At 43.5% G+C, this 57,671-nt stretch carries 54 protein-coding genes (1 of these 54 running past the window's edge); 53 read left to right on the forward strand and 1 reads right to left on the reverse strand.

Annotated elements, in window-relative coordinates; translation table 11 throughout:
- Positions 1-19: 19 nt before the first annotated feature.
- The 49 genes from QNI08_RS06485 (at position 20) to QNI08_RS06725 (ending at position 52,574) form a co-directional block, all read left to right on the forward strand.
- The gene (locus QNI08_RS06485) at positions 20-382 is read left to right on the forward strand and encodes a chemotaxis protein CheY (RefSeq protein WP_064461868.1); all 363 of its coding nucleotides are present in this window, start codon (positions 20-22) and stop codon (positions 380-382) included.
- Positions 383-397: 15 nt separating this feature from the next.
- Entirely contained in the window at positions 398-1,054 is a 657-nt protein-coding gene (locus QNI08_RS06490; protein WP_285766605.1) for a flagellar biosynthetic protein FliO, read from the forward strand.
- Positions 1,051-1,716, forward strand: a complete 666-nt coding sequence (gene fliP, locus QNI08_RS06495; protein WP_285766606.1) for a flagellar type III secretion system pore protein FliP — start codon at positions 1,051-1,053, stop codon at positions 1,714-1,716. Before QNI08_RS06490 ends, fliP begins: the two co-directional genes overlap by 4 nt.
- A gap of 12 nt (positions 1,717-1,728) precedes the next feature.
- Positions 1,729-1,998, forward strand: a complete 270-nt coding sequence (gene fliQ / locus QNI08_RS06500; protein WP_064461871.1) for a flagellar biosynthesis protein FliQ — start codon at positions 1,729-1,731, stop codon at positions 1,996-1,998.
- A gap of 3 nt (positions 1,999-2,001) precedes the next feature.
- Positions 2,002-2,778, forward strand: a complete 777-nt coding sequence (gene fliR, locus QNI08_RS06505) for a flagellar biosynthetic protein FliR (protein WP_285766607.1) — start codon at positions 2,002-2,004, stop codon at positions 2,776-2,778.
- A 1-nt stretch (position 2,779) separates the two neighbouring features.
- The gene (gene flhB / locus QNI08_RS06510; protein WP_285766608.1) at positions 2,780-3,862 is read left to right on the forward strand and encodes a flagellar biosynthesis protein FlhB; all 1,083 of its coding nucleotides are present in this window, start codon (positions 2,780-2,782) and stop codon (positions 3,860-3,862) included.
- Between the two features lie 38 nt (positions 3,863-3,900).
- Positions 3,901-5,937 carry a flagellar biosynthesis protein FlhA gene (gene flhA / locus QNI08_RS06515; protein WP_285766609.1) on the forward strand — a complete coding sequence of 679 codons (2,037 nt, stop codon included), beginning with the start codon at positions 3,901-3,903 and terminating at the stop codon, positions 5,935-5,937.
- Entirely contained in the window at positions 5,934-7,088 is a 1,155-nt protein-coding gene (gene flhF, locus QNI08_RS06520; RefSeq protein WP_285766610.1) for a flagellar biosynthesis GTPase FlhF, read from the forward strand. Before flhA ends, flhF begins: the two co-directional genes overlap by 4 nt.
- Complete coding sequence (locus tag QNI08_RS06525; RefSeq protein ID WP_285766611.1) at positions 7,072-7,938, forward strand: MinD/ParA family protein; 867 nt, start codon at positions 7,072-7,074, stop codon at positions 7,936-7,938. Before flhF ends, QNI08_RS06525 begins: the two co-directional genes overlap by 17 nt.
- 10 nt (positions 7,939-7,948) lie before the next feature.
- Entirely contained in the window at positions 7,949-9,046 is a 1,098-nt protein-coding gene (locus QNI08_RS06530) for a protein-glutamate methylesterase/protein-glutamine glutaminase (protein WP_285766612.1), read from the forward strand.
- A 20-nt stretch (positions 9,047-9,066) separates the two neighbouring features.
- Entirely contained in the window at positions 9,067-11,109 is a 2,043-nt protein-coding gene (locus QNI08_RS06535) for a chemotaxis protein CheA (RefSeq protein WP_285766613.1), read from the forward strand.
- A 102-nt stretch (positions 11,110-11,211) separates the two neighbouring features.
- Positions 11,212-11,667 (forward strand): chemotaxis protein CheW, encoded by a 456-nt coding sequence (locus QNI08_RS06540; protein ID WP_285766614.1) that lies wholly within the window; start codon positions 11,212-11,214, stop codon positions 11,665-11,667.
- Between the two features lie 4 nt (positions 11,668-11,671).
- Complete coding sequence (locus tag QNI08_RS06545) at positions 11,672-12,310, forward strand: chemotaxis protein CheC (RefSeq protein WP_285766615.1); 639 nt, start codon at positions 11,672-11,674, stop codon at positions 12,308-12,310.
- Positions 12,303-12,806, forward strand: a complete 504-nt coding sequence (locus tag QNI08_RS06550) for a chemotaxis protein CheD (RefSeq protein WP_285766616.1) — start codon at positions 12,303-12,305, stop codon at positions 12,804-12,806. The genes QNI08_RS06545 and QNI08_RS06550 overlap by 8 nt, the downstream gene beginning before the upstream one ends.
- A 72-nt stretch (positions 12,807-12,878) precedes the next feature.
- The gene (locus QNI08_RS06555) at positions 12,879-13,634 is read left to right on the forward strand and encodes a FliA/WhiG family RNA polymerase sigma factor (RefSeq protein WP_285766617.1); all 756 of its coding nucleotides are present in this window, start codon (positions 12,879-12,881) and stop codon (positions 13,632-13,634) included.
- Between the two features lie 141 nt (positions 13,635-13,775).
- Positions 13,776-14,411 (forward strand): hypothetical protein, encoded by a 636-nt coding sequence (locus tag QNI08_RS06560; protein ID WP_285766618.1) that lies wholly within the window; start codon positions 13,776-13,778, stop codon positions 14,409-14,411.
- A 152-nt stretch (positions 14,412-14,563) separates the two neighbouring features.
- A complete protein-coding gene (gene rpsB, locus QNI08_RS06565) occupies positions 14,564-15,277 on the forward strand; it encodes a 30S ribosomal protein S2 (protein WP_034313644.1) in 714 nt (237 codons plus the stop codon).
- A 301-nt stretch (positions 15,278-15,578) separates the two neighbouring features.
- Positions 15,579-16,463, forward strand: coding sequence for a translation elongation factor Ts (tsf, locus tag QNI08_RS06570; protein WP_285766619.1), 885 nt, complete (start codon positions 15,579-15,581; stop codon positions 16,461-16,463).
- Positions 16,464-16,579: 116 nt separating this feature from the next.
- Positions 16,580-17,302: a UMP kinase gene (gene pyrH / locus QNI08_RS06575; RefSeq protein ID WP_061144645.1), complete on the forward strand. Its 723-nt coding sequence runs from the start codon at positions 16,580-16,582 to the stop codon at positions 17,300-17,302.
- Between the two features lie 2 nt (positions 17,303-17,304).
- Entirely contained in the window at positions 17,305-17,862 is a 558-nt protein-coding gene (frr, locus tag QNI08_RS06580) for a ribosome recycling factor (protein ID WP_285766620.1), read from the forward strand.
- 390 nt (positions 17,863-18,252) lie between these two features.
- Entirely contained in the window at positions 18,253-19,026 is a 774-nt protein-coding gene (locus QNI08_RS06585) for an undecaprenyl pyrophosphate synthase (protein ID WP_285766621.1), read from the forward strand.
- A 25-nt stretch (positions 19,027-19,051) separates the two neighbouring features.
- Entirely contained in the window at positions 19,052-19,849 is a 798-nt protein-coding gene (locus QNI08_RS06590) for a phosphatidate cytidylyltransferase (RefSeq protein ID WP_285766622.1), read from the forward strand.
- A gap of 41 nt (positions 19,850-19,890) precedes the next feature.
- Positions 19,891-21,051, forward strand: coding sequence for a 1-deoxy-D-xylulose-5-phosphate reductoisomerase (dxr, locus tag QNI08_RS06595; RefSeq protein ID WP_285766623.1), 1,161 nt, complete (start codon positions 19,891-19,893; stop codon positions 21,049-21,051).
- A gap of 7 nt (positions 21,052-21,058) precedes the next feature.
- Positions 21,059-22,327 (forward strand): RIP metalloprotease RseP, encoded by a 1,269-nt coding sequence (rseP, locus tag QNI08_RS06600; RefSeq protein ID WP_285766624.1) that lies wholly within the window; start codon positions 21,059-21,061, stop codon positions 22,325-22,327.
- Between the two features lie 245 nt (positions 22,328-22,572).
- Entirely contained in the window at positions 22,573-24,273 is a 1,701-nt protein-coding gene (locus QNI08_RS06605; RefSeq protein WP_285766625.1) for a proline--tRNA ligase, read from the forward strand.
- 158 nt (positions 24,274-24,431) lie between these two features.
- A complete protein-coding gene (locus tag QNI08_RS06610; protein WP_285766626.1) occupies positions 24,432-28,754 on the forward strand; it encodes a PolC-type DNA polymerase III in 4,323 nt (1,440 codons plus the stop codon).
- Between the two features lie 193 nt (positions 28,755-28,947).
- The gene (gene rimP / locus QNI08_RS06615; RefSeq protein ID WP_285766627.1) at positions 28,948-29,421 is read left to right on the forward strand and encodes a ribosome maturation factor RimP; all 474 of its coding nucleotides are present in this window, start codon (positions 28,948-28,950) and stop codon (positions 29,419-29,421) included.
- Between the two features lie 42 nt (positions 29,422-29,463).
- Positions 29,464-30,594, forward strand: a complete 1,131-nt coding sequence (gene nusA, locus QNI08_RS06620) for a transcription termination factor NusA (protein ID WP_285766628.1) — start codon at positions 29,464-29,466, stop codon at positions 30,592-30,594.
- Positions 30,595-30,611: 17 nt separating this feature from the next.
- On the forward strand, positions 30,612-30,887 hold the full coding sequence (gene rnpM / locus QNI08_RS06625) for an RNase P modulator RnpM (RefSeq protein WP_285766629.1): 276 nt from the start codon (positions 30,612-30,614) through the stop codon (positions 30,885-30,887).
- Positions 30,888-30,892: 5 nt separating this feature from the next.
- Positions 30,893-31,198, forward strand: a complete 306-nt coding sequence (locus QNI08_RS06630) for a YlxQ family RNA-binding protein (RefSeq protein ID WP_061144653.1) — start codon at positions 30,893-30,895, stop codon at positions 31,196-31,198.
- Between the two features lie 19 nt (positions 31,199-31,217).
- On the forward strand, positions 31,218-33,374 hold the full coding sequence (infB, locus tag QNI08_RS06635) for a translation initiation factor IF-2 (RefSeq protein WP_285766630.1): 2,157 nt from the start codon (positions 31,218-31,220) through the stop codon (positions 33,372-33,374).
- Positions 33,371-33,652 (forward strand): DUF503 domain-containing protein, encoded by a 282-nt coding sequence (locus QNI08_RS06640; protein ID WP_285766631.1) that lies wholly within the window; start codon positions 33,371-33,373, stop codon positions 33,650-33,652. The genes infB and QNI08_RS06640 overlap by 4 nt, the downstream gene beginning before the upstream one ends.
- Before the next feature lie 17 nt (positions 33,653-33,669).
- Complete coding sequence (gene rbfA / locus QNI08_RS06645; RefSeq protein WP_285766632.1) at positions 33,670-34,038, forward strand: 30S ribosome-binding factor RbfA; 369 nt, start codon at positions 33,670-33,672, stop codon at positions 34,036-34,038.
- A gap of 93 nt (positions 34,039-34,131) precedes the next feature.
- Positions 34,132-35,052, forward strand: coding sequence for a tRNA pseudouridine(55) synthase TruB (gene truB / locus QNI08_RS06650; protein WP_285766633.1), 921 nt, complete (start codon positions 34,132-34,134; stop codon positions 35,050-35,052).
- Positions 35,053-35,085: 33 nt separating this feature from the next.
- Positions 35,086-36,033, forward strand: coding sequence for a bifunctional riboflavin kinase/FAD synthetase (ribF, locus tag QNI08_RS06655; RefSeq protein WP_285766634.1), 948 nt, complete (start codon positions 35,086-35,088; stop codon positions 36,031-36,033).
- Between the two features lie 150 nt (positions 36,034-36,183).
- Positions 36,184-36,453 carry a 30S ribosomal protein S15 gene (rpsO, locus tag QNI08_RS06660; RefSeq protein WP_053345367.1) on the forward strand — a complete coding sequence of 90 codons (270 nt, stop codon included), beginning with the start codon at positions 36,184-36,186 and terminating at the stop codon, positions 36,451-36,453.
- A gap of 320 nt (positions 36,454-36,773) precedes the next feature.
- Complete coding sequence (gene pnp, locus QNI08_RS06665) at positions 36,774-38,891, forward strand: polyribonucleotide nucleotidyltransferase (RefSeq protein ID WP_285766635.1); 2,118 nt, start codon at positions 36,774-36,776, stop codon at positions 38,889-38,891.
- Between the two features lie 161 nt (positions 38,892-39,052).
- Entirely contained in the window at positions 39,053-40,012 is a 960-nt protein-coding gene (locus tag QNI08_RS06670) for a polysaccharide deacetylase family protein (RefSeq protein WP_285766636.1), read from the forward strand.
- 43 nt (positions 40,013-40,055) lie between these two features.
- The gene (locus QNI08_RS06675) at positions 40,056-41,282 is read left to right on the forward strand and encodes a M16 family metallopeptidase (RefSeq protein WP_285766637.1); all 1,227 of its coding nucleotides are present in this window, start codon (positions 40,056-40,058) and stop codon (positions 41,280-41,282) included.
- Between the two features lie 169 nt (positions 41,283-41,451).
- Complete coding sequence (locus QNI08_RS06680) at positions 41,452-41,718, forward strand: YlmC/YmxH family sporulation protein (protein WP_285766638.1); 267 nt, start codon at positions 41,452-41,454, stop codon at positions 41,716-41,718.
- 234 nt (positions 41,719-41,952) lie between these two features.
- Positions 41,953-42,855 carry a dipicolinic acid synthetase subunit A gene (gene dpaA / locus QNI08_RS06685; RefSeq protein WP_285766639.1) on the forward strand — a complete coding sequence of 301 codons (903 nt, stop codon included), beginning with the start codon at positions 41,953-41,955 and terminating at the stop codon, positions 42,853-42,855.
- On the forward strand, positions 42,852-43,454 hold the full coding sequence (locus tag QNI08_RS06690; RefSeq protein ID WP_285766640.1) for a dipicolinate synthase subunit B: 603 nt from the start codon (positions 42,852-42,854) through the stop codon (positions 43,452-43,454). The genes dpaA and QNI08_RS06690 overlap by 4 nt, the downstream gene beginning before the upstream one ends.
- 213 nt (positions 43,455-43,667) lie before the next feature.
- Positions 43,668-44,723, forward strand: coding sequence for an aspartate-semialdehyde dehydrogenase (asd, locus tag QNI08_RS06695; RefSeq protein WP_285766641.1), 1,056 nt, complete (start codon positions 43,668-43,670; stop codon positions 44,721-44,723).
- Positions 44,724-44,823: 100 nt separating this feature from the next.
- Positions 44,824-46,050 (forward strand): aspartate kinase, encoded by a 1,227-nt coding sequence (gene dapG, locus QNI08_RS06700; protein WP_285766642.1) that lies wholly within the window; start codon positions 44,824-44,826, stop codon positions 46,048-46,050.
- Positions 46,051-46,088: 38 nt separating this feature from the next.
- A complete protein-coding gene (gene dapA, locus QNI08_RS06705; RefSeq protein WP_285766643.1) occupies positions 46,089-46,958 on the forward strand; it encodes a 4-hydroxy-tetrahydrodipicolinate synthase in 870 nt (289 codons plus the stop codon).
- A 239-nt stretch (positions 46,959-47,197) separates the two neighbouring features.
- Positions 47,198-48,916: a ribonuclease J gene (locus QNI08_RS06710; RefSeq protein ID WP_483313748.1), complete on the forward strand. Its 1,719-nt coding sequence runs from the start codon at positions 47,198-47,200 to the stop codon at positions 48,914-48,916.
- A 142-nt stretch (positions 48,917-49,058) separates the two neighbouring features.
- Positions 49,059-49,790 carry a ClpP family protease gene (locus tag QNI08_RS06715; protein ID WP_285766747.1) on the forward strand — a complete coding sequence of 244 codons (732 nt, stop codon included), beginning with the start codon at positions 49,059-49,061 and terminating at the stop codon, positions 49,788-49,790.
- Entirely contained in the window at positions 49,787-50,029 is a 243-nt protein-coding gene (locus QNI08_RS06720) for a YlzJ-like family protein (RefSeq protein WP_285766645.1), read from the forward strand. Before QNI08_RS06715 ends, QNI08_RS06720 begins: the two co-directional genes overlap by 4 nt.
- A gap of 214 nt (positions 50,030-50,243) precedes the next feature.
- Positions 50,244-52,574, forward strand: coding sequence for a DNA translocase FtsK (locus QNI08_RS06725; RefSeq protein ID WP_285766748.1), 2,331 nt, complete (start codon positions 50,244-50,246; stop codon positions 52,572-52,574).
- A 26-nt stretch (positions 52,575-52,600) separates the two neighbouring features.
- On the opposite strand, the gene QNI08_RS06730 is transcribed toward QNI08_RS06725, so the two are convergent.
- Complete coding sequence (locus tag QNI08_RS06730) at positions 52,601-52,900, reverse strand: DUF6509 family protein (RefSeq protein ID WP_285766646.1); 300 nt, start codon at positions 52,898-52,900, stop codon at positions 52,601-52,603.
- Between the two features lie 311 nt (positions 52,901-53,211).
- Between QNI08_RS06730 and QNI08_RS06735 the strand changes: the two genes are divergently transcribed.
- The 4 genes from QNI08_RS06735 to QNI08_RS06750 all read left to right on the forward strand — a co-directional run.
- Entirely contained in the window at positions 53,212-53,937 is a 726-nt protein-coding gene (locus tag QNI08_RS06735) for a GntR family transcriptional regulator (RefSeq protein ID WP_285766647.1), read from the forward strand.
- 148 nt (positions 53,938-54,085) lie between these two features.
- Positions 54,086-55,186: a BMP family lipoprotein gene (locus QNI08_RS06740; RefSeq protein ID WP_285766648.1), complete on the forward strand. Its 1,101-nt coding sequence runs from the start codon at positions 54,086-54,088 to the stop codon at positions 55,184-55,186.
- Positions 55,187-55,395: 209 nt separating this feature from the next.
- Positions 55,396-56,931, forward strand: a complete 1,536-nt coding sequence (locus QNI08_RS06745) for an ABC transporter ATP-binding protein (RefSeq protein WP_285766649.1) — start codon at positions 55,396-55,398, stop codon at positions 56,929-56,931.
- A protein-coding gene (locus QNI08_RS06750) for an ABC transporter permease (protein ID WP_285766650.1) crosses the window boundary here: on the forward strand, positions 56,924-57,671 show its 5' portion. The gene runs 296 nt beyond the window's last position; only the first 748 of its 1,044 coding nucleotides appear in the window; the start codon lies at positions 56,924-56,926; the stop codon falls past the right edge of the window. Before QNI08_RS06745 ends, QNI08_RS06750 begins: the two co-directional genes overlap by 8 nt.

The raw sequence follows: 57,671 nt of genomic DNA on the forward strand, positions 1-57,671 counted from the left end.
ATTTGGGGGAAGAAAAATTATGGCGAATAGAATTTTGATTGTGGACGATGCAGCATTTATGAGAATGATGATCAAGGATATCTTGTCTAAAAATGGTTTTGAAATCGTCGGCGAAGCGGCTGACGGTGCACAAGCAGTGGACAAATATAAAGAAACACATCCCGATCTTGTAACGATGGATATCACGATGCCTGAGATGGATGGAATTACAGCACTAAAGGAAATTAAAAAGGTCAATCCTCAAGCCAAGGTTATTATGTGTTCGGCAATGGGCCAGCAGGCGATGGTCATCGATGCGATCCAGGCTGGGGCGAAGGACTTCATCGTGAAGCCATTTCAGGCTGACCGAGTGTTGGAAGCCATTAATAAAGCATTAAGTTAAGAGGGTGTCTTCATATTGTCTTTTATTAAAAAATGGCTACAGGTCTCATTGATGATAGCGATAATCCTCACTGGGACCATGCAGGCCCATGCGGAAGATCTTGAAAAAACGGTGAAGGATGCCTATCGACAGCCGGATGCTAAAGAAGGTAAAGCTGAATCCAAAAACTTGCAATCTACCGATCAAACTTCTGATCCGGCTAAGGTCGGGATAACCGTTTGGGAATTTCTCAGGATGATATTTGCAACCATTTTTGTGGTGGCCCTTCTTTATATCCTATTAAAATTCATCAATAAAAAAAATAAATCATACCAAAAGGCAAATTCAGTAGAGAATATAGGCGGTACGAGCCTTGGTGCAAATCGTTCCGTGCAGCTCGTTAAAGTGGGCGGACGAATATTGGTGATCGGGGTGGGCGAAAATATCCAACTCCTGAAAGAAATCGATGATCCTTCCGAATACGAACAGCTTTTGCAAGACCATAACGATAAAATCGATCAAATGCTTCAGCCAGGTGCCTTTGCCAGGACCCTAAAAGATAAGTGGCTGAAGAAAGACGTATCAAAACCGGCCAAATTCTCGACCGAGTTAAAAAAACAGTTCGATCAAATGTCTGCCAGCAGGAAGAAGCTGTTAAATGAGCTTGATAGGAAAGGGAGAGACGATGAATGAATGAGTTCATGGAGTTTTTTAATAACAGCGACCCCACCAATGTCTCCACTTCCGTCAAGCTCGTCCTGCTCATGACCGTTTTAACGCTGGCTCCCAGCATTTTGATCCTGATGACGTGTTTCACACGAATCATCATCGTACTGAGCTTTGTGAGAACATCGTTAGCTACACAGCAGATGCCCCCGAATCAGGTGCTGGTCGGACTGGCTCTTTTCATGACGTTTTTCATCATGGCTCCGACATTTCAGGAAGTGAATGAGAAAGCACTGACTCCTTTATTTAATGAAGAAATAGATTTGGAAGAAGCATATGTGGAGGCCTCGATACCTTTTAAGGAATTCATGAGTGCCCATACAAGACAGAAGGACCTGGCGCTGTTCTTGGACTATGCAAAGGTGGAAAAGCCTGAAACGATACAGGATATTCCTTTGACTGCCTTTGTACCAGCGTTTGCAATCAGTGAAATTAAAACGGCTTTTCAAATCGGCTTCATGATCTTCATACCATTTTTGGTTATCGATATGGTCGTAGCAAGCGTCCTGATGTCAATGGGGATGATGATGCTGCCGCCGGTCATGATTTCCCTGCCCTTTAAAATCCTCCTTTTCATTCTAGTCGATGGATGGTATTTGGTTGTGAAGTCATTATTACAGAGTTTTTAAGCAGGTGAAAAAATGAATGCAGAGTTTGTTATTGATGTAGCGGAAAAAGGGATTTATATGGTATTGATCATCGCTGGCCCATTGATGGTGATCGCTCTGGTTGTTGGACTTTTAGTGAGCATTTTTCAGGCGACTACACAGATTCAGGAACAGACCTTGGCATTCGTTCCTAAAATCGTGGCTGTTTTGTTAGGACTCATCCTACTGGCTCCGTGGATGTTGAGTCACCTGTTATCATACGCAAATGAAATTTTCGGTAACCTGAATCGATTTGTAGGCTAGGGCATGGAAGAACTATTTCCGCACTTTCCCGCTTTTTTATTAATCGTTGTCAGGGTCACCACATTTTTTGTGGCAATGCCGATTTTCTCGTACCGCTCAATACCGGTACAGCATCGTCTGGGGCTTGGAGTCTTCCTTGCTTGGATCATGTACTATACAATAGATGCCCCCATCCTGGCCTTGGATGTCACATTTTACTTGTTGATCATCAAGGAAGCGCTCGTGGGGCTTTTTATCGGATTTGCAGCCTATATGATCTTATCGGCGGTTCAGGTTGCAGGGGGATTGATTGATTTTCAATTGGGTTTCTCGATAGCCAATGTCATCGATCCCCAAACTGGGGCACAAAGCCCATTGATGGGACAATATCTTTATACCATCGCGTTAGTATTCCTATTAAGCACGAACGGTCATCATTTGCTTTTGGATGGGATCTTTTATAGCTATCAATTCATACCGATAGATCAATTGTTTGTGCCATTTGGAGATCATCGATTGATAGAATACTTGGCCAAGGCATTCGGCAAAGCATTCATGATAGCCTTTCAGATGTCGATCCCAGTGGTGGGAAGCATCTTTCTGGTGGATGTCACACTAGGCATCCTTGCAAGGACAGTTCCCCAATTGAATGTATTCGTTGTCGGGATTCCAGTCAAAATCATAGCGGGCTTAGCCGTTATCTTTTTGGTAATGGGAATGATGATGACGGTTGTTACCCAACTTTTCAATTTCTTGCTTTTGGCGATGCGTCATCTCATGCAGCTGATCGGAGGCATATGATATGGCCAAATTCCCGCTTGATTTACAGTTCTTCGCAGGTGAGAAGACGGAAAAGGCGACACCGAAAAAACGTCAGGATTCAAAGAAAAAAGGGCAGGTGGCCAAGAGTCAGGATGTAAACACGTCCATTAATTTAATCGCTGTATTTTCGGTGCTATTGATTATGGGGCCTTATATGTACAATCATCTCGTCGCCCTCATGAAAGAATATCTGCAGCATTTTAACGTGACTGGATTTTCCGAGGGTACTGTCCAAATCATCATGATCGAAGTATTGAAGGAAGTGGGGCTCGTCCTCGGCCCCGTTTTTGCAGCAGCGGTACTCGCTGGCATTTTAGCAAATGTCATGCAGATAGGGTTTATGTTTTCAACAGAATCCATTCAGTTCAAGCTTGAAAAATTAGATCCCATTAAAGGGTTCAAACGTATTTTTTCCATGAGGGCGATTGTTGAATTATTGAAATCGATCCTTAAAATATCCTTTGTTGGTTTTGTTGCTTTTTATGTACTATGGCAGCGTATGGACGAAATCATGATTTTATCACAGATTTCTGTGGAAGAAGCGATGGCAACGCTGGCTGATATAACGATCAAGGTAGGTTTTTATGCAGCCGTGGCATTATTGTTCATCGCTCTATTGGATTATTTGTATCAAAAATATGACTTTGAAAAAAACATCCGGATGTCCAAGCAGGATATTAAGGATGAATATAAAAATTCCGAAGGCGATCCGCTCATCAAATCAAAGATCAAGCAAAAGCAAAGGCAGATGGCTGCTCAAAGGATGATGCAGGAGATTCCAAATGCCGACGTAGTCATCACCAACCCGACACATTTTGCCATTGCTTTAAAATATGATGAAGATAAAGCGGAGGCTCCGTACGTAGTGGCAAAAGGCGTTGATTTCGTCGCTCAGAAAATAAAATTCATTGCCAAAGAAAACGATGTAATCATGGTGGAAAATCGCCCTTTGGCAAGGTCGCTATATGATCAGGCAGAATTGGGCCAGGCGATACCCGAGGAGTTCTTTAAGGCGGTTGCTGAAATACTCGCCTTTGTATATAAAACAAAAGGTAAGCTATAAAGAAATAAAAGGCAACCCGTTAGTTAGGAGAGAAAAACATGCGAGCAAGAGATTTAGTTGTTATATCGAGCGTCATCATGATCGTTGCCATGTTGGTCATTCCATTGCCGACATGGTTGTTAAGTATTTTACTTCTTTTGAATATCTCTCTTGCGCTGCTGGTTCTATTGACAACGATGAATATGAAAGAGCCTCTGGAATTCTCAATCTTCCCTTCGTTGCTCCTTTTACTGACATTGTTCAGGCTGGGGTTGAACGTTTCGACGACACGTGCCATCTTGACATACGGAGATGCTGGCGGAGTCGTAGAAACCTTCGGGTCATTTGTAGTCGGAGGTAATGTACTTGTAGGATTGGTTGTATTCATCATTTTGGTCATCATCAATTTCATTGTCATCACGAAAGGGTCGGAACGTGTCTCGGAGGTTGCAGCCAGGTTTACGCTGGACGCGATGCCAGGAAAGCAGATGGCCATTGATGCGGATTTGAATGCTGGGATGATTTCTGAAACGGAAGCACGTTCCAGAAGGGAAAAGATCAGTAATGAAGCAGACTTTTATGGCTCCATGGATGGGGCGAGCAAGTTTGTAAAAGGGGACGCAATTGCTGGTATCATCATCGTCATCATCAACTTGATTTTTGGCATGATCATTGGTGTCATGCAATTGGATATGAGTTTTGCTGAATCGGCGACCCATTTTTCGATGTTATCCGTTGGTGATGGCATCGTCAGTCAGGTGCCTGCTTTATTGATTTCAACAGCTACGGGAATAGTCGTGACAAGGGCAGCTTCGAATGGAAATCTCGGAGCAGATATAGTGGAACAGCTGTTTCAATTTCCTAAAATGCTCTATCTGACAGCAGCGACGATATTCTTGTTAGGGTTATTCACCCCGATTTCCGACTTGTTCACATTGCCAATTGCAGCTTTGTTGGTCGTGGGCGGGTATACCATTTCTCGCATACCAAAGCAGGACGAAAGTGAAATTCAGGAGCTTGAAGAGGTGCTGGAAACGGATGAAATGAAAAGTCCGGAAAGTGTCGTGAACCTGTTAAGTGTTGACCCGATCGAATTTGAGTTTGGATATGGACTGATCCCTCTTGCAGATGCCAATCAAGGAGGAGACCTGCTGGATCGAGTCGTCATGATCCGCAGACAGCTTGCCATCGAATTGGGGCTCGTCATTCCAGTTGTCAGGATACGTGATAACATTCAATTGAATCCAAACGAATACCGTTTGAAAATCAAGGGGAGTGTTATGGCCAAGGGAGAATTGCTCCTTAATCATTTCTTGGCCATGAGTCCGGGAATGGAGGATGATTCAATCGAAGGGATCGAGACGATTGAGCCCTCCTTTGGCTTACCGGCCAAATGGATCACGGATGATATGAAAGAACATGCCGAGATGATGGGATATACAGTCGTGGACCCGCCAAGTGTTGTTTCCACGCACTTGACGGAAGTCATAAAAGCCAATGCTCAGGAATTATTGGGCAGGCAGGAAACGAAGCAGCTGATCGATCATCTTCGTGAATCCTCACCGATCCTTGTTGAGGAAGTCACACCTAACCCATTGTCGATAGGTGATGTGCAAAAAGTGTTGGCTAAGTTATTGAAGGAAAAGGTGTCCATCAGGAATTTACCGATCATATTCGAAACACTTGCTGATTATGGAAAGCTATCTACTGATACTGACTTGCTTACTGAATATGTGAGGCAGAATTTAGCAAGGCAAATAACCAATTCCTTTATCACCGATGAAAACAAAATTAAAGTGATAACCTTATCGGGGAAAGTGGAGAAAACGATCGCTGATGGTGTACAGCAAACCGAACATGGTAACTATTTATCGCTTGATCCAACCATATCGCAATCCATATTGGAGGCGATAGCAGCAAAGCTGGAGGAACTGACATTAATGGATCACCAACCGATCTTGCTCTGTTCCCCGGCAGTACGGATGTATGTTCGTCAATTGACGGAACGTTATTTTCCCAATGTGCCGGTTCTTTCATATAACGAACTCGAATCCAATGTAGAAGTACAAAGTGTAGGGGTGGTGAATATCGATTGAAGGTAAAGAAATATTTGGCCCCATCAATGTCCGAGGCGATGAAGCGAATAAGGGGGGAGCTAGGCAGCGAGGCGGTCATTTTAAGCTCAAAAGCTGTATATAAAGGCGGTTTTCTAGGCTTATTCAAGAAGAGGAATATCGAAGTCATTGCTGCGGTTGAGCCAGTTTCAGCCCCTCTCCAAACGGTAACCAAGCAAAAAACGAAGAAGCTGCCTTCCGATCCGCAGCTGGAAGGTCAAACGCCTAATGTCGACGAATCCCAGGGGAATGCCAAGTTATTGAAAGAAATCGAAGGCTTGAAGGACATGATCAATCGGATTCAAATCGATTCATCCAATCGTCATTATCCTGAAAGACTGCAAAAAGCCTATGCTTATTTAACAGAGCAGGAGGTTGACCCAGCAATTCGGTCAAAAATCATGGATGGATTACATGAGAAATGGTTCGCTTACAAGCAGCAATCGTCAGATGAAGAGATACAGTCTTGGTTGGAAGAAGCGATGCTGGCGATTTTAGATCAGGTTAACAATGGAAAACCAGGACTGCAGAAAAAGTATATCAATATTGTCGGACCGACAGGGGTGGGCAAGACAACCACTCTTGCCAAGGTAGCAGCAGAAACCATCTTAAAGCATGATAAAAGGGTGGCTTTCATTACGACGGACACTTATAGGATTGCAGCCATAGATCAGCTTAAGACGTATGCGAAAATTTTAAACGTTCCAATTGAAGTGGCTTATAACTTGGAGGACTTCAAACGGGCGACTGAACGTTTCTCTCATTATGATTATGTTTTTATAGATACAGCTGGGAGGAATTTCAGGAATCCGCAATATGTCAAAGATCTCAATGAAATCATTCATTTTACAGATGAGATGGAAACCTATTTGGTGCTGTCATTAACTTCCAAGCAAAAAGATATGGAAGATATTTACCGACAGTTTGCTACCATTCCAATAAAACAGGTCATTTTTACAAAAGCTGATGAAACCTCGATTTTTGGAACTGTATTCCATTTTGTGAACACCCATAAAATGGGGGTTGCTTATATAACGAATGGCCAGAATGTTCCGGATGATATTGAAATTGCTACATCATCACAGCTATTGAAAATGGCACTTGAGGCGAAAAAATATGAAAGATCAAGCTGAGAGCCTGCGAAGGAGATTGGAAGCCCGTCAAAATCAAACAATGGCAAGGACCATTGCCATTTTAAGTGGCAAGGGCGGTGTGGGTAAATCTAACTTTTCGTTAAATTTCTCAATTGCCTTATCCAAAAGGGAAAAAAGGGTATTGCTGTTCGACATGGACATCGGCATGGGAAATATAGATATTTTAATCGGGGAGCATTCTCCCTTCAGTATTATTGATTTCTTTGAAAATGGTCGCAGTCTGGAGGAAATCATAACCATCGGTCCAGGGAATATTTCCATCATCACTGGCGGAACGGGCCTCATGAAGCTCTTTTCATTTGATGAAGTGAAGTATACGCGTTTCAATGAAGCCTTCTGTTCATTGCTGGCGAACTACGATTATATATTATTTGATATGGGTGCCGGCATTACACATGATTCGATGAAGTTCCTATTATGTGTCGATGAATTATTCCTTATAACGACTCCGGAGCCTACTTCCATCACGGATGCTTACTCTGCAATGAAATATATTCATTCCATAAAAAAAGAGATTCCATGTTTCCTTGTTTGCAATAGGGTTTTTTCAAGCAAGGAGGGCAAGGAAACCATTAGTCGCCTGCAAAATGCCTTCATGAAATTTTTGGATCTGGATTCGGTGGCCCTAGGTTATGTTCCAGACGACAGAACCGTTTCAAGGGCCGTTTCTAAACAAGTGCCCTTTCTCCTTTTCGATTCAAAAGCTGAGGTATCCCAAGCCATCATGTACATTGCGACGAGATATGCAAATCATTCATTTGGGGAGGATTTGGCTTTGCCAAAAAGCAATTTCCTCCAAAATATGAAGAGATATTTTCTTGGAAAGTAGGTCTCCTTACATGGATAAAGTAAAAGTATTGATAGTGGATGATTCTGCTTTCATGAGAAAGCTGATTTCAGAGTTTTTATCGGAAGAAAACAAGATTGAGGTCATCGGTACTGCGAGAAATGGAAAAGATGCATTGGAAAAAGTCAAGGCACTGCAACCGGATGTCGTGACTTTGGATGTGGAAATGCCAATTATGGACGGCCTGCAAGCTTTGAACTTGATCATGAATGAATGCCCAACCCCTGTGGTCATGTTATCTAGCACAACGAAGGTAGGCACGGATAATACATTTGCGGCCATGAGCAGTGGAGCGTTTGACTTCGTGGCAAAGCCTTCGGGTGCAATTTCACTGGATTTGCATAAAATCAAGCAGGAGCTTCATGAAAAAGTTATGGCAGCAAGCCGGGCGAATGTACAAAAATTGCAAAAAAATGCTTTGAATACTGAAAGAAGCCCGTCAGTCTGGGGAAAATATAGTAAAATAGAATTAGAAGAACTTCTCGAAAATAAAAAAAATGAAAAAAACTGGTCCAATGGAAATGATAAAATCGTTGTCATTGGTACATCCACTGGAGGCCCCAGGGCCTTGCAGACCGTTTTGACAGCTATTCCTGGTGATGTCGATGCGCCGATTCTGGTAGTCCAGCATATGCCTCCCGGCTTTACGAATTCCTTGGCAGTCCGCCTTAACTCTTTATGCAAGATACAAGTGAAGGAAGCCGAAGAGGGGGAACTGATCCAAAAGGGCATAGCTTACATCGCTCCTGGTGGTTTTCACTTGAAAGTGAGAAAAGTAGGGTTGAAGTGGGTGATTCATTTAGATCAATCGGATTTGCGCAATGGACACCGGCCATCTGTGGATGTGCTCTTTGAAGCAGTAAGTGAAATGACTGATTTTGCGAAGATAGCGGTTATCATGACCGGAATGGGAATGGACGGGTCGAGCGGACTTGTGGACCTGAAACAAAAAGGCCTTACAAAAGCGATAGCGGAATCCCAAGAGACATCGATCGTTTTTGGTATGCCGAAAGCGGCAATCAGTACCAATTTAATAGATAGCATAGAGGATGTAGAAAAAATAGCTAAATCGATAATGGGCTATTGTTAACTCGTGGAGGTGGAGATCATATGGATATGAATCAGTATCTAGAGGTATTTATTGAAGAAAGTAAGGAACATCTTCAAACAGCAAGCGAACAGTTGCTGGTATTGGAGAAGAACCCGGAAGACCTCTCAATTGTCAACGAAATCTTTCGTTCCGCCCATACTTTAAAAGGGATGTCCGCAACGATGGGCTATGAGGATTTAGCCAATTTGACGCATAAGATGGAGAATGTGTTGGATGCGATCCGTAATAGTCAAGTCAATCTTACACCAGAAGTGTTTGATGTGATATTTTTAGCCGTCGATGATTTGGAAGCGATGGTCATGTCCATAGCAGAAGGCGGAGATGGAAAAAGAGACGTTTCCAAGGTTGTCCATCAACTGGACTTGATTGAGAAAGGAGAGTCAGTCACAGCCCCGGTAAAAGAGGAGGCAGCAGCTTCAGTCGATCTTGATAAGGAAGAAGTGACTGAGGGTGAGTACGATGAATTCGAATGGACAGTGCTTCAGCAGTCCAAGGAGCAAGGTTTCGATAGCTATGAAATCACAATCGGATTGCGTGCAGACTGCCTGTTAAAGGCAGCCCGGGTTTTCATGGTTTTTGAAGTGATCGAAAAAGCTGGTGAGGTCATCAAATCCAATCCGCCTGTCGAACTGTTGGAGGAAGAGCAATTCGATCAGCAATTCACCGTCACGATGATCACCAAGGAATCGAGTGAAGAGTTACAGAAGAAAATCATGAAGGTTTCTGAAGTGGATAACGTCATCATCCATAGCCTTGATCTCGAAGGGATGCGACATGCAGAGGTTAAAGAGGATCGTGTTATTGAAGTGGATAACCAGGAACTGGTGGGAGAAAATCCCATGATTCAGAACGATCGTAAAGAAAAGAAAAAACAGCCCTCTGTTAAACCTGCATCAAGTAAGACCATTCGCGTAAATATCGAGCGGCTTGATATATTAATGAACCTATTCGAGGAGCTTGTAATCGATCGAGGCAGACTGGACCAAATTTCCAATGACCTGGATAATCAGGAGCTTCATGAAACCGTTGAAAGAATGTCCCGTATTACAAGCGATTTACAAACAATCGTATTGAATATGCGGATGGTGCCTGTGGAAACGGTATTCAATCGCTTCCCTAAAATGGTCCGCCAATTAGCTAGAGATTTAAACAAGCAAGTTGAATTGGTAATAACAGGAGCGGAAACCGAGCTTGATCGTACCGTCATCGATGAAATAGGCGATCCGCTCGTCCATTTATTGAGAAACGCCATGGATCATGGAATAGAGACACCTGAAGAACGGCTTGCGAAGGGGAAGAATGAAGAAGGGAAAATCCAGCTAAAAGCGTATCACAGCGGGAACCATGTATTCATTGAAATCGATGATGACGGGGCAGGTATCAATAAAGAGCGGGTCTTGAAAAAGGCGCTTTCCAATGGAATTATAACAAGGGAAGCGGCTGCCACCCTAACAGACAAACAAATCTATGAATTGATATTCGCTTCTGGCTTCTCGACAGCCGAAACTATTTCGGATGTTTCTGGACGAGGGGTAGGCCTGGATGTAGTGAAAAATACAATCGAGTCTCTGGGCGGCTCGGTCACGATCGATTCAAAAGAGGGAGAAGGATCGATATTCCTTATTCAGCTTCCGCTAACATTATCGATTATTTCCGTGATGCTGGTAGCCATACAGGATGAAAAATATGCCATACCGCTTTCCTCCATCATAGAGACGGCAATCATAAAAAAAGAAGATATCATGAATGCCCATAATCAGCAGGTTATAGACTTCAGGGGCAAAGTGCTTCCGCTTCTTTTCCTTAAAGATATTTTTGAAGTGCCGATCAGCCAGCCGGATGAAGAGTTCCTTTCTGTGGTCATCGTAAGGAAGGGCGACAAATTAGCTGGATTGGTCGTGGATTCGTTCATTGGGCAGCTTGAGGTGGTCCTGAAATCACTAGGCAATTATTTGACAAGCGCCTTTGCCATATCGGGAGCAACGATTCTTGGTGATGGTCAAGTGGCATTAATCATAGATTGCAACACATTGATTCATTGATTGTGAAATTAGACAAGCATGTGCTGCTGGCTGGGGCGTGCCGCGTACAGGATATCGGCAAGCTTCCATCTGCACACTTGAGTTTTAAGAGGAGGGGAATAAATGTCGCAGGAAATGAAAGTGATCGTTTTCAAAATCCAAGATAAAGAGTATGCAATTCCAGTTGATAAGGTCAGTGGAATCGAAAAGCTTATGCATATTACGAGAGTTCCGAAGGCAGTCCAATTCGTTAAGGGAGTAATCAATTTAAGGGGTGTCATCACGCCAATTATCGATTTACGGGTGCGCTTTGGATTCGAAGAGGTGAAGTACGATGATTCAACAAGGATCATCATCGTCATCCTCGGTGATATGGAAGTTGGCTTGATCGTGGACTCTGCCAATGATGTCTTGGATATTCCAGTGAATAGCATCGAGCCGCAGCCCGAAGTAGTCGGTCATTTGGCTTCTGAATACATAAGCGGGGTGGCAAAAATCGAAAAGCGCCTGCTCGTATTAATTAACATGGAAAAGGCTTTAAGTTTAGAAGTGACTGAAAATATGCTAATAGAAGGATGATGATATGTCATTCATTGAGAAAATCAGCCCTCTTCAACTCGATATTTTGAAGGAAATTGGCAATATAGGAGCAGGGAATGCAGCAACTTCACTTTCGGCCATCCTTAATCGCAAAATCGATATGAATGTTCCGAATGTCCGGATCGTATCCTTCGATGAAATGATCGAGATGGCAGGCGGAGCCGATCATGTAGTTGCATCGGTTTTTCTTAGAATAGAAGGTGATGCTTCCGGGAGTATGTTTTTTGTCCTTTCACTTCCATTGGCTCAATACTTGATTCGGAAGATGGCCGGTGATGAAACCTTTTCAATTGATAGTACACCTCATGCCGAACTCGCGCTTTCCTGCCTGCAGGAATTGGGGAATATATTATCCGGATCTTATCTTTCGTCCTTAGCTGATTTTACACAGTTGAATATTTTTCCGTCCGTACCGTCATTGAGCATAGATATGGTGGGCGCGACAATCAGTTATGGATTATTGGAACTATCACAGGAAAGTGACGCAGCGATAGTCATTGATACAGTCCTTGTAAAAGATCAATTATTAGCCGATTCCATTGACGGTCATTTCTTTTTATTGCCGGACCCGGATTTCTTTGAAATCATTTTTGGCGCTTTAGAGTTGACGGCTTATGACTGAATTATTAAAGGTAGAGGTCGTAAAAGTCGGAATAGCCGATATGAAAATTGTCAAACCCCCTTGCTCGATCCGTACGTCAGGCTTGGGATCCTGCGTCGGCGTGGTTGTTTACGACGAGAAAAAGGCGGTTGCCGGTTTGGTCCACGTTATGCTGCCGGACTCTTCACTCTCCAAGACGGGGCAAATTAACGCAGCCAAATTTGCTGATACAGGCGTAAGGGAATTAGTGAAGCGCCTAGTCAAAGAGGGGGCAAGAATGCCTTTCTTGAAAGCGAAGCTGGCTGGAGGGGCGCAAATGTTTCAGTTTGCCTCCGGAGGGGATTTAATGAGAATAGGGCCGAGGAATGTGGAGGCTGTCCGAAAACAGCTAGCCGACTTGCACATTCAGGTCGTTGCTGAAGATGTAGGCGGTAATAGCGGAAGGACGATCGAATTCCATTTGCACGATTGTTTATTGAATATCCGAACCGTCAATAAAGGTACGAAAAACATATAGCAAGCGACGGGGCTCTTGTAAAAAAATGCTGTCAGGGAGTATAAAACGTATACAATGTAAGGAGGATGTCCAATGTCTCATCTGACCATCGAAGAAGAACAAGTATGTTGGAAAAATTGGATTGATTGCAGAGATCCGCGAGCTGGGGACATTTTGGTCAAGAAATATATCCCTCTTGTTTCCTATCATGTTCAACGCATTTCAGTTAGTCTTCCTAAAAATGTGAGCCGGGATGATATCAGGAGTCTAGGGATGATGGGGTTATTCGATGCTCTGGAACGATTTGATACGAAGCGTGACCTGAAGTTCGATACGTATGCTTCATTTAGAATCCGTGGTGCGATTTTAGATGGATTAAGAAAAGAGGATTGGCTTCCAAGGAGTGCTAGGGATAAAGCCAAGAAAATTGAGGCAGCCATAGAAAAGTTAGAGCAAAAGTATATGAGGAATCTTTCCCCAAACGAAATTGCAGCTGAACTGAATATACCGGAAGAAGATGTGCACGCTGCCATTCAAGGGAATTTCTTTGCAAATGTTCTCTCCATGGAAGACCAGGAACAGGATGATAAGGAAAGTAAGAATTTTCATATTAAGGATGAAAAAGCCGATTTACCAGAGGAACACGTATTACGGGAAGAACTGTATATGGAATTGGCAAAAGTCATCGAAACGCTCAATGAAAAGGAGCAGCTTGTTTTACAGCTTTTTTATAAAGAGGAATTAACTTTAACCGAAATCGGACAAGTGATGAGCTTATCCACTTCGCGAATTTCCCAGATTCATTCTAAGGCGATTTACAAATTAAGAAACGTCATGAAAGAGCAATGAATCCATTCATCTTTTTCGATTGGCAACTGGGATTGGAAGCTCTGCCTTTAGCATGATCCGAAATCACAGAATGTTCGAACTGGAGCAGCGAGGATCAAAATGGTTGCAAAACGAAAGCAGCAGGTTAATTTAGGAGGCAACATGCTAGTATTTTTTATGTTTTTGTTGTTTGTATTGAATATATGCTCCATTTTTGCCATCATCATTTTATATTTGCGTCAAAACCGTTTAGCCAAGCTGGAAATAGATCAAAAAGCCACCATCAGTGAAATGGAGCAGCTATTGTCTGGTTATTTGATGGAAATGAAGGATGATAACGAAGCCTTAATACAGGCGTTAACCGAGACAGCTGGCACGGATAACCGGCATCTGCCGAAGGAATGGCAGGGCCAAGATAAAGATTCCATCGAAGAGAAAGAAGTAAACAAAGATCAGGATATGCCTGATGGGTTTAAAGTGGAAAATAGTGCCGCCTTCAAAAGGCAGGCTCTCGGTGCATACAAAAACAAGCCCGCAGAAAGTGAAGGCAGGCCCTTGCGATTGGAGGTCGAGGACAGAATGGAGCTTTCAACGGATGGCCATCCGCCAATCGTTGAAGGGGAGCAGCCTGGAAAGGATTTTGCCGATCTATTGAAGTCTTCTATGAAGGAGCCATCATTGGATGAACAAGTGGATGCATTGGTGCAGCAGGGGCATTCGTTGGAGGAAATTGCAAAAAAACTGGGTCGAGGTCAGACGGAAATAGAACTATTACTGAAGTTTCGCAAGAATAGATAAAAATGTATTGCTTGTTAACAGTCATTATGATATATTATGAAATGGTGTTAATACACACGCCCCGTGATTCTTGCAGTTGGTGCTGTTTCGACAGTTTCTGCATGAAAATGATCGGTGCGGAGGAAAAACAAAACCATTTAGGAGGAACTAAAATGTCAGTCATTTCAATGAAACAATTGCTTGAAGCTGGTGTGCATTTCGGACACCAAACACGTCGCTGGAACCCAAAAATGAAGAAATATATCTTCACTGAGCGTAACGGCATCTACATCATCGACCTTCAAAAAACAGTTAAAAAGGTTGAAGAAGCTTATAACTTCGTGAAAGAACTAGCTGCTAACGGCGGCACTGTCCTTTTCGTCGGTACAAAAAAACAAGCTCAAGAATCTGTTAAAGAAGAAGCTATCCGTTCAGGTATGTACTATGTAAACCAACGCTGGTTAGGCGGAACTTTAACAAACTTCGAAACAATCCAAAAACGTATTGCTCGTCTTAAAGATATCGAAAAAATGGAAGAAAACGGAACTTTCGAAGTACTTCCTAAAAAAGAAGTTATCCAACTTAAAAAAGAATGGGATCGCTTAGAGAAATTCTTAGGCGGCATTAAAGATATGAAGACTCTTCCAGATGCGATCTTCGTTATCGACCCTCGCAAAGAGCGTATTGCTGTTGCGGAAGCACATAAATTACACATTCCGCTTGTAGGTATCGTTGATACAAACTGTGATCCGGATGAAATCGATGTAGTTATTCCTGCGAATGACGATGCAATCCGTGCTGTTAAATTATTAACAGGTAAAATGGCAGATGCTATCTTAGAAGCTAAACAAGGTGAAGAAACAGCAACTGAAACAACAACTGCTTAATAAGCAAAAAAAGGTTGCTTATTCAGCAAGAAAAAGGTGATAAGAGGATAATGCCTTTTATCCCTTTTTTTTGCACTAAATAAGCATACATAAATCACCACGCCAATGTTGGAAGGGGCAGGCTGATTTTTATGGGAAAAGGACCCTCGGCCATTCGGACTTGTCGATAAGACGGAGTATTCTGGCTGGTTGACCTGGGATTCTGCTAAGTTTCATTAATTTCTTTGATAATAACGGTATGTTCTGGCAAAAATGGGTAAAAATTGAATAAACTGCATTTAATTTGAGGAGGATATATATTATGGCTATCACTGCACAATTAGTTAAAGAATTGCGTGAAAAAACTGGTGCCGGCATGATGGATTGTAAAAAGGCGCTTGTACAAACGGAAGGCGATATGGAAAAAGCGATCGATTTCCTGCGTGAAAAAGGAATTGCAAAAGCTGCCAATAAAGGAGACCGCATTGCTGCTGAAGGATTGACTTCCATCGTTGTTGAAGGAAATGAAGCTGTAATCCTTGAAGTCAACTCTGAAACTGATTTCGTTGCTAAAAACGAAGGCTTCCAAAATCTTGTTAAAGAATTGGCTGCATTCCTTCTTGCTAACAAACCTGAAAGCGTTGAAGTCGCTCTTGAGCAAACAATGGAAAATGGAGCAAAAGTTGCAGATCATATCAATGCAGCAGTTGCTAAAATCGGGGAAAAATTAACGCTTCGCCGTTTCCAAGTTGTTACAAAAACAGATAGCGATGCATTTGGTGCATACCTTCACATGGGCGGGCGCATCAGCGTACTTTCCGTTCTTGAAGGCACAACTGATGAAGAGGCAGCTAAAGGCGTTTCCATGCATATTGCTGCTCTTAACCCAAAATATATCTCTCGTGACCAAGTCGATGCTAGTGAATTAGAACGCGAGCGCGAAGTTCTTACACAGCAAGCACTTAATGAAGGCAAGCCAGAAAAAATCGTTGCAAAAATGGTTGAAGGACGCATCAACAAATTCTACGAAGAAATCTGTGTGAATGAGCAAGCTTTCGTTAAAAACCCAGATCAAAAAGTAGGGGAATTCGTTGAATCAAAAGGCGGAAAACTTCTATCATTCGTTCGTTATGAAGTTGGGGAAGGTCTTGAAAAACGTCAAGAAAACTTCGCTGAAGAAGTAATGAACCAAGTTAAAAAAGACTAACTGTTAAATAAAAATAGGGAACACTCTGGTGTTCCCTATTTTTTGAAACTTTTTGGCATCATTGCCGTTTAAAGCGTGATGAACGATTGAATAAGATTACATAGTTGGAGGGTGTCATGAGTAACGCTAAATATAAACGTGTTGTATTGAAACTCAGTGGCGAAGCATTAGCCGGTGAAGAAGGGTTTGGAATTAATCCTGCTGTAATTAAATCTATTGCTGAACAAGTCAAGGAAGTGGCAGAGCTTGACGTGGAAGTGGCGGTAGTTGTAGGCGGCGGAAACATATGGCGAGGAAAGATCGGCAGCGAAATGGGCATGGATCGTGCCAATGCGGATTATATGGGAATGCTGGCAACTGTCATGAACTCTTTGGCTCTACAAGACAGCCTTGATCAACTAGGGATTGAAACACGCGTACAGACTTCAATCGAGATGAGGCAGGTTGCTGAGCCTTACATCAGACGCCGTGCAATCAGGCATCTGGAGAAGAAGAGAGTCGTAATCTTTGCTGCTGGCACAGGCAATCCTTATTTTTCCACAGATACCACTGCCGCTCTGCGTGCTGCTGAAATTGAAGCTGATGTCATCCTGATGGCTAAGAACAATGTGGATGGCGTATACAATGCCGATCCTGTTAAGGATAAAAATGCAGTGAAATATGACCAACTTTCCTATCTAGATGTGATTAAAGAAGGTTTGGAAGTAATGGATTCAACTGCTTCATCGCTTTGTATGGACAATGATATTCCATTGATCGTCTTCTCGATCATGGAAAAAGGCAATATAAAACGTGCCGTTTTAGGCGAAACGCTTGGAACAATAGTTAGGGGGAAATAAGAATGCCGAAGCAAGTTATTTCAAATGCGAAAACGAAAATGGAAAAAGCCATTGGAGCGTACACACGTGAATTAGCCAGCATCCGTGCCGGCAGGGCAAATGCCTCATTACTTGATAGAATCTCCATTGATTATTATGGTTCTCAAACACCAGTTAACCAAGTGGCAGGCATCTCTGTACCGGAAGCTCGACTATTGGTGATTCAACCTTATGATAAAACGGTTTTAGGGGAGATTGAAAAAGCGATTTTAAAATCAGACCTAGGCTTAAACCCTTCAAATGATGGATCAATCATCAGGATAGCGATTCCAGCTTTAACGGAGGAAAGAAGAAAAGAGCTTGTTAAAGTTGTCAAGAAAGAAGCTGAAGAAGCGAAAATTGCGATCCGCAACGTTCGTCGCGATGCTAACGATGATTTGAAGAAGCTTGAAAAAAATGGTGAGATCACGGAAGATGATTTACGGGGCTATGCTGATGACATTCAAAAGATGACGGATGGCAATATCGCGAAAATCGATGAAATTACCAAAGATAAAGAAAAAGAAATCTTGGAAGTATAATTTCACTACTGGAATTGTTTAAATGAGGGCCTAATCCTTACTGATCATGTCTTGGTTCTAACATAAAGGTGTGCTTAAAAGAGAAAACTGTTATAATAAGGTTTCTCCGATAATGTGTTCCCTTTAAGTTAGGATGTTTCATGATGGTGTGGAGGTGGCCCTTTTTTGCTTTTTTTTGCTGTAATGTAAACTTGTAATGGAAAAAAACTTGTTATGATTCACCTTTGCCGACTTCTACTGAAGAAATAATTTTCATAATAATAATATGAGAACCAGTTTTTTTTTGATATTATAATATAGATTCTTTTTTGTAAAAATGCTTGATATACATAGCGCACGAGAATATTGCCTTTGTAGAGAGATAAGTACAACCTGATGGGGGACTAACATATGTATTCACTATGGAAGCGTTTCGTTAAAAAAGATGCTTCTTCCGATGTAACAATTAGGATTCAGCATATTCAGAAGTTTGATGTTCCTCAGCACATCGCTATCATTATGGATGGAAATGGCCGTTGGGCGAAAAAGCGGGCATTGCCTCGAGTGGCGGGACATCATGAAGGAATGAAAACTGTTCGTAAAATTACGAAGGTTGCCAATAAATTAGGGGTCAAGACTTTGACTGTCTATGCATTTTCAACGGAAAACTGGAAACGTCCGAAAAGTGAAGTCGACTTTTTGATGAAACTTCCCCAGGAATTTCTTGGGACCTTTTTGCCTGAGCTCATTTCCGAAAATGTAAGGGTGGAAACCATTGGTGATTTGTCACTCCTTCCATCCCACACTCAAAATGCCGTTACTAGGGCAATGGAAGATACGAAGGATAATGATGGAATGATCCTGAATTTCGCTTTGAACTATGGAAGCAGGGGAGAGATTGTCTCCGCAGTGAATAGCATTATCCAAGATGCTAAGAATGGTATAATAAAGGAAGATATATCCGAGCAAATGCTTTCCGGCTATTTAATGACGAAGCATTTATCAGATCCTGATTTACTTATTCGCACAAGCGGTGAAATCCGATTAAGTAATTTCATGCTATGGCAGGCTGCTTACACTGAGTTATGGTTTACAGAGGTGCTATGGCCCGATTTCAGTGAGGAACATTTATTGCAGGCGGTCGAGGAGTATCAAAAGCGTTCACGGAGATTCGGTGGCGTTTAAAGCAGAAGGCGAGGAAAATGGAATAATGAAACAACGAATTATTACGGCGGTCGTAGTTGCCGCCATCTTCATTCCACTGGTTATTTTAGGGGAAATCCCTTTTTTATTGACGGTTTATCTTTTGGCTTCCATCGGTTTGTATGAATTGATGAAAATGAAACATATGCGTGCGGTTTCTTTTGAAGCGATTCTTTCACACATTTTATTATGGGTGCTTTTATTGCCTGAACAATACACAGCTTTTTTGGCTGAGATTCATTATGATAAGGTGCAAATCTTCTTGATAGGGGTTTTGCTGCTGTTATTGTATACTGTCGTTTCAAAAAACCGATTTAACTTCGATGATGCAGGATTTTTAGTGATTTCCATCCTGTACCTCGGAGTGGGCTTCTACTATCTATTCGAAACCCGTGATTCTGCTGGAATGGGTCTGATCTATATCTTGCTTACCTTATTTACGATCTGGGCAACGGATTCCGGAGCCTACTTCATTGGCAAGGCTATAGGCAAAAGAAAGCTATGGCCGGAAATAAGCCCAAATAAGACGGTGGAAGGCTTTGTCGGCGGAGTTTTTTCAGCGATGATAGTGGGGGGGCTCTTTTATGCCTTTTCCAGCTTGGAATACACGTTATTCCAGCTATTATTGATATCCTTGATTATCGGGGTTTTTGGCCAATTGGGGGACCTTGTCCAATCGGCGTATAAACGCCATTATGGTGTTAAGGACTCTGGGAAGCTTCTTCCAGGGCATGGCGGAATATTGGACAGGCTAGATAGTTTGATATTCATTTTACCGATTTTGCATTTATTGCATGTTTTATAATATAAATATTGGCAAGCGTAAGGAATTAGGAGATGAATAATTTGAAAAATATCAGCCTATTGGGCGCAACAGGGTCGATTGGTCAGCAAACGGCGGATGTGGTGAGGTCCCATCCTGAGCAATTCAAAATTGTAGCGCTTTCCGCTGGAAAGAATATAGAATTGGTGAGGGCTTATATAGAAGAGTTTGAACCGAAACTGGTTTCAGTCCAGACGGCAGAGGATTATCGACTATTGAAAAATGAATTCTTCAGCCGTAAAGATATTGAGTTCATGTATGGCGAAGAGGGGTTGACTGCAGTTGCCGTTTACGATCAAGCGACGATTTTGGTCAATGCCGTCATAGGAAGCGTGGGTCTTTACCCTACACTCCAAGCGATCAAGGCTAAAAAGGATATTGCCATCGCCAACAAGGAGACTTTGGTGACGGCAGGACATCTGGTCATGAGTGAAGCGAAAAAAGCTGGTGTAAGATTGCTTCCTGTGGATAGTGAGCATTCCGCAATATTTCAGGCCCTACAAGGAGAAAATGCTGAAAATATCGAACGTCTGGTCATTACTGCTTCAGGTGGCAGCTTTCGCGATAGAAGCAGGGAAGAATTGAAAGGAGTAACGGTGGAACAGGCATTGAACCATCCGAATTGGTCGATGGGTGCAAAAATCACGATTGATTCAGCCTCCATGATGAATAAGGGGTTGGAAGTGATTGAGGCACACTGGCTATTCGATCTTCCTTACGATAAAATTGATGTATTGCTACATAAGGAGAGCATCATCCATTCCATGGTTGAGTTTCATGACTCCAGCGTGATCGCGCAATTGGGGACACCGGATATGCGGGTTCCGATTCAATATGCCCTTACTTATCCAGACAGGGTGCCACTTAAAGGACGAAAGCGCCTGAACTTGGCCGAAGCGGGGAAGCTTCATTTTAGTGAGATGGATTTCACTAGATATCCTTGTTTGCAATTCGCCTATAAAGCGGGTAAAATGGGCGGAACGATGACAACCGTGCTGAATGCAGCCAATGAAGCGGCAGTTGCTGCATTTTTATCTGGAAAGATATCATTTCTTGAGATTGAGACGCTGATAGAAAAGGCACTGAATCAGCATTCCGTCATCCCCCTTCCTGATTTAGAAACCATTTCTGAAGTGGATATCATGACTAGGCAGTATATAGACTCTATAGTGAAAGATAGGTGATTGGAACATGCAGACTTTAGAAACGATTATAGCGTTCATCATCATTTTTGGCGCTCTTGTATTTTTCCATGAGCTTGGACATTTAGTGTTTGCAAAGCGTGCAGGAATTTTATGCCGTGAGTTCGCAATCGGTTTTGGACCAAAAGTATTCACGTACAAAAAGCAAGAAACCGTTTATACGATCCGATTGCTTCCTTTGGGCGGATATGTGCGCATGGCTGGGGAGGACGCAGAAAATATAGAACTGAAGCCCGGCTATCGTGTCGGATTAATGTTCGATCAGGAAGAGAATGTTACCAAAATCATCATGAACAACAAAGATAAATACCCTGATATTCGCCTTGTTGAAGTGGAATTGATCGACCTGGATCATAAACTGATCCTTACTGGTTATGAAGAGGGCGAGGAAGATACATTAAAGACGTTTGCCATCCATAAGGAAGCGGTAATCGTCGAAAACGGAGTGGAAAATCAGATTGCTCCATACGAGCGGCAGTTTGCCTCGAAATCGCTCGGCCATCGCTTCTTGACGATTTTGGCTGGTCCGGCGATGAACTTTGTTTTGGCTTTTGTCATTTTTGTTTTGATCGGCTTATTTCAGGGAGTCGTCGTTGATGAAGCGAAGCTTGGCGAACTGACCCCGGAAGGATCGGCTGTGAACGCCGGGCTTAAGTCGGGAGATATCATTCAATCCATTGAAGGGTCGGAAGTCTCCTCTTGGGAAGATGTTCAGGAAAGCATCCAAAAAAATCCTGGGCAGGAGATCGAGTTCGTCGTGGACAGGGATGGAAAAACATTCGAAGTGCCTGTCGTTCCCCAAGAAGTGGAGCGTGATGGTAAGAAAATAGGGATTATCGGTGTATATCCTCCCGTTGAAAAAGCTCCGATCAAAGCGATCCAATACGGCTTTACGGAAACATATTTCTGGACAAAGCAAATCTTCATCATCCTTGGCGACCTCATAACGGGTGGGTTTACGATAGACAGCCTTTCTGGTCCTGTAGGGATCTACAAATCGACGGAGGAAGTCGCGAAGCAGGGCATATTCACGTTGATGAAATGGGCGGGATTGCTCAGCATTAACCTCGGAATCATGAATTTGCTCCCGCTCCCTGCATTGGATGGAGGCAGACTGTTATTCTTTGTCGTAGAGTTCTTAAGAGGAAAACCGATCGATCGGCAAAAAGAAGGAATGGTTCACTTTATTGGCTTCGCGCTGCTGATGCTGTTGATGATCGTCGTTACATGGAATGACATTCAACGTTTCTTCTTGTAAGCCATGAATGCATAAAGTTAAACAGCCAGCAGATTTCTCTGTTGGCTGTTTCTGATATCATAGTTTTTTAGTCATTTTAGGGAAATAGTTTGTTTTCTAGCGAAATCGTCAGTATAATCGAGAATGAGTATAATAAATAAGCTTAGAAGAAAAGTACATTTTTTTATGATTTTACCCGATGATGCCATGGTAGCAGTTGCCATGGCCATCGATTAATTTTAAGGAATTATTGAAGAGGTGCAGATATGAAACAAAGTATGACGTTGATCCCTACATTGAGAGAAGTGCCGGCAGATGCTGAAATCAAGAGCCATCAGCTATTATTGCGTGCAGGATTCATGCGACAGAATTCCAGCGGGGTCTATAGTTTCATGCCGCTTGGAAAAAAAGTGCTTCAAAAGGTTGAAGCTATCGTTCGGGAAGAGATGGAGAATGCAGGCGCTGTCGAACTATTGATGCCTGCTTTGCAACAAGCCGAATTCTGGCAGGAATCAGGTCGCTGGTATACGTATGGACCTGAATTGATGCGCCTAAAGGACCGCAACAACCGTGAATTTGCGCTTGGCGCGACACATGAAGAAGTGATAACGAGCCTTGTCCGTGATGAAGTCAAATCCTACAAACGCCTGCCGTTAACGGTTTACCAAATCCAAACGAAATTCCGTGACGAAAAAAGACCACGTTTCGGTTTGCTGCGCGGACGTGAATTCATCATGAAGGATGCATATTCTTTCCATGCAAATCAACAAAGCCTGGATGCTGTTTATACAAGAATATATGCAGCATATTCAAATATCTTTAGCCGCTGCGGTCTTGATTTCCGTGCCGTCATAGCCGATTCCGGGGCAATGGGCGGTAAGGATACCCATGAATTCATGGTCCTATCGGAAATCGGCGAGGATACCATCGCGTATTCCGATACTTCCGATTATGCAGCTAACATTGAAATGGCACCGGTAAGCGTCAAATATGAAAAAAGCAAAGAAGAACAAAAAGAACTTGAAAAAATTAATACTCCAGGTCAAAAAACGATTGAAGAAGTTGCGGCATTCTTGAATGCCGATAAGGATAAACTGATCAAGTCATTATTGTTCAATGTGGATGAAAAGCATGTATTGGTACTTGTGCGTGGCGACCATGAAGTCAATGATATCAAATTGAAGAATTTCTTCAACGCTTCAGTTGTTGAATTGGCAGACCCTAACGAGACGAAAGAAGTCTTGGGCTGCGCAGTTGGATCCCTGGGACCGATCGGTGTCGCTTCCGAAGTGGAAGTGATTGCGGATGTTGCCATCGAAGCAATCGTGAATGGCATTTGCGGAGCGAATGATGAGGATCGTCATTATGTGAATGTAAATCCAGACCGTGATTTTAACGTGGCCAATTACATTGATCTTCGCTTCATCCAAGAGGGTGACCCATCACCTGATGGAGAAGGGACAATTAAATTCGCCAAAGGGATTGAAGTAGGTCATGTTTTCAAACTCGGAACTAAATATTCCGAAGCGATGAATGCGACATTCCTGGATGAGAACGGACGGTCACAGCCCATGATCATGGGCTGTTACGGAATCGGTGTCTCGCGCACACTTGCAGCCGTAGCAGAGCAATTCAACGATGATAAAGGATTGGTATGGCCAACGAATTTAGCGCCATATCACGTCCATTTGATTCCAATCAATGTGAAGGATGAGGCACAGTCCGCCCTTGCAGAGGAGTTGTATTCAGAACTTAAGGCAAAAGGCATGGATGTTCTGCTGGATGATCGCCAAGAGCGTGCCGGGGTGAAATTTGCTGACTCTGACTTGATCGGTCTTCCGGTGAGGGTGACGGTCGGCAAAAGGGCGTCCGAAGGAATCGTCGAAGTGAAAATCCGTAAAACGGGTGAAGTTCTTGAACTGGAAAAAAACGAACTGACGCAAAAGCTTCAGGAAATACTGGGATGAATTTAAAAAGGAAGCTGGGCATCATTCAAATAGGATGATGCCTTTCCTTTTTGTGCATAAAGATAGTAGTGAATGCTTTGTGTTATGATATAATAGCCTCTGATATCAGAGTGAAAATGAATAATATCTTAAGAGATAATAGATAGGGGAGAGAGGAAATGGATCAAAATCCCAATAGCGGTAGAGAGAGATTTCAACTCTTGCTCCAGCAAATGGGCTTGATTGAGGATGCCTTTGTGAATTTTTTCATTGGTGCCGAAATTGACAAGCTCTCGATTGAGAGAGAGTCCAAAACATGGCATTTTGCCTTTAATATACCTGCATTGATACCTTGCAGTGTCCATACAAGATTTGCTACACATTTAGCGAGTACATTTTCCCATATTGCCAAAGTGACCTTCACCTTGAATGTGGACAATCCTCAAGTGACGGAACAACTGATTAAAGAATATTGGAAGAACTGTATCAGGGAGCTAGATGGCATGTCTCCGGCTCTTTTGTCGCTTCTGGATGAACAAGAGCCCGCTGTCAATGGACATAAACTGATCATAAGTGCTCGGAATGATACAGAGGCAGGGCAGTTGAAACGAAAATATTCCGGCATCATTTCGAATATATACCAAACCTTTGGCTTCCCTCCGCTTACTCTGGAGGCGGAAGTGAAGGAAGCGGTATCGAATCCCGATTACCAAAAGTTCTTGGAAGAGAAACAAAAAGAAGACGCGGAAAAAGGTCTGGCTGCATTAGTTGAAATGCAGAAGAAGGAATCGGAAAAAGGCAGCGACGATGGCGCCTACGATGGTCCTGTTAAAATTGGTTATACAATTAAAGAAGATGCGGATTTTCGCAGGATCGAACAAATTATCGATGAAGAGCGCAGGATCGCGATTGAAGGCTATGTATTTGATGCAGAGGTGCGTGAGCTTCGCAGCGGGCGCAGCCTGTTAACGTTTAAAGTGACCGATTATACCAGTTCGATATTAGTGAAGATGTTTTCACGGGACAAAGAGGATGCTGCCATACTTGCCCGTGTGAAAAAAGGCATGTGGGTACGGGCACAGGGGAGCATCCAAAACGATACATTCGTTCGTGACCTGGTTATGATTGCAAATGATATCAATGAAATCTCCAAGCAAGGCCGCCAGGATAAGGCACCTGAAGGGGAAAAACGGGTGGAACTGCACATGCACACGCCGATGAGCCAGATGGATGCGGTAACACCTACGTCCGCACTTGTTGCACAGGCTGCTAAGTGGGGGCATAAGGCTGTGGCGATAACGGATCATGCAGGTGCACAATCATTCCCAGAAGCTTATAGTGCAGGCAAAAAGAATGGCATCAAAATCCTATATGGCGTTGAAGTGAATCTTGTGAATGACGGGGTGCCTATCGTTTATAATGAGGCACATATTTCTTTGGCAGATGCCACTTATGTTGTATTTGACGTTGAGACGACAGGCCTGTCGGCCGTTTATGATACGATCATTGAATTTGCTGCAGTGAAAATTCGTGATGGCGATATAATCGACCGCTTCGAGTCATTCGCGAATCCCCATCATCCGTTATCGAATACGACGATTGAGTTGACGGGAATCACGGATGACCTTGTCGAAAACGCGCCGGAAGTTGCAGAAGTATTGGAAAAGTTCAAGGCTTGGGCCGGGGATGCGATCCTCGTTGCCCACAACGCTGCTTTTGATATGGGCTTTTTAAATATTGGTTATAAAAACATTGGATATCCGAAGGCAGCCAACCCTGTCCTGGATACGTTGGAGCTTGCCCGGTTTCTTTACCCAGAGTTTAAAAATCACCGGTTAAATACATTGTGCAAAAAGTTCGACATCGACTTGACCCAGCATCACAGGGCCATTTATGATGCCGAAGCCACAGGATACCTTATGCTGAAGATGCTGAAGGATGCAATGGCAAAAGAAATTACCCATCACGATCAGCTGAATGACAATATGGGAAAGGGAAATGCTTATCAGCGTTCCCGTCCATCCCATTGTACATTGATCGCACAAACTCAGGCAGGACTAAAAAACCTTTTCAAATTAATATCGATATCTCATATCGATTACTATTATCGTGTGCCCCGTCTGCCGCGTTCACAACTTAAAAAGTATCGGGAGGGTATCCTGGTAGGATCCGGCTGTGACAAAGGGGAAGTATTTGAAGGAATGATGCAGAAGGGCTTCGAGGAAGTCGTCGAAATTGCCGATTTTTACGATTACCTTGAAATCCATCCGAAGGAAGTTTATCAGCACTTGATTGAGCTGGAGTTTGTCCGCGATGATAAGTCGTTGGAAACGATCATCTCTAATATCGTCAAGCTTGGTGAAAAACTGGATAAGCCAGTGGTGGCCACGGGGAATGTTCATTATTTGGACCCCAATGATAAAATTTATCGTAAAATCCTCGTGAATTCACAAGGGGGAGCGAATCCGCTCAATCGTCATAAGCTGCCCGACGTGCATTTCCGGACAACGGATGAGATGCTGCGGGAGTTCTCCTTCCTTGGCGCTGATAAGGCGAAGGAGGTAGTGGTGGCGAACACGAACAAAATCGCTGATATGATCGAGGATATCAAACCAATCAAAGATGATCTATATACACCTAAAATTGAAGGTGCAGATGAAGAAATGCGCGAGATGAGTTATGGCATGGCAAGGAAGATATACGGAGACAACCTGCCGGAAATCGTGGAAGCCCGTCTTGAGAAGGAATTGAAAAGCATCATTGGGCATGGGTTTGCCGTCATTTACTTAATTTCCCATAAACTAGTTAAAAAATCATTGAATGACGGGTATCTCGTTGGTTCCAGGGGGTCTGTCGGATCGTCCTTCGTTGCCACGATGACCGAAATCACAGAGGTGAATCCGCTACCGCCGCACTATGTATGTCCGGAGTGCAAGAAATCCGAATTCTTCAATGACGGTTCTGTAGGTTCAGGATTCGACCTTCCGGATAAAGACTGTCCGGATTGCGGCATCCCTTATACAAAAGACGGTCATGATATCCCGTTTGAAACCTTTCTGGGGTTCAAGGGCGATAAGGTTCCCGATATCGATTTGAACTTTTCCGGTGAATACCAGCCGAAGGCCCATAATTATACGAAGGTCCTATTCGGTGAGGAATACGTATATCGTGCGGGAACGATTGGTACTGTAGCTGAGAAAACGGCTTATGGATATGTGAAGGGATACTCTGCCGATAACAACCTCCACATGCGCGGGGCAGAGACTGATCGCCTCGTTGCAGGCTGCACGGGTGTAAAACGGACAACGGGGCAGCATCCCGGCGGTATCATCGTCGTACCGGATTATATGGACATTTATGATTTCACTCCGATCCAATTCCCGGCGGATGACAGGAATTCCGAGTGGAAAACGACACATTTTGATTTCCATTCCATTCATGATAATATCTTGAAGCTCGATATACTCGGTCATGATGATCCAACTGTAATTCGCATGCTTCAAGATTTGAGCGGCATCGATCCTAAGACCATTCCTACAGATGATCCCGAAGTGATGAAAATATTCAGCAGTACGGAATCATTAGGAGTGACCGAAGAACAGATCATGTGTAAAACGGGTACACTCGGTATTCCTGAATTTGGTACGCGTTTCGTTCGGCAGATGCTTGAAGACACGAAACCGACTACATTCTCCGAACTTGTCCAGATTTCCGGACTGTCACACGGAACGGATGTATGGTTGAGCAATGCCCAAGAGCTGATACACAACCGGATTTGTACACTGAGTGAGGTTATTGGGTGTCGGGATGATATCATGGTGTATCTCATTTACCAAGGACTCGAACCCTCCCTCGCGTTCAAAATCATGGAATCGGTCCGGAAAGGGAAAGGACTATCCGAGGAATTTGAAGAGGAGATGCGCAAAAACGAAGTGCCGGAATGGTATATCGATTCTTGCAAGAAAATAAAATACATGTTCCCGAAAGCCCATGCCGCAGCCTACGTCTTGATGGCTGTCAGGATTGCTTATTTCAAAGTGCATCTGCCCTTATTGTATTATGCGGCTTACTTCACGGTGCGTGCCGATGACTTTGAAATCGACGCCATGACAAGGGGATCGCAAGCGATCAAAGCGAAAATGGAAGAAATCATGGTAAAGGGATTGGATGCTTCCACAAAGGAAAAGAATACATTGACCGTTCTTGAATTGGCTTTGGAAATGTGTGAACGCGGCTATGCATTTGCTAAGGTCGATTTGTACAAATCCAGTGCCGACCAGTTCATAATAGAAGGAAACACTTTGATACCTCCTTTCAATTCGATACCTGGCCTAGGTACGAATGCTGCCATCAATATCGTCAACGCACGCGGAAATGGTGAATTCCTTTCGAAGGAAGACCTGCAGCAACGGGGGAAGGTTTCCAAAACGATTCTTGAATACCTTGATAAACAGGGTTGCCTGGAGTCATTGCCTGAACAAAATCAATTATCCTTGTTTTAATGTGGGAACGAGTGCCAAAAAGGAAGGAACAGACATGATATTTGCAAAAATATCTTGATTATGGTATATTTTTATTGGAAATACTAAGAGGAACCAATGGCAAGAGTGGGGAAACCCACTCTTTCGTGTTGTATTGACCATTTAATTTTGAATCCGAAACCAAGCGCATACAACGCACGTATGGAGGAAACAAATGAGTAAAAAGGTAACGGAAGTTGTAGAGGAATTAGCATCACCAATTCTTGAAGAATTGCAGCTTGAATTAGTTGAAGTAGAGTATGTGAAGGAAGGTAAAAGCTGGTTCCTTCGAGTTTACATTGATAAAGAAACAGGCGTAGATATTGATGATTGCGGAAATGTGAGTGAAAAACTTAGTGAAAAGCTTGATGAGGTTGATCCGATTCCACAAAATTATTTTCTCGAAGTTTCATCACCGGGAGCTGAAAGGCCTTTAAAAAAAGAGAAGGATTTCCTTAACGCTATCGGTAAAAATGTTTACATAAAAACATACGAACCAATTTTGGATGAAAAAGAATTCGAAGGAATCCTAACCAGTTTCGACGGTAAAGAAGTGACGCTGGAAGTCAGGATCAAGACACGCAAGAAAACGATCGTCATACCATTCGAAAAGGTAGCCAAAGCAAGGCTGGCAATTACCTTCTCTTAAGTCAAGTAAATCATTAATTAAATATCCGTAAGGGGGATCACCATGGGCAATGAGTTATTGGATGCTCTCTATATTTTAGAAAACGAAAAAGGAATTTCCAGGGAAGTTTTAATCGATGCGATTGAAGCTGCTCTTATATCGGCATACCGTCGTAACTTCAACCAAGCGCAAAATGTACGTATCGACTTGAATCTTGGTAAAGGAACGATGCGCGTATTTGCGAGAAAAGACGTTGTTGACGAAGTATTCGATTCGCGTCTGGAAATTTCTGTTGAAGAAGCAAGAGCAATCGATCCCAACTATCAGTTAGAAGACGTTGTCGAAATGGAAGTTACGCCTAAGGACTTTGGCCGCATCGCTGCGCAAACAGCGAAACAAGTCGTCACTCAAAGGGTTCGTGAAGCAGAACGAGGCATCATCTATTCCGAATTCATCGACCGCGAGGAAGATATCATGACGGGCATCGTCCAACGCCAAGATTCCCGCTTCATCTATGTAAGCTTAGGAAAAATAGAAGCTTTGCTTCCAGTGAACGAGCAAATGCCGAATGAACAGTATAAACCTCATGATCGCATCAAAGTTTTCATCACGAAAGTTGAGAAGACATCGAAGGGCCCGCAAATTTTTGTATCCCGGTCACATCCAGGACTATTAAAACGTTTATTCGAAATCGAAGTGCCTGAAATTTTCGATGGTACGGTGGAAATCAAGTCAGTTGCCCGCGAAGCAGGCGACCGTTCGAAAATCTCCGTTCACTCCGATAACGAAGAGGTAGATCCTGTAGGTTCCTGTGTAGGCCAAAAAGGACAACGTGTTCAGGCCATCGTCAATGAACTGAAAGGCGAAAAAATCGATATCGTCAAATGGTCGGAGAACCCGGTCATTTTCGTTGCGAATGCCTTAAGTCCTTCAAAAGTTCTCGAAGTCATCGTAAAAGAAGAAGAAAAAGCGACGACCGTCATTGTCCCTGATTATCAACTTTCCCTGGCAATCGGCAAGCGTGGACAAAATGCACGTTTGGCTGCCAAACTCACCGGCTGGAAGATTGATATCAAGAGTGAAACGGAAGCACGCGAAGCTGGAATCTATCCAGTGGAAGAACAGGAATTCCTTTTGAGCAGAGATAGTTATGTTAATGATGAGGAAACAGACTTCGAAGAGGATAACGAGTAATCCAGAGGTGAAAAAAGATGAATAGCCGAAAAAAAATCCCGATGCGTAAATGTGTGGCGACGGGCGAAATGAAGCCCAAGAAGGAACTCATCCGCGTCGTTCGATCTAAAGAAGGGGAAGTCAGCCTTGATCCGACCGGGAAGAAATCGGGAAGGGGAGCTTATTTGACTCTTGATCGGGATATTATCGAGCTGGCCAAAAAGAAAAATGTGCTGGCTAATCACCTTAGTACCCAAATCGATTCTTCCCTTTATGAACAATTGCTTGAATTAGTGAATGAGGAGAAAAACTAAACATCATGACCCAACAACAACAATGGATGTCTCTATTAGGATTGGCCAATCGAGCACGCAAGCTAATTTCGGGTGAAGAATTAGTGGTTAAAGAGATTAGAAGCGGTAATGCCAAAGTTGTTATTTTATCCGCGGACGCTTCAAAAAACACTGAAAAAAAAATATCTGATAAGTGCGCATTTTATCAGGTTCCTTTAAAAAGAGTCGAAAGCAGGTCCATGCTCGGCCATGCGATAGGCAAGGATGCTAGAGTTGCCGTCGCAGTTCTGGATGAAGGTTTTGCACAAAAACTCCGAACGCTGCTCGATTAAATTTTACGGGGGTGAACGTATGACAAAATTGCGTGTATATGAATATGCAAAACAAAAGAACGTTTCAAGCAAGGATGTAATAAATAAACTTAAAGAAATGAACATAGAGGTAACAAATCATATGACAGCATTAGACGATTCAACTGTAAATAAACTAAATGATTCAATTAAACCTAGTAATGAAGATAAAAGTCAGGCTGCTGAACCTAAAGCTAACGCTACCGTTGCAAAATACGAAGCGGAAGCAGATGAGAAGAGCACGGTCAATAAAGAAAAGCTTAAGAAAAAACCACCTGTTAAACCTGTAGGTACGAAAAAACCGGCAGGCCAGTTTAACCGGAACAGAAATAACAAGAACAAAAATAATAAACAAAGGCAACAAGCGCCTGCGGCTCCTGTTACAAAGCGGAAAGAAAGGGAACTGCCTGAGAAGATTACGTTTTATGAGTCTTTGACCGTTATGGAGCTTGGAAAAAAACTTCACCGTGAACCTTCTGAAATCATTAAGAAGCTCTTTATGCTTGGAGTTATGGCCACAATTAATCAAACCTTGGAAAAAGACGCGATTGAATTGATTTGTGCCGAGTACGGCGTAGAGGTAGAAGAGGAAATCCGTGTAGACCTAACCGATCTTGAATCATTGGTTACTGAGGATGCTTCTGAAGACTTGATTGAACGTCCGGCTGTCGTAACGATTATGGGACACGTTGACCATGGTAAAACGACATTGCTCGATTCAATTCGCCACACTAAAGTAACGGAAGGCGAAGCTGGCGGAATCACACAGCACATCGGTGCCTATCAGGTTAAAGTAAACGACAAGAAAATCACGTTCCTTGATACGCCGGGACATGCTGCATTTACAACGATGCGTGCCCGCGGTGCTCAGGTTACGGATATCACGATCCTAGTCGTTGCAGCGGATGACGGCGTTATGCCTCAAACGGTTGAAGCGATCAACCATGCGAAAGCGGCTGAAGTTCCTATTATCGTCGCTGTCAATAAAATGGATAAAGAAGCGGCCAACCCAGATCGCGTTATGCAAGAATTGACTGAGCATGGCCTGGTTTCCGAAGCATGGGGCGGAGATACCATATTCGTACCTATTTCAGCGAAAAAAGGCGAAGGCATCGATAGCTTGCTTGAAATGATTCTGCTTGTAAGCGAAGTGGAGGAGTATAAAGCGAATCCAGACCGTAAAGCGAACGGAACGGTCATCGAAGCACGTCTGGATAAAGGGCGCGGTTCTGTTGCGACATTGCTTGTCCAAAACGGTACATTGAAAGTCGGAGATCCGATCGTTATCGGTAATACATTCGGCCGTGTGCGTGCAATGGTCAATGATCTTGGCCGCAGAGTGAAGGATGCAGGTCCATCCACACCGGTTGAAATCACTGGTTTGAACGAAGTTCCACAAGCAGGTGACCGTTTCATCGTCTTCGAAGATGAGAAAACGGCCCGTCAAGTCGGCGAGGTTCGTGCGCAAAGGCAGCTGGCTTCACAGCGTAATGAAAAATCTCGCGTGACCCTTGATACACTGTTCGAACAAATGAAAGAAGGGGAAATTAAAGAATTGAACATCATCTTGAAAGCGGATGTTCAAGGTTCTGCGGAAGCAGTTGCAGCCTCCCTGAATAAAATAGAAGTGGAAGGCGCTAAAGTGAAAATCATTCACACTGGCGTCGGCGCAATCACGGAGTCCGATATCATCCTTGCAACAGCTTCAAACGCCATCGTCATCGGATTTAACGTCCGTCCTGACGTGAATGCGAAGCGTGCAGCTGAATCGGAAAATGTCGATGTACGCCTTCACCGCATCATCTATAAAGCGATCGAAGAAATCGAGTCGGCCATGAAAGGGATGCTTGACCCTGAATTTGAAGAGAAAATCATCGGTCAGGCTGAGGTCCGTACGACGTTTAAGGTATCTAAGGTCGGCACGATTGCCGGTTCTTATGTTACGGAAGGAAAAATCACACGTGATAGCGGAATCCGCTTGATTCGTCAAGGTGTCGTCATTTTCGAAGGTGAAATTGATGCATTGAAACGTTTTAAAGATGACGTTAAAGAAGTGGCCACGAACTATGAGTGCGGTATCACCATTAAGAATTACAACGATCTTAAAGAAGGCGATGTAATTGAAGCATATGTAATGGAAGAGATCGAGCGTAAATGATCGTTGGCTCTGTCCAATGTGAATGCATCATCCATGACACCCATTCATTGAAGGAAAAACGGGCCGTGTTACAGCGTGTCATCACACGGCTTAAACAAAAGTTCAATATATCGGTAGCCGAAACCGATTTTCAGGATTTATGGCAGCGTAGCAAGATCACGATCGTAACCGTATCATCCTCAAGGAAGGCTACCGAGAGGGAGCTTCAAAATGCCCTTAAATTTCTAGATTCTTTTCCGGAACTAGAGCGAACAATAACAGATATAGACTGGCTTTAGGCTAATGAGGTGATATTATGAGCCTTCGTTCAAATCGTGTTGGCGAACAAATGAAAAAAGAGCTGAGTGAAATTATTGGCCGCAAAATAAAAGACCCAAGGATCGGATTTGTAACCGTAACGGATGTGGCGGTTACAGGAGACCTACAACAAGCAACAGTTTACATTTCCGTTCTGGGTGACCAGGAGCAACGGGAAAAAACACTGCAAGGGCTAGCAAAGGCCAAAGGATTCATGCGTTCCGAGATCGGGCAAAGAATCCGCCTGCGTAAAACACCTGAACTGTTTTTTGAATTTGATGAATCGGTCGATTACGGTAATCGCATCGAGTCATTGATTTCCCAAATCCATTCAGAGGATAAACCGGCTGAAAAAGACGAAGAATAAGCAAGCAGTAAAAAGGGGGCCGACTCAGGTAAGTGCTTTGCACTTCTTGAAGTCGGTTCCTTTTTTTTGAAAATGAATGATGAGGTGACGGCGATGAATGGTATTCTTCCATTATGGAAACCAAAGGGAATGACATCACATGATTGTGTTTTTAAATTAAGAAAGATTTTGAAAACAAAAAAAGTTGGACATACGGGGACATTGGATCCCGATGTAACGGGAGTTTTGCCAATTTGTATCGGCAGGGCAACGAAGGTTGCTGAGTATCTGACAGAAGCCGGCAAGTCATACGAAGGGGAAGTGACCCTCGGTTTTTCCACAACAACCGAAGATGCAAGCGGTGAAAAGGTCGAGGAGAAAACGATAGAAGAAGAGATTCCGCGTGAACGGATCTTGGATATGCTGGAATCCTTGACGGGAAAAATTGAACAAACCCCGCCCATGTTTTCAGCTGTTAAGGTGAACGGGAAGAAGCTGTACGAATATGCCCGAGCCGGTATTGAAGTGGAGAGACCGACAAGGGAGATAACCATCTACGAAATGACCCTTCTTGATGATCGCGAGGTATTTAAGGGAGATACGATTTCTTTTCGTTTTCGCGTCAAGTGCAGTAAAGGCACGTATATCAGGACGCTTGCCGTCATGATGGGAGCAAAGCTTGGCATACCTGCCCATATGTCAGACTTGATCCGGATTGAATCAGCCGGCTTCAAGCTTGATGACTGCTTCACGTTTGCCGATGTGGAAGCATTGATGGAAACAGGACAATCGGATGATTTTCTATTGCCTTTAGAGCGGGGATTATTTCATTTGCCGAAATGTAAGATTAGTGATAAAGTAGCAAAGAAAGTACTCAACGGTGCGGTATTAGAACAAACAGGGGATGTCACTGCCGAAATTGGGGAGCCCTTTGTGATGGTGGACCCATCCGATAAGGCGATTGCCATTTATCAAGTACATCCGTCAAAAGAAGGATTAATCAAACCTGTAAAAGTATTGGCACAAGAATCATAGACCGTTTTGCCGTCGGAAAGAGGAGATTGAAAGGTGAAAGTGATTGCAATAGAGCATCCTCATCAATTTAATTCGGATGATTTTCCTGAGCTTGTTATGGCGCTTGGATTTTTTGATGGAATACATAAAGGCCATCAGATCGTAATACAAACTGCCAAGCAAAAAGCTGAGGAAATGAACCTGAAGTCAGCCGTCATGACTTTTGATCCGCATCCTTCCGCAGTTTTGGGAAGGAAAACGGAAAATATCCGCTACATTACCCCACTTGAAGATAAGGTGGCTATCATCGAGTCGATGGAGATAGATTATTTATTCATTGTCCATTTCAGTAAGGAGTTCGCTTCGGTACTGCCGGAACGTTTCGTTGATGAATACATCGTAGGGCTGAATGTCCGCCACGTAGTTGCCGGTTTTGACTATTCATATGGCCGCTATGGCCAAGGTTCGATGGAAGACCTGCCTGTTTACGCTCAAGGAAGATTCTCACAGACGGTCGTTGCCAAGCAGACACTCGAAGATGAAAAGGTTAGCTCGACGCGAATCAGGGAGACACTCGGCAATGGTGATTTTACCGACTTTTATCATTTGGCGGGCCGTCGCTTCATAACGAAGGGGCATGTCGTTCACGGTGAAAAAAGGGGAAGGAAGCTCGGTTTTCCCACTGCTAATATCGAAGTGAGCGATGATTACATTTTCCCTGCTGCGGGCGTATATGCCGTGAGGATCAACATAGGCGGCAAATGGTATCGCGGAGTTTGTAATGTCGGTTATAAACCTACATTCCATGAAGATAAGCCTAAATATCCAACTGTGGAGGTTCATGCCTTGGATTTTTCGGGAGATATTTATGGCAGCCAGGTTTCAGTCGAATGGCATGTTAGGCTACGGAGTGAGCAGAAGTTTTCCGGGCTTGAAGCATTGGTTGCCCAGATTGAAACAGACAAGGAAAATGCAATCGCATATTTTGCCGAACTCGAATGACGATAGGTTAAACAGAAGACAGGACTTGCAATTTTAGTGAAATGCATGTATTCTATTATATGTATGAAAATAACCATTGCTTGGCTAGTCGAGACTCCGACGCTGGCTCGGTAATAGGTGATTTTACAGAATTTTAGGAGGAATAATAACATGGCAATTACACAAGTACGCAAAAACGAACTAATCGCTGAGTTCAGAACTCACGATACTGACACTGGATCTCCAGAAGTGCAAATCGCGGTATTAACAGAAGAAATCAACAACTTGAATGGTCACCTACGCACTCACAAAAAAGACCACCATTCACGTCGCGGTCTTCTTAAAATGGTAGGTAAACGTCGTAATCTTTTAACTTACCTACGTAACAAAGACGTTACTCGTTACCGTACACTAATTAACAAATTAGGTCTACGTAGATAATTTTTTCAGGAAGGCGGGAAATTTCCCGCTTTTTTGATGTTAATCAAATGATTTGGACGTGTTCTACTTTAAGGCTGAGCCTTCGTCCTTGGGACTCGGCGTGAGCCGGGTCTTTTTCCGTTTATAAATGATCAGGATATACATATTCAAATGAGTGAAATTTTTATTCATTTTACTGTTAATGCTTGTTTTTTTCGTGCATAATAGGAATAGTTTGGTTTTTACTTGAGTTCAGTTACTTTCACATATAAATGATTTAATCCAATACAGGTTTAGGTAAACTAAGCCTCTAAGTGAAGATTCAGAGAGGGGTTTAATGAATGGGACAGGAAAAACATACGTATTCATTTGATTGGGCCGGCCGTAATGTTACGGTGGAAATAGGGCAATTGGCCAAACAAGCCAACGGAGCAGTAATGGTCCGTTATGGAGAGACTGCTGTATTAAGTACGGCGACGGCTTCGAAGGAACCGAGAAATGTCGATTTCTTCCCTTTGACAGTCAATTATGAAGAAAGGCTTTATGCAGTCGGCAAAATTCCGGGAGGATTCATTAAGCGTGAAGGCCGGCCGAGTGAAAGGGCGATTCTTGCGAGCCGCTTAATTGACCGTCCGATTCGTCCATTATTCGCGGATGGCTTCAGGAATGATGTCCAGATCATCAGCATGGTCATGAGTGTCGATCAAGATTGCTCTACTGAAATGGCAGCGATGCTTGGTTCATCCTTAGCTCTTTCCGTTTCCGATATCCCGTTCGAAGGTCCGATTGCCGGAGTGGTTGTGGGAAGGATCAATAATGAATTCATCATTAACCCTACTGTTGACCAACTCGCACAAAGTGACATCAATCTGACGGTTGCCGGTACTAAAGATGCTATTAACATGGTTGAAGCGGGGGCGAATGAAGTACCTGAAGAAACGATGCTCGAAGCCATCATGTTCGGTCATGACGAAATCAAGAAGGTCATTGCATTCCAGGAGAAAATCGTTGCGGAAATCGGCAAAGAGAAAATGCAGATCGCTTTATATAAAGTGGATGCAGACCTTGAAGCGGAAGTGAAGGGCCATTGTGAAGCGGACTTGAACAAAGCAGTGCAAGTTCAGGAAAAACATGCTCGCGAAGACGCGATTAAAGTGGTAAAAGATCGTGTATTGGCCAATTATGAAGAAGAGACAGATGAAGCTAAGCTAAAGCAAATCAAAGAAATCCTGAATAAACTGGTTAAATCCGAAGTCCGACGTTTAATTACGGAAGAAAAAGTTCGTCCAGACGGCAGGAATCCTGATGAAATCAGACCATTATCTTCAGAAGTCACCATCTTGCCCCGTACACATGGTTCTGGATTGTTCACACGAGGACAAACCCAAGCGCTATCGATTTGTACATTAGGTGCATTGGGTGATGTCCAGATTTTGGACGGACTCGGAACAGAAGAGTCAAAACGCTTTATGCACCACTATAACTTCCCGCATTTCAGTGTCGGTGAAACGGGACCGATCCGTGGGGCAGGCCGCCGGGAAATCGGTCATGGTGCACTTGGTGAAAGAGCATTGGAACCAGTTATCCCTAATGACAAAGATTTCCCATATACAATCAGGCTTGTATCGGAAGTCCTTGAATCAAACGGTTCAACTTCACAAGCAAGTATCTGTGCAAGCACTTTGGCAATGATGGATGCCGGTGTACCATTGAAAGCCCCAGTTGCCGGTATAGCGATGGGACTTGTAAAAACGGGCGAGCACTATACGATCCTGACTGACATTCAAGGGATGGAAGATCACTTGGGGGATATGGACTTTAAAGTCGCTGGAACATCAAAAGGTGTGACTGCACTGCAAATGGATATTAAAATTGAAGGTCTTTCAAAGGAAATCCTGGAAGAGGCATTACTTCAAGCGAAACATGGCCGGATGCATATCTTGGAATCCATGATGTCAACCATTAAACAACCGCGTGAGCAGTTATCCAAGTATGCTCCTAAAATCGTTACCATGACCATTAACCCGGATAAAATCCGTGATGTCATTGGACCTAGCGGAAAGCATATCAATAAAATCATTGAAGAAACTGGCGTGAAGATCGACATCGAACAAGATGGAACGGTGTTCATCTCATCAACAGATGAGCCAATGATTCAAAAAGCGAAGAAAATCATTGAGGATATCGTGCGTGAAGTCGTGGTGGGTGAACTTTACTTAGGTAAAGTGAAGCGCATTGAAAAATTCGGTGCATTCGTTGAAATCTTCAATGGCAAGGACGGTTTGGTACATATTTCTGAACTGGCTGAAGAAAGAGTCGGAAAAGTGGAAGATGTCGTTTCACTTGGAGATGAGTTATTGGTAAAAGTAACCGAGATTGACAAGCAAGGCAGGGTGAACCTTTCCCGCAAAGCTGTCCTGAAAGAGCAAAAAGAGGCAGCCAATCCATCTCAATCGTAATAAAAATAATTTTTATATCCGGCATGCGATTCCCTGTGAATCTGCATGCTTTTTTTATTGAATGAGCAACTAGCGGACTCAAGGGAAATAGGATTAAAAGGATGGCATGTTCTACCTTGTCCGTTTTCTTCATACATTCTGGTATGAAGGGGGCGGAAAAAATGAATAATAAATGGAAGCAGATAGTTGCGATAAGTGCCATTGCAGGTATATCATGGTTATTAGTGCAAAATCCATATACACAGCTTTATCTGGCCCAATTAACGGATGATTCAGTTGCTTCGATGAAGCAAGAAGATGAACTTCTTTTACAAATACAAGATTCAACGAAAAAATATGAGGTTGCACCACAGGACGCCCGGATAGATTCGGTTTGGAAAACCGTTCCTGCCTACAATGGCCTTAAGGTTAATATTGATGGTTCATATAAAGCCATGAAGAAGGCGGGCGAGTTCGATGAAGACAAACTGGTTTTCGAGCAGGTCCCTGCAAAGGTGCATGTAAAGGATCTCGATCCCGCTCCGATTTACCGGGCGCATCCCGAAAAGCCGGTTGTATCATTTTTGATAAATGTGGCATGGGGAAATGAATACTTACAGGATATGCTGGCCGTATTAAAAAAGAATAATGTCAAGGCCACCTTCTTCCTGGAAGGCAATTGGACCAAGAATAATCCGGAATTGGCCAAGATGATCAAGGATGGGGGCCATGAAATCGGCAACCACTCTTATTCACATCCCGATATGAAGAATATATCGGCACAGGCTACACGTGAAGAACTTCGAAAAACGAACGAAGTCATTGAAGCGGTGACAGGCTTGAAGATGAAATGGTTCGCCCCCCCAAGCGGCAGCTACCGGGACGAAACGGTGCAAATTGCGGACTCTTTCGGGATGGAGACCGTCATGTGGAGTGTCGATACGATCGACTGGCAAAAGCCAAGTCCTGAAGTCCTTCAACAACGGGTGCTTTCCAAGGTCCACCCAGGTGCTTTCATCTTGATGCATCCTACGGAATCTACCGCAAAATCGTTGGAAGCGTTGATTATAGAAATAAAAAAGAAAAATTTAGATGTGGTTACCGTTTCAGAAGCAGTAGATGAAAAGCGATTGACCCCATGACAGGGTCATATTAGCAGCATAGAATGATTGGGAGGAATGTTAGTTGATTAAGAAATACACGTGTCAAAACGGAGTAAGAATTGTATTGGAAAATATTCCAACAGTACGCTCGGCGGCCATCGGAGTTTGGATCAAAACAGGTTCCCGAAATGAAACCCCTGAATTGAATGGAGTTTCACATTTTCTGGAACACATGTTTTTCAAAGGGACAACAACCAGGAATGCACGGGAAATTGCCGAGTCGTTCGATAGCGTCGGGGGTCAGGTGAATGCATTCACATCAAAGGAATACACATGCTATTATGCAAAAGTAATGGATAACCATGCTAGTTATGCACTTGAAATCCTTGCAGATATGTTCTTCAATTCCACTTTTGATGAGGAAGAGCTAAAAAAAGAAAAAAATGTTGTTTATGAAGAGATTAAAATGTATGAAGACACGCCGGATGATATTGTTCACGACCTCTTAAGCCAGGCGGTATATGAAAAACATCCGCTTGGATACCCGATCCTGGGTACGGAGGAAACGCTTGAAACATTCAATAGTGAAACATTAAAGAAATACGTCCATGATATGTATACACCCGATAAAGTGGTAATCTCCATTGCTGGGAATGTCGATGAAAAGTTGATTAAAGAAGTCGAAAGCTACTTCGGATCGTATCAAGGTGGAGAACATCGCCCTGAATTAATCAAGCCGGCTTTCCATCAAAATAGGATCACCCGTAAAAAGGAAACGGAGCAAGCGCATTTATGCCTAGGGTACAAAGGGTTGGAAATCGGCAATGATAAAACCTACAGCTTGATCACCTTGAACAATATCCTTGGGGGAAGCATGAGCAGCCGCCTATTTCAGGACGTCAGGGAGCAACGAGGCCTGGCCTATTCAGTATACTCGTATCACTCGAGCTACCAAGATAGCGGCTTGGTGACAGTCTATGGCGGGACAGGGACAAGCCAATTAGATAGCCTGTATGATACGATTCAGGAAACATTGGATACCTTAAAAAGGGATGGCATCACTGAAAAGGAATTGCGCAACAGTAAAGAGCAGCTTAAAGGCAGCTTGATGCTCAGTCTTGAAAGCACGAATAGCCGCATGAGCCGTAATGGCAAGAATGAGCTCATGTTAGGCGAGCACCGTTCCCTTGACGATATCATCATAAAGATCGACGAGGTGACGGAGGATACCGTTAATGATCTGGCAAACCAAATCTTTACGGAGCATTCCTTGTCATTGGTAAGCCCGTTGGAAAACTGGGACAAATAAAACTATATATGTCTGGCCATCTTCTGAAAATGGATGGTCAGGCTTTTTTTTGCGTAAATCTTGAAAATAGGAAGAGGCAAGAGAAGTGGACAATATTTGCGGAAAAGCCTTCTAACTTCTTCTTTTTCGGATATAGATGGAATATATGGTGAAAAAGGGGGAGCGAAAAGTGAGGTTGAGTGAAATGAGCGGTAAAGAGATAGTCGATGTGAACAGGGCCGAAAGATTGGGAATCCTCGGACAGACTGATTTGGAAATAGACGAAACTGGCCAAATTACCACGTTGATCATCCCTTCAGTCAAATGGTTCGGGCTTATGAGGAATGGCAGTGAAATCCGCGTACCGTGGAACCATATAAAAAAAATCGGGGCCGATATGGTCATCATTGATTTTCAGGAAGGGCTCTCCAAAGAAATAGAGCATATGGACGGATAAAGTAAAGTAACGAATCGGCGCTCCTCATGGGCTGCTCCTTATGAATAAAGAAAAAACGCCTCAGCTGTGAATAGCTAGGCGTTTTTTCTTTTCTTATCACCGTTTTTTAACTGAAAACATAAGATGGCAGGGTAACTAGAGAATGTCGCAAAAATTAAAATTGCTTCATGACTGGCATGTATCTTGAAGCAGGGAATGTTAAGGATCTTTTATATAAAGAAGGTGACGGTTTTAATGCTCACAGGTATGCAAATCGCTGTAATTGGTGGAGATGCGCGTCAGCTCGAAGTTGTCCGTAAACTGACGGAGCTTGATGCGAAGCTATTATTAGTTGGTTTTGAACAGCTCGACCATGCTTTTACCGGAGCGGTTAAGGAAAAAATGGAAGATATAAATTTCAAGGAATTAGATTCAGTAATCTTGCCTGTCCGGGGCACGGATGCTGATGGAAAAGTAGAAACGATTTTTTCCAGCGAAGAGGTTGTCTTGACGGAAGAAATGATAAAAGATACCCCGGCACACTGCATTTTTTATGCAGGGATCAGCAATAAATATCTCGATGAAATATTCCAAAAAGCGGATCGAAAGCTGGTTCTCTTGTTCGAACGCGATGATGTGGCCATTTACAATTCCATTCCCACCGTTGAAGGTGCTATCATGATGGCCATCCAGCATACCGATTTTACGATCCATGGATCAAATGTAGCCGTTCTTGGTTTGGGAAGAGTCGGTATGAGTGTAGCCAGATCATTCCATGCGCTCGGCGCGAAAGTGAAGGTAGGGGCCAGAAGAAGTGAAGATATCGCCAGGATAAGCGAAATGGCACTAACTCCTTTTCATTTGAATGATCTAGCCGCAGAAATGAAAAATGTTGATATTTGCATTAATACGATTCCTTTTCCAATCATTACAGCGAACGTTCTCGCAAATATGCCCGTCCATACATTAATCATCGACCTTGCTTCAAAACCTGGGGGGACGGATTTTCGTTATGCTGAAAAAAGGGGAATCAAGGCGCTGTTGGCACCGAGTTTACCGGGAATAGTCGCCCCGAAAACAGCTGGTCAGATATTGGCGAACGCACTGGGAGTATTGATCCAGGATGAGTTCAGGAAAAGGAAGGGGAAAAAGATATGAGTCTCCAAGGGAAACGGATTGGTTTCGGATTGACAGGGTCGCATTGCACATATGATGAAGTGTTTCCAGAAATTGAAAAGCTTGTGAATGAAGGGGCGGAAGTCATTCCAATCGTAACCTCGACCGTGCAGCATACGGAAACACGTTTTGGGAAGGGCGATGATTGGGTTGAAAGAATTGAAAAATTGACGGGGAATCGTGTCGTTGATACAATCGTCAAAGCGGAACCATTAGGGCCGAAATTGCCCCTTGATTGTATGGTGATCGCTCCTTTGACAGGTAACTCGATGAGCAAGATGGCAAATGCCCTTACCGATTCGCCCGTACTTATGGCTGCAAAAGCGACGATGAGAAATCACCGTCCGGTCGTTGTCGCAATATCCACGAACGATGCACTCGGGCTGAATGGCGTCAATCTCATGAGGCTGATGGCAGCAAAAGATGTTTATTTCGTTCCGTATGGTCAGGATAATCCAATAGGCAAGCCGAGCTCGATGGTTGCAAGGATGAGCATGATAAGGGATACGATCATATCGGCGCTTGAAAGGGAGCAGATTCAGCCAGTCATCGTCGAAAAGTTTAAGGATAGCCTAGATTGACCTTGTCCTGATATGCGCTCCCCTGCGAAAATGACTGATTGATATGCATGAATTTTCCGTGGAAAGTCATAAAAAGCACTACACTACCAGAATATTTTGTTAAAGTCCGACCCTTTGGAATGTTAATGTGTTAAAATAAATGATATTCTGAGCAAGTAGAAAAACATCCAATAAATAAACTAATTCTTAGAGATAGAAAAGGAGTATGGACAAATGACTGAGACACAGGGATTGCATATTGCAGTTGTGGGAGCAACTGGAGCAGTGGGACAACAAATGATTTCAACACTCGAACAACGGAATTTACCGATAAAGAAGATCATCTTTTTATCATCGGCTCGTTCCGCAGGAACCAAACTTACGTTTAAGGGCGAAGAAATCGAAGTGCAGGAAGCAAAACCTGAAAGCTTTGAAGGCATCGATATCGCTTTATTCAGTGCTGGAGGAAGCGTGTCTAAGGAATTGGCTCCAGAAGCTGTCAAACGCGGGGCAATTGTCGTGGATAATACGAGTGCATTCCGCATGGATGAAAATGTGCCGCTTGTTGTGCCTGAAGTAAACGAGGCCGATTTGAAACAGCATAATGGGATCATCGCCAATCCGAATTGTTCTACGATCCAAATGGTCGTAGCTTTGGAACCTATCCGCGAGAACTATGGATTATCAAAAATCGTAGTTTCCACCTATCAGGCCGTATCAGGTGCTGGGGCTGCTGCAATAAATGAATTAAAAGAACAAGCACGCGACTTGCTTGATGATAAAGAAATCGAACCAAGGATTTTACCGGTAAAGGGCGACGAAAAGCATTATCAAATTGCATTTAACGTCATTCCTCAAATCGATAAATTCCAAGATAATGGGTACACGTTTGAAGAAATGAAAATGATTAATGAAACAAAGAAAATCATGCATATGAATGATCTTCCGGTAGCGGCAACATGCGTAAGGCTTCCTGTTGTAACAGGTCATTCGGAATCCGTTTATATTGAAGTGGAAAAGGAAGGAGTGTCAGCTTCTCAAATAAAGGATTTGATGAAAACGGCTCCTGGAGTAGTGCTGGAGGATGAACCGGAACAGCAAATCTATCCTACGCCTGCTTCTTCCGTTGGCAAAAATGACGTATTCGTCGGCAGGATTCGCAAGGACTTGGATGAGGATAAAGGCTTCCATTTATGGGTGGTTTCCGATAATCTATTGAAGGGAGCAGCCTGGAATTCCGTCCAGATTGCGGAAAGCCTTTTAAAATTAGGTTTAGTCACCGTCAAGTAATCATTCATTCTTAATTTGAAAAAAGTGATTTCCAACTGAAATAGAGAGTTTTTGTCAGCTTCCCAAAGCGGGAAGCTGGCTTATATTTGGGGTGCATATTATGAAAATCATTGTCCAGAAATACGGTGGGACATCCGTTCGTGATGAGGAAAGCCGATCGTTTGCCAGGGGGCATATCGAAAAGGCAATCCAAGAAGGCTATAAAGTGGTGGTTGTGGTTTCGGCGATGGGGAGGAAGGGCGATCCCTATGCAACGGACACTTTACTTTCTTTAGTGAATGGCTCGAAAGCGATCCTCTCGAAACGTGAACAGGATCTCCTTATGTCGGTTGGTGAAACGATATCTTCCGTCGTATTTACCAACATGCTGTTAGAACACGGTATTGATGCCGTCGCATACACGGGGGCACAGGCGGGATTCTTAACGAATACCGACTATTCAAGTGCGAAAATCATGGAAATGAAATGTGACCGTCTCATGAAAGAACTGGAACTTAAGGATGTAGTCGTCGTAGCAGGCTTCCAGGGTGCGGCTAAAAATGGGGATATCACGACCATTGGACGCGGTGGAAGTGATACCTCAGCGGCAGCATTAGGTGCAGCCCTGCAAGCGGAGAGGGTGGATATATTTACGGATGTGGAAGGCATCATGACAGCTGATCCACGGATTGCCGAGCAGGCACGTCCATTATCGATCGTTTCATATACGGAAGTTTGCAACATGGCCTATCAGGGCGCGAAGGTCATTCATCCACGCGCTGTTGAAATTGCCATGCAGGCTAAAGTGCCGATCCGGATCAGGTCCACATACAGCGAAGGGTTGGGCACACTTGTTACAAGTGTAAATAAGGGCAGCCAGGGCAGTGATATCCGTGAGAGGCTCGTAACGGGAATTGCCCATGTCCCGAAAATAACACAAATCAAGGTACGCGCGAAAAAGGATCAATATAATTTGCAGGCAGAGGTTTTTAAGGCAATGGCCAATGCCTCCATTTCGGTCGACTTCATAAATATTTATCCTAGCGGCGTCGTATATACCGTTTCAGAAGACATGACGGAGCTCGCACTTTCAATTTTGGCCGAGCTTGGTCATGAACCAGTGATTGAACGTAATTGCGCAAAGGTCTCCGTCGTCGGTGCAGGCATCAACGGTGTGCCTGGTGTCGCCGCGAAGATCGTAACGGCGCTTTCGGAAAGGGAAATAGCCATCCTTCAATCAGCCGACAGCCATACGACTATATGGGTCCTGGTCAAGGAAGAAGATTTGAAAGAAGCTGTTAATTCACTTCACTATGCATTTCAGCTGCATGAAAGTGAAATACAATAATCCGGAATTTCAATAAAAGATGTTTAAAGAGGTGTTAGATGATGATATTTGGTAGAGTATCAACCGCAATGGTCACCCCTTTCGATAGCAAGGGAAATATCGATTTGCAAAAAACGACCAAATTGGTCAATTACTTACTAGCGAATGGAACGGATTCGCTTGTGCTTTCAGGAACGACGGGCGAATCTCCGACTTTATCTTCCGAGGAGAAAATTGCTTTATTGCGACATGTCTCCAACGTTGTGGATAAACGAGTTCCTATCATTATGGGTACAGGCAGCAACAATACGTATGCTTCCATCGAGTTGACCAAAAAAGCAGAACAAAATGGTGCCGATGCGATCATGCTTGTGGCCCCTTATTATAGCAGGACGAATCAAGAAGGGCTTTACCAACATTTCAAAGCAATCGCAGAGAGTACGACACTGCCTGTCATGATATATAATATCCCTGGACGTGCAGCGGTTAACATTGAGCCGGCAACGATCATCCGCCTTTCAAAAATCGCTAATGTTTTAGCGGTGAAAGAAGCGAGCGGGGATTTGAACGCAATGACCGAGATCATAGCCGGAACGGATGATGATTTTGCATTATACAGTGGGGACGACGCTTTGACTCTTCCTGTACTTGCAATTGGCGGTGTGGGGGTCGTTTCAGTTGCATCCCATGTAGCCGGCAATGAGCTACAGAAAATAGTTTCAGCATTCATAAGCGGTAACTTGAAAGAGGCAGCCAGGCTGCATCAGGAACTTTTGCCGCTAATTAAAGGCATATTTGCCGCTCCAAGCCCGGCGCCGGTAAAAACGGCACTTCAGTTAAACGGAATTGATGTAGGGTCCGTCAGACTGCCGATTGTGCCATTGACGGAACAGCAACGACTTGCCTTAGCCTCCGTATTAAAAAAATAAAAAAGTGATGAAACAAGCTGATCGTTAAAGATTGGCTTGTTTTTACATGAATATCCAATCAGATGGCGATATTTAAACGCTGCGGTTAGAAAATCGGCTTTCCTAATCTGTTTATTGGAACTGCATGGTTATGGAAGAAGAATATATATTACATATCGGCAGTGCTTTTTTTAAAAGCAGGCGGGAAAAAAGCCATTCAAAATGGTAAGTGTTGTCATGTTTTTTGAACTTCGGTTATAATGAAGGCATTGGGAAATTATGAACGGGATTTTAAGGAGGATATTCGATTGGGCAAAGATAAACATAATGGCATAAAAGTCATTTCTCTTGGAGGACAAGGGGAACTTGGTAAAAACATGTACGTTGTTGAGGTGAATGAGGACATCTATCTGCTGGATGCAGGTTTGATGCTTCCAGAAGAAGAAATGCTGGGAATTGATGCGGTCATTCCTGATATTTCCTACCTATTGGATAATAAAGAACGGGTTCAGGGAATATTCATAACCCATGGTCATGAAGACCATATGGGAGCGCTTGCGTATGTGTTGAAATTTTTACCCGTACCCGTTTACGGAACGAAGCTTACACTTGCGCTGATCAAAACGAAATTGAAGGAAGATGGGTTTAACGGAAGGGCAACATTTACAGAAATCGATTCCGATTCCCTGTTAAGTTTCCCGCAAGCAGCCGTGTCCTTTTTCCGGACCAACCATAGCATCCCCGATTCTGTAGGAGTGGTGATTCATACCCGCGATGGCGCTATCGTGTATACGGGGGACTTTAAATTCGATCAAGCGGCAACCGATTTGTACAAACCGGAGATCGGAAAAATGGCGAGTATCGGCGAAGAAGGCGTCCTTTGCTTGCTATCGGATAGTACGGGAGCCGAGAGGCCGGGATATACACCATCAGAGGCGGTAGTGGCCAAAGACATTACCGAGGCTTTCCTTGCTGCATCAGGAAGGATCATCGTCGCGTGCTTCGCTTCGAATATCAACCGGATTCAACATGTTTTCAATGCAGCAGCGGCAAGTCGCAGGAAAGTGGCTGTTGTAGGAAAAAGCCTTCAGCGTGTATATGAAACAGCCTTGAATCTTGGTTATTTAAAGGTTGAAGAAGAGTTGATCATCCCAATTAATGAAATTAACCAATATGATGACCGCGAAATCGTCGTATTGTCTACAGGTCATCAAGGAGAGCCGATTGCCGCGCTCCAAAAGATGGCGAAGCAGACCCATAAGCAAGTAACGATCAAAAAAGGTGATACCGTACTGATCAGTGCTTCACCTCTACAGGGCGGCGAACTGATTTTATCCAAAACGGTGGACTTGCTTTACCGTGTAGGCGCTGAAGTGGTATCGTCCAATAAATATAAGGTTCACGTGACGGGACATGGAAGCCAGGAAGAACTGAAAATGATGATCAACCTGATGAATCCCAAATTCTTTATCCCGGTGCATGGTGAATACCGGCAATTATATGCTCACCAAAAAGTCGGTATTGCTTCAGGAATCGAAGAGGAGAATATCGTGATAGCCGAAAAAGGTGACATCATCGAACTTAAGGGGAATAAAATCGGCCTATCCGGCAAAGTTACTTCGGGAAATATCCTCATTGACGGTAGCGGTGTCGGCGATGTCGGCAATATCGTTCTCCGGGATCGCCGCTTATTATCACAGGATGGCATTTTGATTGTGGTCGTAACCTTGAATCGTCAGGACAAAAGCATTGCCGCCGGACCTGAAATCATTACAAGGGGATTCGTTTATGTTCGTGAATCCGAAAAAATGATCGGGGAAGCGACTGAAATCGTAAGTGAAATCGTCAAGAAAAACGGAGCGCGCCAGCCGTTTGATTGGTCTACGCTGAAACAGGAAATGCGAGATGCCTTGAACCAATTCTTCTACGAAAAAACGAAACGCCGGCCAATGATCCTGCCGATCATCATGGAATATTAAGCAAGCACCCCCTGATAGTGAGGTCAGGGGGTCTTTTTGTTTGTCCAACCTCTAATATCTTGAAGAATGAAGTCGAAGACTCGAGACATAATAAAGCTATAGGCTAAAAGAGAAAGGGGTTGGCATCGTGGATAATGCACCATTGCCAAATGAAAATGAAGGCCGGCAGGAAGGGAAGAACTCAACAATAATTGAAAAGATCCAGCAGCTGGGGGCTACGAATGTCCCGCAACTATCAAAAGACTCAAAAATCCATTGTTTGACGATCATTGGACAAATTGAAGGTCATATGCAGCTGCCGCCTCAAAATAAAACGACAAAATATGAGCATGTCATCCCACAAATTGTGGCGATTGAGCAAAACCCGAACATCGAGGGACTGCTTGTCATTTTAAATACTGTGGGAGGGGATGTTGAAGCGGGCCTGGCGATTGCAGAGATGCTTGCTTCCCTCTCCAAGCCATCCGTTTCGATCGTACTTGGCGGAGGTCATTCTATCGGTGTACCGATTGCCGTTTCTTGTGATTATTCCTATATTGCTGAAACGGCTACGATGACGATTCATCCAATTCGTCTGACAGGACTTGTGATAGGCGTTCCGCAAACCTTTGAATACTTGGACAAGATGCAGGAAAGAGTCATCAAGTTTGTAACGAGGCATTCCAATGTGACGGAAGAAAGCTTCAAGGACTTGATGTTTGCTAAAGGTAATTTAACCCGTGATATCGGTACCAATGTAATCGGGGCAGAGGCTGTCGAAATCGGAATGATCGATGATGTCGGTGGAGTGGGCCAGGCCATGAGGAAATTGAACAGCTTCATGGAAGAAAGAAGGCCAAAAACAGACGGTGAAGGGGAGGGGCTTTTGCAATGACGCTTTATACAATCGTTCCCGAAGAAATCATCTTCCCCCATCACTATGAAAAGACGGCAAATGTAATTGAAATGATTTATAATGGTGTGCATGTTATGGTCGAACATGATGGCGGACGTTCATTCCGGATCGATCGTATCGTGAGCACCGATCCTGCGGACTATATGAATGCCAGCATTCATCCGGGAGCTGTCATCAATGTGTTCGGAAACACATTGATGGCCAGTGAAAACGACTAATGAAAGCAGGTATGATATACTTGATTGACATCGGCAGCCATTTGGCTGCTTTATTCAATCTCTGGGTCTTTAAGTGGAATTGTTACATATAACAAGGACAGGTTCCTCTTTTTTTGGTATAATTCTTGAACGAACATTTGTTTCGTGAAGGGAAATCATGATGTTATGTTGAATAGGAAGGTTAGAATAGTTTCATAAAGAATCAGGTGATATGATGGCAAAGAAGAAACGAAGAAAAAACAAAAGTACGGATAAATTGAAACTGACACTTAAATATGAATTGAGCGGGTTGACGTTAATAGGATTGGCCGTGATTGCCATCGCCAAGCTAGGCGCGGTGGGAAATGGGACCGTTCTTTTAATTCGCTTTTTCATGGGGGAATGGTACATCCTCATATTGCTGGCCGCCATAGCGGCAGGGTTTTACTTGATGATCAAAAGGGAGGTCCCTTACCTGTTAAAACGGCAATTCATCGGATTGTACTTCCTTGCCGCGAGCATGCTTCTGCTCAGTCATGTGACGCTGTTCAATATGCTGGCAGATGGCGGCCCGTTCACGAAGCCCAGTGTCATTTCGAATACATGGGAATTATTCTGGATGGAAGTGACCGGAAAGGCCAGCACGAGGGATCTGGGAGGCGGAATGATCGGAGCGATATTATTTGCGTCTTCTTATTTTTTATTTGATGAAGCGGGCTCGAAGATCGTTTCCTTCCTGTTTATCATCACTGGCATTGTACTACTGACCGGAAAAACCTTGGGTGAAACCCTCGGAAGGTTTTTCCTCGGCCTTGGGGGCTTTATCGCCAATCAATGGTCGGCATTCAGAAATGACATGAAAACGTGGAATGAGGATAAAAAAGAAAAGAAAAAAAATCCGCAAAAAAGAAAGAAAAGCGAAAAGGAGCCTGTGGCCGAAACCGAACAGCCCATTCATCATGAAGAAGAAACACCGCAGATGGCAACGGAAAGGATCATCTCCAGCTTTGCTGATAAAGCCTACACTGACGATGTGGCTGAACCTCCTGTCGCTGCGGAAGCCGTACCTGAATCTTCCGAGGAACAGGATGATGCGGTCTTGCCGATGGATTTCAGTGAAGTGGAAAACAAAGAATATCTGTTGCCGCCGCTTTCCTTATTATTGCAGCCTAAAAAAACGGATCAAAGCGGAGAATATCAACTGATTCATGAAAATGCAGCAAAACTTGAGCGCACCTTCAATAGCTTCGGGGTGAAGGCAAGGGTCACGCAAGTCCATTTGGGACCGGCGGTTACCAAATATGAAGTTCATCCCGATGTAGGGGTGAAGGTAAGCAAAATTGTCAGCCTTTCCGATGATTTGGCACTGGCTCTCGCTGCGAAGGACATCCGGATCGAGGCTCCGATACCAGGTAAATCAGCGATAGGAATTGAGGTGCCCAACTCCGAAGTGGCGATGGTTTCCTTAAGGGAAGTTTTGGAGGCGAAGGAAGTGGACAAGCCCGATGCAAAACTGCAAATCGGTTTGGGGAGGAATATTTCTGGTGAAGCGGTTAAGGCGGAGCTTAATAAAATGCCCCATTTACTGGTTGCCGGAGCGACAGGGAGCGGGAAATCCGTTTGTATCAACGGCATCATCACGAGCATCCTGATGCGGGCAAAACCGCATGAAGTGAAAATGATGATGATCGATCCCAAAATGGTGGAGCTAAATGTCTATAATGGCATTCCCCACTTGCTTGCTCCAGTCGTGACGAATCCAAAGAAGGCTGCACAGGCCTTACAAAAGGTCGTCAGTGAAATGGAACGCCGCTATGAGCTGTTTTCGCATTCAGGTACCCGCAATATTGAAGGCTATAACGATTATATTAACCGGTATAACATTGAAGAAGATGCCAAGCAGCCGCTGCTGCCTTATATCGTGGTCATTGTTGATGAGCTGGCAGATCTAATGATGGTTGCCTCTAACGATGTAGAAGATGCCATCACACGGCTTGCACAAATGGCAAGGGCTGCCGGCATCCATTTGATCATTGCCACTCAGCGGCCTTCCGTGGATGTCATAACAGGCGTCATAAAAGCGAACATTCCATCCAGGATTGCATTCAGCGTCTCGTCGATGACTGATTCAAGAACCATCCTGGACATGGGCGGTGCAGAAAAGCTGTTAGGCAGGGGAGATATGCTATTCCTGCCAGCGGGGGCTTCAAAACCTGTCCGGGTTCAAGGAGCGTTCCTCTCCGATAACGAAGTAGAGGAGGTCGTCACATATGTCATTTCACAGCAAAAAGCACAGTATAACGAAGAAATGATTCCGGATGAAATCACCGAAACATCAGCCGGTGAAGTGGACGATAACTTATACGAAGATGCCGTGGCATTGATCATGGAAATGCAAACCGCATCGGTCTCCATGCTGCAGCGCCGCTTCCGGATCGGCTACACCAGGGCAGCGAGGCTCATCGATGAAATGGAAGCAAGGGGAATCGTCGGTCCTTATGAAGGCAGCAAACCACGGACTGTATTGGTGTCAAAAGATGTGCAGGATGAAGCGCATTTATCATAAAAAAAACCGGGCAGCTGCCCGGTTTTTTAATTATTCATCGCTTCATCCAAATGCTTAAGGCAGAAGGCGGCAATCATCGCTTCTTCATCGTCCTCTAAATCGAAATCGAGCGCTCCTTCATTCCCTTTTTCAAAAATATCATATTTAATCAGTTTGCCTGCTTGTTCTTCAACAGCAAAAAGCACCCGGATATATAAACCATTTTCCGAGAAGAGCTCATCCTCTTCCGGCACCTCGATATCCAGGAATAATTCGTAACGCTCCCCGGATAAAATCCCGAATGGGTCATTCAATTTTTCGATACTGTATTCTGTTATAGTTAACATCGTGTGTACATCCCTTCAAAGAAGATAACCCTATTATACAGGAAAACGGCAACTTGAGAAGAAAGCAGGCTGCGTTCCATTTGCATTCCAAAAATTTTTTTTAATCTGATTTAGGAGAATAATCGTGCAATTTTCGTTGAGTTTACTAGATTGAAAGACATAGATGAGGGTAATTCCTCCTAAATTCTTTTCTGAGAAATAGGAAAACACTATTTATTTATATGAAAAAAAATGTTATATTATTTTCGATTAGTAGGAATGATTCAACATCAGAGGTCTGATGTCTTAAGAAATTAGCTGGGGGAAACTGTATGTCAATAAAATCAGATAGTCGACATTTATACTTGCAGGTCATTGATTACCTGAAGCAGGACATTGAAGCAGGAGTCTATCAGGAAAATGAAAAATTCCCTTCTGAATTCGATCTTGCAAAAAAGCTGGGCGTGAGTAGGGCGACACTTCGGGAAGCGCTGCGAATCTTAGAGGAAGAAAATATCATCATTCGCCGCCACGGAGTTGGTACTTTTGTCAATCCAAAACCTCGTTTCACTTCAGGTATCGAGCAATTAAAAAGTGTCACTTCCATGATTGAAGAGGCAGGGATGAAGCCTGGTACGATTTTCTTAAGCTTGACGGCTCAAGAACCGACGGAGGAAGATATACGCAGGTTTTCTTGCTCACCTGATGAGCGCATCGTGATCATCGAACGTGTAAGGACAGCGAATGGAGAGCCGGTAATTTATTGTGTCGATAAAATTCCTGAATCAATACTATCAGAAAATTTCGACCGGAACGATGAGTCGCTTTTCGATATATTGGAAAGGGATGCAAATCGTAAAATTACGTATGCCGTGGCTGAAATCGAGCCTATTGGATACCATGAGAAGGTTTCTCCTATCCTTAAATGCACTCCAGAAGCGGCGCTGCTTGTTTTAAAGCAGATGCATCTCGATGATTGGGACCAGCCGATCCTGTATTCCGTTAACTACTTTAAAGCCAATATGTTCAGTTTTCATGTTCTCCGTAAACGAGTATAACCTTTATTTTTTACTTGCGGATGAATGCAAGCGCTTGTACTGAAAACAAACGTGGGTAAAAAAAATTAACGAGAAGTGAAAACGCAAACATGAATGACTTTTCAGAACATTCCTGCTCTACAAACTATGTACATTAGGGGGATAAAAATTGAAAAAGCGCAAATTTGGTCTAGCTCTATCACTTGTTCTTGCAGCTGGCACGTTATTGGGAGCATGTGGTAATTCAGAGAATGATGATAAAGATTCTTCAAATGGAAAAGACAAGAAAGATAATTTCACAGTTTCTATGGTTACCGATATTGGCGGAATCGATGACAAATCCTTCAACCAATCTGCTTGGGAAGGTCTTCAAGCTTTTGGTAAAGATAATGGATTGGAAAAAGGAAAAGACGGCTATAATTACATTCAGTCAAAATCAGATTCAGAGTATACGACGAACCTAAATACGCTAGTAAAAGAAAATTACAACATCATTTATGCGATCGGGTACGCATTGGCGGAATCGGTTGATGAGGTTGCTACACAACGCCCTAACTCCCAATTTGCAATCGTGGACAGCGTTGTTAAACAAGATAATGTTGCGAGTATCGTATTTAAAGAGCAACAAGGGTCATTCCTTGTGGGGGTTATTGCCGGTTTACAGACGAAATCAAATAAAGTCGGCTTCATCGGCGGTGTCGATTCAGAATTGATCAAGAAATTTGAAGTAGGTTTTAAAGCAGGTGTCCTTTCAGTGAATCCGGATGCGAAAATTACAGCGCAATATGCGGGGTCGTTTGGGGATGCAGCAAAAGGTCAGCAAATGGCAAATAACATGTATTCTTCTGGAATCGATATCATTTACCAAGCAGCTGGCGGAACAGGAAACGGTGTATTCACTTCAGCCAAGGAATTGAAGAAAAAAGATCCTAAAAAAGATATTTGGGTTATCGGGGTAGACCGTGACCAAAAAGAAGAAGGCGCTTTGAAAGTTGATGGAAAAGATTACAATGTTACTTTGACATCAATGGTAAAACGTGTGGATGTAGCAGTTCAAGATTTGGCGAAAAAGACAAAAGAGGGTAACTTCCCTGGTGGGGAAACGATTGAATACGGTCTTGAAGAAAACGGGATCATGATTTCGGAATCTCAAGAAAATGTTTCGGAAGAATCATTGAAAGCGGTTAATGAATACATCGAAAAAATTAAATCTGGCGAACAAAAAACTCCTGGTACTGAAAAAGAATTAAAGGAATTGGGATTTAAATAATTCAGTCAGAAATGATAAGGAATGAGAAGGCCTGTTAAAGGCCTTCTATCCTATTTCATATGTATGAAAAACCGAATGAAAGACTATGACGGATTTTGTAGTTTTTCATTTGGTTTTTTATGAAAAAAACCAAATGAGAACTATTAGGAATCTATCAATATCTCCTAGTTAGGTATCAGAATCCTCATTTCTATAGGAGTTGATTATACGTGGAACATGTAATTGAGATGCTTAATATCCGTAAAGAATTTCCAGGTATCGTTGCGAATGATAATATAACCCTTCAGGTGAAAAAAGGGGAAATTCACGCATTGTTAGGCGAAAATGGAGCTGGAAAATCCACGCTAATGAATGTCCTGTTCGGTTTATATCAGCCAGAACAGGGAGAAATTCGTGTCAATGAGCAGGTTGTTCAAATTACAAGCCCGAATATTGCCAATGACCTCGGCATCGGTATGGTGCATCAGCATTTTATGCTGGTAGATCCATTTACTGTTACCGAAAATATCATTCTAGGAAAAGAACCATCGAAATTTGGAAAGGTCAATGTAAAGGAAGCGAGTGAAGAGGTAAGGAAGCTTTCGGAACGGTACCACTTAAGTGTCGATCCGGATGCGAAAATTGCTGATATTTCCGTAGGGATGCAGCAGAGGGTGGAAATTTTGAAAACCCTGTACAGAGGTGCGGAAATACTGATATTTGATGAACCTACAGCTGTATTGACACCTCAGGAAATAAAAGAATTGATCACGATCATGAAGGCCCTGATTAAGGAAGGTAAGTCCATAATCCTGATTACCCATAAGTTAAAGGAAATTATGGAAGTATGCGATCGAGTTACGGTCATTAGAAAAGGAAAGGGCATTGGGACAGTCAATGTAAAGGAAACAAACCCTAATGAACTGGCCAGTCTAATGGTTGGAAGAGATGTCGTTTTCAAAACGGATAAATCCGCAGCAACTCCTCAAGAAGTCGTACTGGAAGTGAAGAATCTGGAAGTGAAAGATTCCCGTGGTGTATCGGCGGTCCATAACCTTGACCTTTCTGTACGTGCTGGTGAAATCATCGGAATTGCGGGAGTGGATGGCAACGGACAGTCGGAACTTATCGAGGCTCTTACGGGTTTAAAGAAAGTGACTAATGGAATTATATCACTGAACGGCAAACAAATACAGAATATGAAACCTCGTAAAATCACTGAGGCTGGAGTAGGGCACATTCCTGAGGATCGTCATAAACATGGGCTTGTGCTGGACTTTAGCATTGGGGAAAATATCGTACTGCAAACTTATTATCAAGAACCTTTTTCGTCAGGCGGCATTTTGCATTCGAAGAAAATCTTCGATAAGGCCCGCACGATCATTAAGGAATATGATGTGAGGACACCAGACGAATATACGCCTGCCAGGGCACTGTCTGGTGGTAACCAGCAAAAAGCGATCATTGGCCGAGAAGTGGATAGAAACCCTGATTTATTGATTGCGGCCCAGCCTACACGCGGGTTGGATGTCGGTGCGATCGAGTTCATCCACCGTCGGTTAATTGAACAACGTGACGCTGGTAAAGCGGTACTTCTCATCTCTTTTGAACTCGATGAAATCATGAATGTCAGCGATAAGATCGCCGTCATTTATGAAGGGGAAATCGTTGCGATTGTCGATCCAAAAGAAACGACAGAACAGGAATTGGGACTATTAATGGCTGGAAGCAAGCGTCCGGAAGCAGGTGAAAGAGAACATGTCTAAATATTTTTATAAATTAACGAGTCCCTTATTTGCCGTAATCCTAGGATTGCTTGCTGGGGCAATTATCATGTTAGTGAGTGGATATAACCCAGTTGAAGGGTATGGGGCAATGTTGGCCGGAATCGCTGGCGATTCCTATTATACTGGTGAAACTTTACGAACGATCATACCATATATCCTTGCTGGTTTAGCTGTTGCCTTCGCGTTTAGAACAGGTTTGTTCAATATTGGTGTCGAAGGTCAATTAATCGTTGGCTGGCTTGCAGCAGTATGGGTCGGGGTAGCGTTTGATCTCCCGAAAATCATTCACTTGCCATTAGCCATACTTGCGGGTGCTGTAGCTGGATCGCTTTGGGCTTTTATTCCAGGGTTCTTGAAGGCTAAATTTCGCGTGCATGAAGTAATCGTATCCATCATGCTGAATTATACCGCTTTGTATGTAACGAACTACTTAATACAAAATGTCATTTCCGATAATCAGGATAAAACGGAACGGATTGCTGAAACGGCATCCCTCCGCTCGCCGTTTTTTGAGAGTTTAACAGATTTCTCCCGACTTCATTGGGGAATCTTCATTGCGATCATCTGTGTGTTCATCATGTGGTTCATCCTGGAAAAGACGAAAACCGGTTTCGAGTTGAAAGCTGTTGGGTTCAATCAGCAGGCTTCCGAATATTCCGGTATGAGCGTAAACAAAAATATCATTTTATCCATGGTCATCTCCGGTGCATTTGCTGGCC

Source organism: Peribacillus folii (assembly GCF_030271255.1).
Taxonomy (GTDB): Bacteria; Bacillota; Bacilli; order Bacillales; family DSM-1321; genus Peribacillus.

Coding starts and splice junctions, on each gene's coding strand:
- rbfA (WP_285766632.1), top strand. CDS start 33,670: ATGAGCCTTCGTTCAAATCGTGTTGGCGAACAAATGAAAAAAGAGCTG.
- asd (WP_285766641.1), top strand. CDS start 43,668: ATGACTGAGACACAGGGATTGCATATTGCAGTTGTGGGAGCAACTGGA.
- QNI08_RS06560 (WP_285766618.1), top strand. CDS start 13,776: ATGCTAGTATTTTTTATGTTTTTGTTGTTTGTATTGAATATATGCTCC.
- QNI08_RS06690 (WP_285766640.1), top strand. CDS start 42,852: ATGAGTCTCCAAGGGAAACGGATTGGTTTCGGATTGACAGGGTCGCAT.
- flhB (WP_285766608.1), top strand. CDS start 2,780: ATGGCCAAATTCCCGCTTGATTTACAGTTCTTCGCAGGTGAGAAGACG.
- QNI08_RS06670 (WP_285766636.1), top strand. CDS start 39,053: ATGAATAATAAATGGAAGCAGATAGTTGCGATAAGTGCCATTGCAGGT.
- QNI08_RS06735 (WP_285766647.1), top strand. CDS start 53,212: ATGTCAATAAAATCAGATAGTCGACATTTATACTTGCAGGTCATTGAT.
- QNI08_RS06630 (WP_061144653.1), top strand. CDS start 30,893: ATGACCCAACAACAACAATGGATGTCTCTATTAGGATTGGCCAATCGA.
- rimP (WP_285766627.1), top strand. CDS start 28,948: ATGAGTAAAAAGGTAACGGAAGTTGTAGAGGAATTAGCATCACCAATT.
- QNI08_RS06710 (WP_483313748.1), top strand. CDS start 47,198: ATGAAGGCATTGGGAAATTATGAACGGGATTTTAAGGAGGATATTCGA.
- pyrH (WP_061144645.1), top strand. CDS start 16,580: ATGAGTAACGCTAAATATAAACGTGTTGTATTGAAACTCAGTGGCGAA.
- rpsO (WP_053345367.1), top strand. CDS start 36,184: ATGGCAATTACACAAGTACGCAAAAACGAACTAATCGCTGAGTTCAGA.
- pnp (WP_285766635.1), top strand. CDS start 36,774: ATGGGACAGGAAAAACATACGTATTCATTTGATTGGGCCGGCCGTAAT.
- rpsB (WP_034313644.1), top strand. CDS start 14,564: ATGTCAGTCATTTCAATGAAACAATTGCTTGAAGCTGGTGTGCATTTC.
- QNI08_RS06550 (WP_285766616.1), top strand. CDS start 12,303: ATGACTGAATTATTAAAGGTAGAGGTCGTAAAAGTCGGAATAGCCGAT.
- QNI08_RS06540 (WP_285766614.1), top strand. CDS start 11,212: ATGTCGCAGGAAATGAAAGTGATCGTTTTCAAAATCCAAGATAAAGAG.
- QNI08_RS06545 (WP_285766615.1), top strand. CDS start 11,672: ATGTCATTCATTGAGAAAATCAGCCCTCTTCAACTCGATATTTTGAAG.
- QNI08_RS06725 (WP_285766748.1), top strand. CDS start 50,244: ATGGCAAAGAAGAAACGAAGAAAAAACAAAAGTACGGATAAATTGAAA.
- QNI08_RS06730 (WP_285766646.1), bottom strand. CDS start 52,900: ATGTTAACTATAACAGAATACAGTATCGAAAAATTGAATGACCCATTC.
- frr (WP_285766620.1), top strand. CDS start 17,305: ATGCCGAAGCAAGTTATTTCAAATGCGAAAACGAAAATGGAAAAAGCC.
- dpaA (WP_285766639.1), top strand. CDS start 41,953: ATGCTCACAGGTATGCAAATCGCTGTAATTGGTGGAGATGCGCGTCAG.
- QNI08_RS06590 (WP_285766622.1), top strand. CDS start 19,052: ATGAAACAACGAATTATTACGGCGGTCGTAGTTGCCGCCATCTTCATT.
- QNI08_RS06605 (WP_285766625.1), top strand. CDS start 22,573: ATGAAACAAAGTATGACGTTGATCCCTACATTGAGAGAAGTGCCGGCA.
- QNI08_RS06525 (WP_285766611.1), top strand. CDS start 7,072: ATGAAAGATCAAGCTGAGAGCCTGCGAAGGAGATTGGAAGCCCGTCAA.
- rnpM (WP_285766629.1), top strand. CDS start 30,612: ATGAATAGCCGAAAAAAAATCCCGATGCGTAAATGTGTGGCGACGGGC.
- truB (WP_285766633.1), top strand. CDS start 34,132: ATGAATGGTATTCTTCCATTATGGAAACCAAAGGGAATGACATCACAT.
- QNI08_RS06535 (WP_285766613.1), top strand. CDS start 9,067: ATGGATATGAATCAGTATCTAGAGGTATTTATTGAAGAAAGTAAGGAA.
- fliR (WP_285766607.1), top strand. CDS start 2,002: ATGGAAGAACTATTTCCGCACTTTCCCGCTTTTTTATTAATCGTTGTC.
- QNI08_RS06610 (WP_285766626.1), top strand. CDS start 24,432: ATGGATCAAAATCCCAATAGCGGTAGAGAGAGATTTCAACTCTTGCTC.
- nusA (WP_285766628.1), top strand. CDS start 29,464: ATGGGCAATGAGTTATTGGATGCTCTCTATATTTTAGAAAACGAAAAA.
- dapA (WP_285766643.1), top strand. CDS start 46,089: ATGATGATATTTGGTAGAGTATCAACCGCAATGGTCACCCCTTTCGAT.
- flhA (WP_285766609.1), top strand. CDS start 3,901: ATGCGAGCAAGAGATTTAGTTGTTATATCGAGCGTCATCATGATCGTT.
- tsf (WP_285766619.1), top strand. CDS start 15,579: ATGGCTATCACTGCACAATTAGTTAAAGAATTGCGTGAAAAAACTGGT.
- QNI08_RS06640 (WP_285766631.1), top strand. CDS start 33,371: ATGATCGTTGGCTCTGTCCAATGTGAATGCATCATCCATGACACCCAT.
- dapG (WP_285766642.1), top strand. CDS start 44,824: ATGAAAATCATTGTCCAGAAATACGGTGGGACATCCGTTCGTGATGAG.
- fliP (WP_285766606.1), top strand. CDS start 1,051: ATGAATGAGTTCATGGAGTTTTTTAATAACAGCGACCCCACCAATGTC.
- infB (WP_285766630.1), top strand. CDS start 31,218: ATGACAAAATTGCGTGTATATGAATATGCAAAACAAAAGAACGTTTCA.
- QNI08_RS06555 (WP_285766617.1), top strand. CDS start 12,879: ATGTCTCATCTGACCATCGAAGAAGAACAAGTATGTTGGAAAAATTGG.
- fliQ (WP_064461871.1), top strand. CDS start 1,729: ATGAATGCAGAGTTTGTTATTGATGTAGCGGAAAAAGGGATTTATATG.
- QNI08_RS06530 (WP_285766612.1), top strand. CDS start 7,949: ATGGATAAAGTAAAAGTATTGATAGTGGATGATTCTGCTTTCATGAGA.
- QNI08_RS06720 (WP_285766645.1), top strand. CDS start 49,787: ATGACGCTTTATACAATCGTTCCCGAAGAAATCATCTTCCCCCATCAC.
- QNI08_RS06485 (WP_064461868.1), top strand. CDS start 20: ATGGCGAATAGAATTTTGATTGTGGACGATGCAGCATTTATGAGAATG.
- rseP (WP_285766624.1), top strand. CDS start 21,059: ATGCAGACTTTAGAAACGATTATAGCGTTCATCATCATTTTTGGCGCT.
- QNI08_RS06585 (WP_285766621.1), top strand. CDS start 18,253: ATGTATTCACTATGGAAGCGTTTCGTTAAAAAAGATGCTTCTTCCGAT.